44 protein-coding genes (1 of these 44 cut by a window edge) are annotated in these 57671 nt (G+C 72.9%); 23 read left to right on the forward strand and 21 right to left on the reverse strand.

The genetic code is table 11. The annotated features are described in order from the left end of the window. Window positions 1–355 precede the first annotated feature (355 nt). The 3 genes from Cco03nite_RS01910 (at window position 356) to Cco03nite_RS01920 (ending at window position 3058) form a co-directional block, all read left to right on the forward strand. Window positions 356–1546 carry a TolB-like translocation protein gene (locus Cco03nite_RS01910; protein WP_203688149.1) on the forward strand — a complete coding sequence of 397 codons (1191 nt, stop codon included), beginning with the start codon at window positions 356–358 and terminating at the stop codon, window positions 1544–1546. Window positions 1547–1700: 154 nt separating this feature from the next. Then, window positions 1701–2216, forward strand: coding sequence for a SigE family RNA polymerase sigma factor (locus Cco03nite_RS01915; protein ID WP_203688150.1), 516 nt, complete (start codon window positions 1701–1703; stop codon window positions 2214–2216). Then, a complete protein-coding gene (locus tag Cco03nite_RS01920; RefSeq protein ID WP_203688151.1) occupies window positions 2213–3058 on the forward strand; it encodes a hypothetical protein in 846 nt (281 codons plus the stop codon). Before Cco03nite_RS01915 ends, Cco03nite_RS01920 begins: the two co-directional genes overlap by 4 nt. 52 nt (window positions 3059–3110) lie before the next feature. On the opposite strand, the gene Cco03nite_RS01925 is transcribed toward Cco03nite_RS01920, so the two are convergent. From Cco03nite_RS01925 to Cco03nite_RS01940, 4 genes are all read right to left on the reverse strand, one after another. Then, window positions 3111–5189 carry an alpha-galactosidase gene (locus Cco03nite_RS01925; protein ID WP_203688152.1) on the reverse strand — a complete coding sequence of 693 codons (2079 nt, stop codon included), beginning with the start codon at window positions 5187–5189 and terminating at the stop codon, window positions 3111–3113. Then, window positions 5186–6007: a carbohydrate ABC transporter permease gene (locus tag Cco03nite_RS01930; RefSeq protein WP_203688153.1), complete on the reverse strand. Its 822-nt coding sequence runs from the start codon at window positions 6005–6007 to the stop codon at window positions 5186–5188. The genes Cco03nite_RS01925 and Cco03nite_RS01930 overlap by 4 nt, the downstream gene beginning before the upstream one ends. Continuing rightward, complete coding sequence (locus Cco03nite_RS01935) at window positions 6007–6831, reverse strand: carbohydrate ABC transporter permease (RefSeq protein ID WP_239167041.1); 825 nt, start codon at window positions 6829–6831, stop codon at window positions 6007–6009. Before Cco03nite_RS01935 ends, Cco03nite_RS01930 begins: the two co-directional genes overlap by 1 nt. An 85-nt stretch (window positions 6832–6916) precedes the next feature. Continuing rightward, window positions 6917–8203, reverse strand: a complete 1287-nt coding sequence (locus Cco03nite_RS01940; RefSeq protein WP_203688155.1) for an ABC transporter substrate-binding protein — start codon at window positions 8201–8203, stop codon at window positions 6917–6919. 168 nt (window positions 8204–8371) lie between these two features. Here Cco03nite_RS01940 and Cco03nite_RS01945 point away from each other — a divergent pair, with 168 nt between their 5' ends. Genes Cco03nite_RS01945 through Cco03nite_RS01975 form a run of 7 tightly spaced genes read left to right on the forward strand, consistent with a single transcriptional unit; the run spans window position 8372 to window position 14312 of the window. Next, a complete protein-coding gene (locus Cco03nite_RS01945; RefSeq protein ID WP_203688156.1) occupies window positions 8372–9118 on the forward strand; it encodes an SDR family NAD(P)-dependent oxidoreductase in 747 nt (248 codons plus the stop codon). 36 nt (window positions 9119–9154) lie between these two features. Further along, on the forward strand, window positions 9155–9865 hold the full coding sequence (locus Cco03nite_RS01950; RefSeq protein WP_203688157.1) for a FadR/GntR family transcriptional regulator: 711 nt from the start codon (window positions 9155–9157) through the stop codon (window positions 9863–9865). After that, on the forward strand, window positions 9862–11007 hold the full coding sequence (dgoD, locus tag Cco03nite_RS01955; protein ID WP_203688158.1) for a galactonate dehydratase: 1146 nt from the start codon (window positions 9862–9864) through the stop codon (window positions 11005–11007). The genes Cco03nite_RS01950 and dgoD overlap by 4 nt, the downstream gene beginning before the upstream one ends. Next, window positions 11001–11843 (forward strand): aldose epimerase family protein, encoded by an 843-nt coding sequence (locus Cco03nite_RS01960; RefSeq protein WP_203688159.1) that lies wholly within the window; start codon window positions 11001–11003, stop codon window positions 11841–11843. Before dgoD ends, Cco03nite_RS01960 begins: the two co-directional genes overlap by 7 nt. Then, complete coding sequence (locus Cco03nite_RS01965) at window positions 11840–12460, forward strand: bifunctional 4-hydroxy-2-oxoglutarate aldolase/2-dehydro-3-deoxy-phosphogluconate aldolase (RefSeq protein WP_203688160.1); 621 nt, start codon at window positions 11840–11842, stop codon at window positions 12458–12460. Before Cco03nite_RS01960 ends, Cco03nite_RS01965 begins: the two co-directional genes overlap by 4 nt. After that, window positions 12457–13395, forward strand: a complete 939-nt coding sequence (locus Cco03nite_RS01970) for a sugar kinase (RefSeq protein ID WP_203688161.1) — start codon at window positions 12457–12459, stop codon at window positions 13393–13395. The genes Cco03nite_RS01965 and Cco03nite_RS01970 overlap by 4 nt, the downstream gene beginning before the upstream one ends. 26 nt (window positions 13396–13421) lie before the next feature. Continuing rightward, the gene (locus Cco03nite_RS01975) at window positions 13422–14312 is read left to right on the forward strand and encodes an SMP-30/gluconolactonase/LRE family protein (protein WP_203688162.1); all 891 of its coding nucleotides are present in this window, start codon (window positions 13422–13424) and stop codon (window positions 14310–14312) included. 16 nt (window positions 14313–14328) lie between these two features. Here Cco03nite_RS01975 and Cco03nite_RS01980 read toward each other — a convergent pair whose 3' ends face one another. Together Cco03nite_RS01980 and Cco03nite_RS01985 are read right to left on the reverse strand one after the other, a co-directional pair. Beyond that, a complete protein-coding gene (locus Cco03nite_RS01980; protein WP_203688163.1) occupies window positions 14329–15624 on the reverse strand; it encodes a protein NO VEIN domain-containing protein in 1296 nt (431 codons plus the stop codon). Between the two features lie 73 nt (window positions 15625–15697). Continuing rightward, window positions 15698–17095: an alpha,alpha-trehalose-phosphate synthase (UDP-forming) gene (locus tag Cco03nite_RS01985; RefSeq protein ID WP_203688164.1), complete on the reverse strand. Its 1398-nt coding sequence runs from the start codon at window positions 17093–17095 to the stop codon at window positions 15698–15700. Between the two features lie 409 nt (window positions 17096–17504). Here Cco03nite_RS01985 and Cco03nite_RS01990 point away from each other — a divergent pair, with 409 nt between their 5' ends. After that, the gene (locus tag Cco03nite_RS01990; protein ID WP_203688165.1) at window positions 17505–19307 is read left to right on the forward strand and encodes a glycoside hydrolase family 3 protein; all 1803 of its coding nucleotides are present in this window, start codon (window positions 17505–17507) and stop codon (window positions 19305–19307) included. Window positions 19308–19316: 9 nt separating this feature from the next. Then, entirely contained in the window at window positions 19317–20603 is a 1287-nt protein-coding gene (locus tag Cco03nite_RS01995; RefSeq protein ID WP_203688166.1) for an exo-beta-N-acetylmuramidase NamZ family protein, read from the forward strand. Window positions 20604–20673: 70 nt separating this feature from the next. Here Cco03nite_RS01995 and Cco03nite_RS02000 read toward each other — a convergent pair whose 3' ends face one another. The 3 genes from Cco03nite_RS02000 to Cco03nite_RS02010 form a co-directional block, all read right to left on the reverse strand. After that, window positions 20674–20904 carry a hypothetical protein gene (locus Cco03nite_RS02000; protein ID WP_203688167.1) on the reverse strand — a complete coding sequence of 77 codons (231 nt, stop codon included), beginning with the start codon at window positions 20902–20904 and terminating at the stop codon, window positions 20674–20676. 61 nt (window positions 20905–20965) lie between these two features. After that, window positions 20966–21565 carry a hypothetical protein gene (locus Cco03nite_RS02005; protein ID WP_203688168.1) on the reverse strand — a complete coding sequence of 200 codons (600 nt, stop codon included), beginning with the start codon at window positions 21563–21565 and terminating at the stop codon, window positions 20966–20968. Window positions 21566–21679: 114 nt separating this feature from the next. Then, window positions 21680–22489, reverse strand: a complete 810-nt coding sequence (locus Cco03nite_RS02010; RefSeq protein ID WP_203688169.1) for an alpha/beta hydrolase — start codon at window positions 22487–22489, stop codon at window positions 21680–21682. Window positions 22490–22577: 88 nt separating this feature from the next. Here Cco03nite_RS02010 and Cco03nite_RS02015 point away from each other — a divergent pair, with 88 nt between their 5' ends. Next, window positions 22578–23009, forward strand: coding sequence for a hypothetical protein (locus Cco03nite_RS02015; RefSeq protein WP_203688170.1), 432 nt, complete (start codon window positions 22578–22580; stop codon window positions 23007–23009). 72 nt (window positions 23010–23081) lie between these two features. Here Cco03nite_RS02015 and Cco03nite_RS02020 read toward each other — a convergent pair whose 3' ends face one another. After that, window positions 23082–25385: an immune inhibitor A domain-containing protein gene (locus tag Cco03nite_RS02020; RefSeq protein WP_203688171.1), complete on the reverse strand. Its 2304-nt coding sequence runs from the start codon at window positions 25383–25385 to the stop codon at window positions 23082–23084. A gap of 452 nt (window positions 25386–25837) precedes the next feature. Here Cco03nite_RS02020 and Cco03nite_RS02025 point away from each other — a divergent pair, with 452 nt between their 5' ends. Beyond that, window positions 25838–27673 carry a right-handed parallel beta-helix repeat-containing protein gene (locus Cco03nite_RS02025; RefSeq protein WP_203688172.1) on the forward strand — a complete coding sequence of 612 codons (1836 nt, stop codon included), beginning with the start codon at window positions 25838–25840 and terminating at the stop codon, window positions 27671–27673. 51 nt (window positions 27674–27724) lie between these two features. On the opposite strand, the gene Cco03nite_RS02030 is transcribed toward Cco03nite_RS02025, so the two are convergent. The 3 genes from Cco03nite_RS02030 to Cco03nite_RS02040 all read right to left on the reverse strand — a co-directional run bounded on the left by Cco03nite_RS02030 (window position 27725) and on the right by Cco03nite_RS02040 (window position 32685). Continuing rightward, entirely contained in the window at window positions 27725–28705 is a 981-nt protein-coding gene (locus tag Cco03nite_RS02030; RefSeq protein ID WP_203688173.1) for a DUF2804 domain-containing protein, read from the reverse strand. A gap of 67 nt (window positions 28706–28772) precedes the next feature. Beyond that, window positions 28773–29675: an EAL domain-containing protein gene (locus Cco03nite_RS02035; RefSeq protein WP_203688174.1), complete on the reverse strand. Its 903-nt coding sequence runs from the start codon at window positions 29673–29675 to the stop codon at window positions 28773–28775. 202 nt (window positions 29676–29877) lie between these two features. Then, window positions 29878–32685 (reverse strand): helix-turn-helix transcriptional regulator, encoded by a 2808-nt coding sequence (locus Cco03nite_RS02040; protein WP_203688175.1) that lies wholly within the window; start codon window positions 32683–32685, stop codon window positions 29878–29880. 219 nt (window positions 32686–32904) lie between these two features. Between Cco03nite_RS02040 and Cco03nite_RS02045 the strand changes: the two genes are divergently transcribed. Next, window positions 32905–33747, forward strand: a complete 843-nt coding sequence (locus Cco03nite_RS02045) for an NAD-dependent epimerase/dehydratase family protein (protein ID WP_203688176.1) — start codon at window positions 32905–32907, stop codon at window positions 33745–33747. A 114-nt stretch (window positions 33748–33861) separates the two neighbouring features. Continuing rightward, entirely contained in the window at window positions 33862–34416 is a 555-nt protein-coding gene (locus Cco03nite_RS02050) for a hypothetical protein (RefSeq protein WP_203688177.1), read from the forward strand. An 87-nt stretch (window positions 34417–34503) separates the two neighbouring features. Here the strand turns inward: Cco03nite_RS02050 and Cco03nite_RS02055 are convergent, their stop codons facing one another. Next, window positions 34504–37074: a glycoside hydrolase family 5 protein gene (locus Cco03nite_RS02055; protein ID WP_203688178.1), complete on the reverse strand. Its 2571-nt coding sequence runs from the start codon at window positions 37072–37074 to the stop codon at window positions 34504–34506. Window positions 37075–37176: 102 nt separating this feature from the next. After that, entirely contained in the window at window positions 37177–37605 is a 429-nt protein-coding gene (locus Cco03nite_RS02060) for a DUF3224 domain-containing protein (protein WP_203688179.1), read from the reverse strand. 140 nt (window positions 37606–37745) lie between these two features. On the opposite strand from Cco03nite_RS02060, the gene Cco03nite_RS02065 reads away from it, so the two are divergent. Beyond that, window positions 37746–38633, forward strand: a complete 888-nt coding sequence (locus tag Cco03nite_RS02065; protein WP_203688180.1) for a hypothetical protein — start codon at window positions 37746–37748, stop codon at window positions 38631–38633. A 61-nt stretch (window positions 38634–38694) separates the two neighbouring features. Then, window positions 38695–39516: a DUF1295 domain-containing protein gene (locus Cco03nite_RS02070; protein ID WP_203688181.1), complete on the forward strand. Its 822-nt coding sequence runs from the start codon at window positions 38695–38697 to the stop codon at window positions 39514–39516. 65 nt (window positions 39517–39581) lie between these two features. Here Cco03nite_RS02070 and Cco03nite_RS02075 read toward each other — a convergent pair whose 3' ends face one another. Further along, window positions 39582–41072: an MFS transporter gene (locus Cco03nite_RS02075; protein WP_203688182.1), complete on the reverse strand. Its 1491-nt coding sequence runs from the start codon at window positions 41070–41072 to the stop codon at window positions 39582–39584. Between the two features lie 170 nt (window positions 41073–41242). Here Cco03nite_RS02075 and Cco03nite_RS02080 point away from each other — a divergent pair, with 170 nt between their 5' ends. The 5 genes from Cco03nite_RS02080 (at window position 41243) to Cco03nite_RS02100 (ending at window position 48279) form a co-directional block, all read left to right on the forward strand. Continuing rightward, the gene (locus Cco03nite_RS02080; RefSeq protein WP_203688183.1) at window positions 41243–41611 is read left to right on the forward strand and encodes a YciI family protein; all 369 of its coding nucleotides are present in this window, start codon (window positions 41243–41245) and stop codon (window positions 41609–41611) included. Then, window positions 41608–42837 (forward strand): RNA polymerase sigma factor, encoded by a 1230-nt coding sequence (locus Cco03nite_RS02085; RefSeq protein ID WP_203688184.1) that lies wholly within the window; start codon window positions 41608–41610, stop codon window positions 42835–42837. Before Cco03nite_RS02080 ends, Cco03nite_RS02085 begins: the two co-directional genes overlap by 4 nt. A gap of 48 nt (window positions 42838–42885) precedes the next feature. Then, entirely contained in the window at window positions 42886–44739 is a 1854-nt protein-coding gene (locus Cco03nite_RS02090) for an AfsR/SARP family transcriptional regulator (RefSeq protein WP_203688185.1), read from the forward strand. 150 nt (window positions 44740–44889) lie between these two features. Continuing rightward, on the forward strand, window positions 44890–45405 hold the full coding sequence (locus Cco03nite_RS02095; protein ID WP_203688186.1) for a sigma-70 family RNA polymerase sigma factor: 516 nt from the start codon (window positions 44890–44892) through the stop codon (window positions 45403–45405). Window positions 45406–45531: 126 nt separating this feature from the next. Next, on the forward strand, window positions 45532–48279 hold the full coding sequence (locus Cco03nite_RS02100; RefSeq protein ID WP_203688187.1) for an AfsR/SARP family transcriptional regulator: 2748 nt from the start codon (window positions 45532–45534) through the stop codon (window positions 48277–48279). A gap of 42 nt (window positions 48280–48321) precedes the next feature. On the opposite strand, the gene Cco03nite_RS02105 is transcribed toward Cco03nite_RS02100, so the two are convergent. From Cco03nite_RS02105 to Cco03nite_RS02125, 5 genes are all read right to left on the reverse strand, one after another. Next, window positions 48322–51651, reverse strand: a complete 3330-nt coding sequence (locus tag Cco03nite_RS02105) for a S8 family peptidase (RefSeq protein ID WP_203688188.1) — start codon at window positions 51649–51651, stop codon at window positions 48322–48324. Between the two features lie 83 nt (window positions 51652–51734). Further along, a complete protein-coding gene (locus Cco03nite_RS02110; RefSeq protein WP_203688189.1) occupies window positions 51735–53342 on the reverse strand; it encodes an AfsR/SARP family transcriptional regulator in 1608 nt (535 codons plus the stop codon). 323 nt (window positions 53343–53665) lie between these two features. Next, entirely contained in the window at window positions 53666–54484 is an 819-nt protein-coding gene (locus tag Cco03nite_RS02115) for an alpha/beta fold hydrolase (protein ID WP_239167042.1), read from the reverse strand. A gap of 225 nt (window positions 54485–54709) precedes the next feature. After that, on the reverse strand, window positions 54710–57115 hold the full coding sequence (locus Cco03nite_RS02120) for an ATP-binding protein (RefSeq protein WP_203688190.1): 2406 nt from the start codon (window positions 57113–57115) through the stop codon (window positions 54710–54712). A 386-nt stretch (window positions 57116–57501) separates the two neighbouring features. After that, window positions 57502–57671: the final stretch of a universal stress protein gene (locus Cco03nite_RS02125; RefSeq protein WP_203688191.1), read on the reverse strand. Its footprint extends 721 nt past the window's final position; 170 of the gene's 891 nt are visible here — the last part of the coding sequence; the start codon falls outside the window, past its right edge; the stop codon is at window positions 57502–57504.

The following is a 57671-nucleotide window of genomic DNA, read 5'->3' on the forward strand; positions in this document are numbered from 1 at the left end:
TTATTCACTTGCTAACGTCTGCCGCAGATGACCAGGTATAAGTATGGTATAAGTACCGGCAGGAGCCCTCGATTCGTTTGGCTCCTGCCGCCGCCTTTGCCAGTCGAGGTCATGCCGAGTACCTCCATCTGTAAGAGCAGCTTGAACATAGGCTGCAGGCCGCTTTCCTGATGTCAGGGCTACGGCGTTCGGGCCTCTGGGCCTGTCCTCTGACGCTAATGCGATCTCGTTGTAACTGGATAAGCGCCGTCAATACATTCCATGGGAACTGCACCGAAGGAGCTGTCTCTCGTGAGGGATATCGCCTACCAACGGCTTTTTTCGACCCTGGACTACCGTCAAGAGCCAGACCAGCGTGGCGCTGGGCCACCTGCGCCGCGCGCTGCCGCTGTTCGCCGAACAGGCCGGCCAGTACGCCGACGCGAACGCCGCGGTCGCGACGGCCGGCCGGCGACGGGCGCGGCGCACGGCCGTGGTCGCGGCGCTGGCACTGGTGCCGCTCGCCCTCGGCCTGGCCGTCTACGCGACGCTCGGCCCGGCGAAGGTCCCGCCGCCGCTGACCGGCTCGCCCTCGCCGACCCCGTCACCACGCCCGTCGCTGGTCGCGCCGCTCGGCTCACCGGCGCTGCCGACCAGCGTGCCGGCGGCCGGGGCGGTGCTGCCCGACCTGCCGAAAGATCGCGGGGTGGGGCCCGCCTCGCTGCTTCGCACGAGCTACGCCCGCGGGGTGATGACGGTGCAGATCGCGGCCACGTCAGGCTGGTACCGGCTGCTGATAACCAACGACGAGAACGACGTGCCCTCGCTCTGGCTGTCGCCCGACGGCCGCTGGCTGACCTGGACCGAGCCGGACGGGCGGACCGTGCTGCGCGACCTGACCGGCACCTCCCAGCGGCGTCTGGCCGGCCGGCCCGTCGCCTGGTCCCGTTCCGGTGACTGGATCATCATCGATGTTCCGTACCCGGCGAAGTCCTACGGGCTGCGGCTCGTTCCGCTGGCCGGCGGCAAGGAGCGCGCGCTGGACGGCAACGGCCGGTGGAGCGACGTCAAGGGCGTGCTCGACACCGGCGAGGTGCTGCGCGGCACCGACGACCAACCCGGCAAGACCGCGTTTTCGCTGTCGCTGACCGATCCGGGCACCGGCCGTTCCCGCCGCATCGACGTCGACGTCTCCGCCCTGCTGAAACCGGACGACCACGTGCTCGGCCTCGCGGACCTGCCCGTCATCGTGCCCGTCACCGGCAGCACCGCGGCGGTCCTGGTCTTCACGACCGAAGACCGCGGGCACCGCGCCACCTACGTCGAGTTCTCGCTGCTGGACGGCACGGCGATGCACCGGATCGACCTGTCCGGGCACCGCGGCTCGGCCGAGATCTCGGCGTTCCCGTGCCTGCAGGGCCGCGATCTGATCTGGAGCGACGGGAAGGTGCTGCGCCACGCCGTGTTCGGGACGACGACCGGCGGTGCCGCGCTCGAACTGCCCGCCGACGGTTTCGCCTACCACCTCGCCGGCTGCCGCCGGGAGGCCGGATACCGGAAGGACTGACACCACTCCTGCCCTGTGGCGGCACCCGCTGGATGGTGGGTGCCGCCGACGCTTGCGAAGACTCGGCTGCGGGCCCCGCGAATACCGGGACCCGCATGACATAGTGACGCCTCCCCGGGCGCGTGTTGATGGGTGACACGAGGGAGGAACCTGAATGGACGAGCTCGCCGAACGGGAGTTCCGGGAGTACGTGGCGATGCGGCAAGGGGCCCTGTTCCGCGTCGCCTACCTGCTCACCGGGCATCAACAGGACGCCGAGGATCTGCTTCAGGTGACGCTGACGAAGCTGGCGCTGCACTGGCCCAGAGTGCATCGAACGGGGTCACCCGACGGGTACGTCCGCAAGATCCTGTATCGGCAGCACATCAGCGTCTGGCGGGGCCGCCGGAACCGTCGCGAACACGCGATGGAACTGCTGCCCGAGCGGGGAGCGGTCGACGATCCGGCGGGTGAGGCGGTGCTCCGGTTGGCGCTGGCCCGGGTTCTCAACGAGCTGACCCGCAAGCAGCGGGCCGTGGTGGTCCTGCGCTACTACGAGGACCTGCCCGAGGCCGAGGTGGCCGCACTGATGGGCACCTCGATCGGCACGGTGCGCAGCCAGGTTCATCGGACGCTGACCCGCCTTCGTGTGCTGTGTCCGGAGCTGATCTACATCGAGGAGCCAGCATGAATACACCACCCGAACCCGAGCTGAGAGCTGCCATGCAGCGGCTGTCGGAGGTCGCCGGGCCGGCGGACCTCGCCGATGCGGCGTTGCAGGGCGCGAAGGGCATGCGGCGCAGGCGCGGTGCCCTGACGGCGCTGGCCGCCGTCGCCGCGGTCGCGGCGCTGACCGTCCCGTTCACGATGCGGGGCACGCCGCCTGCTGCCGCGCCGGGGATCGGCATCGACCTACCGGTCGGGGCTGCCGCGTCGCCGCCTGTCGCTGGTGAGTGCGAGACCGCGCCCATGGTCAACCCGACGACGAAGGAAGTCGCGGCCGGGGACTGGCCGCAGTATGTGCGAACGGTCCTGGACCTGCTGCCCGACCGGGACGACTATGTCGTGCAGAACGCCTATGACCTGTGCAACCCGGGCCAGCCGGACATCTCCAACGCCTACACCGTGATCAACCTTGGCCACCAGCGCGAGTACGGGCACCTGACCGTGAACCTGTTCGTGCACGAGACCTCCCCGTGGGTGCCGGGCTCCTGCGCAGACCTAAACGTGATCGCCGCGGCCGGGCTGCAGCCCCGGGACGTCGTGTTCTGCGAGGACGGCGGCGGCGCGTCGCCCTTGCTCTACGGGCTGTCCTACGCCGGCACCTCCCTCACCGTCGGAGCCGTGTACGCGGATCACCGTGCGGTGGTCATGGAGCGCGACGCGGCGGCCTCGGTGATCAGCGTCGAGCAGCTGAAGCAGGTGGTCTCCAGTCAGGAACTGCTGAGCCTCGTCCCGGTGACGGACGGCCCGCTGCCCACCACGGCGGCACGGGGGCCGGAGGTCAAGGCGAGCTCGGCGCCGACGCGGTGACGGAGGGGGCGATCACCGGCGGGATTCCCGCGGGTGCTCGCCCCTGCGGTCCTCAGCGCCGGTGCAGCACGATCAGTTCCGCGTCGTGCTCGGCGGTCCACTGCGCCGGCAGGCCGACGGCGGTCAGGTGGCTGCCGGAGTACTCCTGGCCGTCCTGGGTGCGGTAGACGTCCCGGCGGCCGAGGCCGCGCAGAGGCAGGCGCAACGGCCGTGACGGCAGCAGGCCGGGTCCGTCGAGCTTCCCGGTGTGCCAGGCGAGCACGACCACCGTCGCGCCGTCGGGTGCGGTGTACTGCACGGCGCAGCGTGCCCGGTCCGGACCTCCGATGAGGTGCACCTCGCCGCGTTGGACCACGTCGCGGATCTGCTTGTACCGGGCGATCCACGTCGCCGCTTCGGCGCGCTGCCCCTCGTCCCAGTGCCGGATGTCCGCGCCGATGCCGAGCACGCCCGCCATGGCGAGCACGAACCGGAACGCCAGCGAGCGGGGCCGCGGGTCGAACAGGCCGGGCGCGTCGGTGACCCAGGAGCTGAGCAGGTGCGGGGCGTTGGCGTGCAGGAACCCGTGCTGGATGGCGAGGCGGTCGAGCGGGCCGGTGTTGTCGCTGGGCCAGACCACGTCGGCGCGGGCGGCCATGGCCAGGTCGGTGCGGCCGCCGCCGCCCGCGCAGGCCTCGATGATCACGTCGGGGTGGTCGTGGCGCAGCTGCTCGTAGATGCGGTGCAGGTTGGCCACGTGCGCGCCGTCGAGGTCGACGGGCGCGGCGGCCCCGTGGCGGCCGGGTTCGGTGCGGGGGCGGTTGAAGTCCCATTTGAGGTAGCCGATGTCGTGGCGGCGCAGCAGCCCGTCGACGGTGCCGTGCACGAACTCGGCGACCTCGGGCCGGCCGAGGTCGAGCAGGAGCTGGTTGCGCACCAGGGTCTGCGGGCGGCCGTCGACGGCGTACACCCAGTCGGGGTGTTCGGCGTACAGGCGTGAGGCGGGGCTGACGCATTCGGGTTCGACCCACAGGCCGAAGGTGAGTCCCATGGCGCGGATCTCGGCGATGAACGTGTCGAACCCGTCGGGGAACTTGGCCTCGTCGACGGTCCAGTCGCCGAGCCCGCCGCGGTCGTCGTGGCGGCCGATGAACCAGCCGTCGTCGACGACGAACGCCTCCGCGCCGATGTCGGCGGCGGTGCGCGCCAGGGCGAGCTGGTTGGCGGCGTCGACGGCGAATCCGGTGGCTTCCCAGGAGTTGTAGAGCACGGGCCGGATCCGGCCGAGCCGGTCGCCGGCGAGTTCGCGCTGGTAGGTGTGCCAGACGCGGGCGAGGCCGTCGAGTCCTTCGTCGCTGTACGCGCCGGCGGCGACCGGGAGCGTGAGCTTGCCGCCCGGGGGCAGTTCGAGCGGGCCGTCGGCGAGGTGGCGGCCCGCGGTGACGCGGGTCAGGCCGCCGGTGTCGCGCTGCGCGGCGATCTCCCAGGAGCCGGTCCAGGCCAGGGCGACGCCCCAGGCGGGGCCGGTCTCGTCGGCGCGGTCGCGGACGGCGAGCCAGGGCACGAACAGGTGTCCGGGCACGCCTTGCGCGCTGCCGACGGTGAACCGGCCCTGGCCGAGGTCGACGTGGTCGAGCTGGAACTCCTGCGCCCACTGGCCCCACTGGTAGCTGATCCGCGCGCCGTGCGGGGTGGGCATGTTGAAGGCCGCGGACGCGGCCTGGACCAGGCGCAGCGTGGTGTCGCCGGGGTTGTGCAGCTCCGTCCACCGCTCGACGACGTCGGTGCCGTCGGCGATGCGGTAGCGGTGCTCGGCGCGCAGCCCGGTGACCGGGTCGGTGAACAGCACGCGCAGCTGCCGCTCGTCGCCGGTCGCCTCCTGGAAGTCCCAGGACACGCGCCGGTCGCCGGTCGGCAGCTCGACGACGAGTTCCGCGCCGGCGAAGGGGCGTACGGCGTCGGTGGCGTATTCGACCGGGGCGTAGTCGCCCGCGGTGAGGAACGGCGTCGGCCCGGTGTAGGCGACCGGTGACGGGCCTTCGCCGACGCCGTGCGGGCCCCAGGCGACCAGCTCCAGCCAGCGGCCGTGCTCGGGCACGGCGACGGTGTACTCGGTGTGCGCGCCGCGCAGGGTCCACTGCCGGTTGCTCATTTGACTGCTCCGATCGCCAGGCCCGAGATGAAGTGGCGCTGGAAGGCGAGGAACACCGCGACGGTCGGCACGGCGGCGATGACCGTCCCGGCGGCGATCACGCTCCAGGACGACACGAACTGGCCCTGCAGGCCCAGCAGCGCCGGGGTGACGGGCATGGTGGCCTCGGTGCGGACGACGGTGATCGCCCACAGCAGGTCGTTGAAGATCCAGGTGAACGACAGCGCGCCGAGTGCGGCCAGGGCCGGCCTGGTCAGCGGCAGGATGACCCGGGTGAAGATCTGCCCGACGCCGGCCCCGTCGATGGTCGCGGCCTCCTGGATCTCGTTGGGCAGGTCGCGCATGAAGCCGTGCAGCACGAAGGTGTAGAAGCCGAGGCCGAAGCCGACCTGCACGGCGATGAGCGCCCACAGGGTGTCGTACAGGCCGGTCAGCTCGCTGAACTTGCTGACCGGGATGAGCACGATCTGCGGTGGGAGCAGGTTGCCGGCGAGCATCAGCAGCAGGATGGTGCGCCGGCCGGGGATGCGGTACCGGCTCAGCGCGAAGGCTCCCATCGCGCCCAGGCCGAGGCTGAGCAGGACCGCGGGCACGGTGACCAACAGGCTGTTGATGAGGGCCTGCAGCTGGCCGCCGTCGGTCCACGCCTGCCGGTAGGTGTCCAGGGTGAACGAGTGCGGCAGGCTGCCGACCCCGTTGGCGGCGATGTCGTCGAAGGTGCGGGTGGACAGGACGACGACCCAGATGATCGGGCCGAGCCACAGCAGCGACACCATGGTCATGGCGGCGTGGTAGCCGCCGGTGCGCAGTCTGCTCATCATGACTCCTCCCGGAAGGCGCGGACCAGGTAGCCGATGATGACCACGAGCGCGAGCAGGAAGATCACCACGGCGATCGCCGAGCCGTAACCCAGGCGCAGACTCTGGAACGCGGCCGAGTACATGTAGGTGCTCAGCAGTTCCGAGGAGTGGTACGGGCCGCCGCGGGTCAGCGACCAGACGATGTCGAACGAGCGCAGCGAGTCGATGACGATGACCGACAGGATGACCGCGTTGACGCCCTTGAGCTGGGGGACGGTGACGTGCCAGAGCCGCTGCCAGCTGTTGGCGCCGTCGACCTTCGCCGCTTCGTGCACGGCCGGGTCGACGGCCTTGAGACCGGCCAGGTAGAGCACCATGATGTAGCCGATCTGCCGCCACAGCGACGGGATGATCACGGCGTAGAACGCGGTCTCCGGGTCGGCCAGCCAGGGCCGGATGAGGTGTTCGAGCCCGACCGCGGTCAGCACCTGGTCGACGAGCCCGTCGGGCTGGTAGAAGACCCGCCAGACGAGCGCCGTGACGACCAGCGAGAACACGACCGGCAGGAACAGCGCGGCGCGGTAGATGCCGACCCCGCGGCGCTCGCGCTGCAGGGCCAGCGCCATGCCGAAGCCGCCGATGACGGACAGGCCGCCGAAGAGCAGCAGCCACAGGACCGTGTTGCCGAGGGCGCCCCGGAAGACCGGGTCGCCGGCCAGCTCGACGTAGTTGTCGAAGCCGACGGGTGCCGGGGCGGACAACCCGTCCCACCGCGTGAACGAGAAGAAGACCCCTTGGATCGCGGGCCAGAACACCCAGATGCTCTCGACCACGAACGGCACCAGAACGAAGGTGAGCAGGAGCGGCGACGGCCGAAACGACCGCCGCCGCCGTGCAGTGCTGTTGGTGGAGCTGACCGCGGTCACGTCAGCCCTTGAAGACCTTCTCGGCGTTCTTCTGCCACTCGGCGAGGATCGCGTCGATCTGGTCGGGCTTGTCGATGAACCTGGTCAGCGCCGTGTCCGCGGTGGGCTGCAGCGCGTCGCTGGAGTCGCGGTTGAAGAACTGGGTGAGCTCGGCGGCGCCGGCCAGCATGGCCTTGCCCTTGGCGACCAGCGGCATGTCGGACGCCTTGGCCTTGGGGTGGGCGGGCAGGATGATGCCGGAGCTGTTGGCGACGTACGCCTCCTGCGCCTCCACGGAGGCCGCGTAGGTCAGCAGCGCCTTGGTGGCGGCCGGGTTGGCGGTCTTGGCGCTGGCGAAGAGGCCGTCGGTGGGCGCCTCCTCCGCGACCGGCACCGCCGGGTCGATGATCGGGAACTGGAAGAAGTCGAGGTCTTCCACGACGTCCTTGGCTGTCGCGTCGGCGAGGAAGGTGCCGATGAGGAACATGCCGGTCTTGCCCGCGAGCAGGGCGGTGGTCGCCTCCTGGAACGGGTACGCCTTGCCCTTGGGGTCGAAGTACGGCAGGGCCTCGCTCCACTTGGCGAAGACGGCCTTGACCTTGGGGTCGTCGAAGCGCTGCTTGCCGGCGAGCAGTTCGCGGTGGAACGGCGCGCCGTTGACGCGGATGTTGAGGTAGTCGAACCAGGCCGAGGCGACCCACGGGGTGTCGCCCAGGCCGATGCCGATCGGCGGGATGCCCTTGCTCTTGAGGGTCTGGCACAGGGTCAGGAACTCCGCCCAGGTCTTCGGCGGCTGCACGCCCCACTTGGCGAAGTTGGACTTGCGGTAGAAGAAGCCCCACCAGTAGTTGTTCATCGGGACGAAGATCTGCTTGCCGGTCTCGTCGGTGGACACGTTGCGCATCGCCGGGGTGTATTCGCCCAGCCCCTGCCACACGTCGGACACGTCGAGCAGCAGGTTCTTGCGCGAGTACGCGTTGGCGACCGAGCCCGAGTACCAGGTGTACAGGTCCGGCGGGTTGGCGGAGCTGAGGTAGGTCGGCAGCTGGGTCCGGTAGATCTCGGTCGCGACCGTGTTCAGCGTCGCGGTGCCCTTGCCGAGCTTGTTGAAGTCGGCGACGAGCTTCTCGAGACCGGACTTGGCCGCCCCGGTGAGGTTCGACTGAAGGGTGATGCCGCCACCGGTGGGGGTGCTACCGGTGCCGGCGGAGCTGGCGCAGGCGCTGAGCAGGGGGCCGGCGCCGAGGGCGCCGAGGCCGGCCAGGCCGAGGCCGAGCAGCCGGCGACGACTGGGATCGAAGTCGCTCACTGAGGACATCCTTCCTGAGGGATGCGGGGGTGACTGTGCGTATGTCGATCACGTAAATCCTTGTGTCCAACAGGTTGCATCGCGCCTCGGCGGCTGTCAAGATATCTTCGTAATTAATGATTAGATCTCAGGTGGGGATCGTTACTCCGGCAGATGGGGAGCCAGTCTATGCGCGGCCTGAACGGCAAGAACGCCCTGATCACAGGGGCAGCCGGCGGCATCGGCGCGGCCACCGCCCGTCGGCTCGCCGCTGAGGGCACCGCCGTCGGCCTGCTCGACATCGCCGAAACGGGAGCGCTCGCCGACGAGATCAACGGCTCCGGCGGCCGCGCACTGTCCGTGACCGTCGATGTCTCCGACGAGGTCGGCTGGGAGTCCGCGGCCGCCGCCGTCCGCGAGCGGTTCGGCCCGATCGGCATCCTGGTCAGCAACGCCTACACCGTCGAGGTCACCCCGGCGCACCTGACCAGCCGCTCATCCTGGGACCACCAGCTCGCCGTCAGCCTCACCGGCACCTTCCTCGGCGTCCGCGCGTGCCTTGCCGACCTGCGCGCCGAGCACGGCGCGGTCGTGGTCGTCTCCTCGGTCCACGCCCTGGTCGGCCTGCCCGGCCGCCCCGCCTACGCCGCCGCCAAGGGCGGCCTGGTGGCCCTGGCCCGGCAGCTCGCCGTCGAGTACGGTCCCGAGATCCGCGTCAACACCGTGCTGCCCGGCCCGATCCTCACCGCCGCGTGGGACGACGTGTCCGAAGCGGACCGGCGGGCCAGCGTGGCCGAGACTGTCGCCAAGCGGTTCGGCGCCCCCGACGAGGTCGCCGCGACGATAGCGTTCCTCGCCTCCGCCGACGCCGCCTACATCACCGGGACCAGCCTGGTGGTCGACGGCGGCTGGACCGCGACCAAGGCCTCGGCCTGACCTGACCGGCACCGACGAGCGAGAAGGCGCGAAGCATTGGCACAGTACACAGGACGCGGCGTCCACGGGCAGACCGTCGAGATCATCGCCGGGCGCATCCTCGCCGGCGAGATCGCCGAAGGCGCGACGATCAACCTCGCCGCGCTGCAGGAGGAACTCGACATCAGCCTCACCGTGATGCGGGAGGCGCTGAAGGTGCTCACCGCCAAGGGCCTGGTCGACGCCCGCCCCAAACGCGGCACCTTCGTCCGGCCCCGCGCCGCCTGGAACCTGCTCGACGCCGACGTCATCCGCTGGCAGTTCGCCGGCGGCGCCGACGAGTCGCTGCTCGACCAGCTGCACGAGGTCCGCGCCATCATGGAGCCCGCGGCCGCTAAACTCGCCGCCGCCCGCGCCACCGACGCCGACCTCGCCGCGCTCGACGCCGCGCTCGCCGAGATGGCCGACGCCCACGACGACCCCGCCGCCGCGGTCGCCGCCGACCTGAACTTCCACCGCGCCCTGCTGCACGCCGCGCACAACGAGTGGCTGGAGCGGATGAAGGTCGTCATGGAGACCGGCCTGGCCGAACGCGACAAGCTCGTCCACGGCGCCGAGCACCACGGCGACCCGGTCCCCAGCCACCAGGCCGTGGTGGCCGCGATCCGCGCCCGCGACGCGGCGGCCGCCGAACGGGCCATGGGCGACCTGCTGGACAAGGCAGCGCAGGACGTCGCCGACGTCCGCAAGCAGAAGGACACCCGTTGAAGATCGACCGAATCGAAACGTTCCTCGTCGCGCCGCGGTGGCTGTTCTGCCGCGTACAGACCGACGACGGGCTGGTCGGCTGGGGCGAACCTGTCGTCGAGGGCCGCGCCGAAGTCGTGCGCGCCGCCGTCGACACGCTCGCCGAACTCCTCATCGGCGAGGACCCGCTGCGCATCGAGCACCACTGGCAGGTGCTGACCAAGGGCGGCTTCTACCGCGGCGGCCCCGTGCTGTCCAGCGCCGTCGCCGGACTCGACCAGGCCCTGTGGGACATCGCCGGGCAGGCCTACGGCGCACCCGTGCACGCCCTGCTCGGCGGACCGGTCCGCGACCGGGTGCGCATCTACGCCTGGATCGGCGGCGACGACCCGTCCGAGATCGGCGAGCAGGCCGCCGCGCAGGTCGCCGCCGGGATGACCGCGGTAAAGATGAACGCCTCCGGCCGGCTGTCCCCCATCCCGACCTCCGCCGAGGTCGACGCCGTCGTCAGCCGCGTCGCCGCCGCCCGCGACGCCCTCGGCGAGCACCGCGACATCGCCGTCGACTTCCACGGCCGGGCCGGTTCGGCTGCCGTACGCCGCATCCTGCCCGAGATCGCGCCCCTGCGGCCGTTCTTCGCCGAGGAGCCGGTGCTGCCCGACCAGGCCCACCGCCTGCACGACATCGTGACCTGCTCCCCCGTGCCGATCGCGACCGGCGAACGGCTCTACGGCCGGGCCGAGTTCCTCGCCCCGCTGCAGGCCGGCGTCGCGGTCGTGCAGCCCGACCTGTCCCACGCCGGCGGCATCTCCGAGGTGCGGCGCATCGCCGCGCTCGCCGAGACCCACGGCGCGGTGCTCGCCCCGCACTGCCCGCTGGGCCCGATCTCGCTGGCCGCGAGCCTTCAGGTCGCGCTGGCCACGCCGAACTTCCTGATCCAGGAGCAGAGCATCGGCATCCACTACCACCAGGGCAGCGAGCTGCTCGACTACCTGGTCGACCCGGCCCCGTTCGCGTTCGTCGACGGCCACATCAACCGCCTGGACGCCCCCGGCCTGGGCATCACCGTCGACGAGGCCGCCGTACGCAAGGCCGACGCGACCGGCCACGCCTGGCGCAACCCGGTCTGGCGGCACGACGACGGGTCGTTCGCCGAATGGTGACCGGCGCACCGGTCGCACTGCGCGCCGAACTGGACCCCGCCCACGGCGGCCGGTGGACCAGCCTGTCCGGCGGCGACCGCGAATGGCTCTGGCACCGCCCCGGCACCGAACGCGACACGGTCTCCCCCGGTGACGCCTTCGTCGACGCGGGCGGCCTGGAGGAATGCCTGCCGACCGTACGCGGCCTGCCCGACCACGGGGACGTCTGGTCCCACCCCTGGCAGCGGAACCCGGACGGCGCGACGATCACCCGGCCCGAGTTCACCCTGACCAGAAGCGTGTCCGAACACTCCGGCGCGGTCGTCGCCGACTACACCCTGGCCGCCGACCCCGGCTACCGGTTCGTGTGGGCCGCGCACGCGCTGCTCGACCTGAGCCCCGCCGCCCGCCTCGACGCACCCGCCGGCACCACCACCAGGCTGTACCCCGAAGCCGCGCCACTGCCGGCCGAACCCTGGCCCGTCGACCGCCCCTGGCTCGACGGGCCCTGGCCGTCCCCGGCCGGGCTGCGCCTGGACCGGCTCGGCCCCGACGACGGCACCGCGCTCGGCGCGATCCTCACCGGCTGCCCGACCGTGCACGTCCACGACGGAGCCGACCGGCTCACCCTGCACCTGGACTGCGACGGCCAGCCCCGCTCCACCGCCCTGTGGCGCAACCTGCGCGGCTGGCCCCAGCCCGGCCCCTACCGCAGCATCGGCGTCGAACCGATGCTCGGCGCCGTCTTCGACCTCGCCGAGGCCGGCCCCGGCGACGCCGCCGTCGTTCCCGCGTCCGGCCAGGTCACCTGGCGGCTCACCATCACCGCTCACCGCCGCGGAGGCACCACCCCATGAACCTGCTCGACACCCTGCGCACCCACCGGCTGCTCGCGATCGTGCGCGGCCCCGACCCGCAGGCCGCCCTGGACAGCGTGCTCGCCCTCGCCGACAGCGGCGTCGGCCTGATCGAGGTGTCGCTCACCGCCGCCGGGGCGCTGGACACCATCGCCCGCGCCCGCGCCGCACTCGGCCCCGGATTCGCCCTCGGCGCGGGCACGGTGCTCACCGAAACCGACGCCCGCCAGGCCGCCGACGCGGGCGCGACCTTCCTGGTCACCCCCGCCATCGCGCCCAGCCTGGCCGAAGCCGCCCGCCTCGGGCTGCCCGTACTGGCCGGCGCGCTGACCCCCAGTGAGGTCGTGCAGGCCACCCTCGCCGACGCGGCCGCGGTCAAGCTGTTCCCCGCCTCCATCGGCGGCCCCGGCTACCTGCGCGCGCTGCGCGACCCGTTCCCGCAGACCGCGTTCGTGCCCGTCGGCGGCGTCGACGCGGCCCTGGCCGGGCAGTACCTGCAGGCCGGGGCGGTCGCGGTCGGCGTCGGCTCGCCGCTGCTCGGCGACGCCGTCCGGGGCGGCGACCTCGCCGCGCTGCGCGAGCGCGCCCAGGCGTTCATCGCCGGAGTGGCCGCATGACCGACGTGCTCACCCTCGGCGAGACCATGGCCGCGTTCCGGATGGCCGGGCCGCTGCGGCTCGGCGGCCCCGCGCACCTGTCCGTCGCGGGCTCGGAGTCCACCGTCGCGATCGGCCTGGCCCGGCTCGGTCACCGGGCGAGCTGGCTCGGCATCACCGGCGCCGACGAGCCCGGCGAGCTGGTACGGCGTTGCCTGCGCGCCGAAGGCGTCGACATCGGCCTGGCCCGTGTCGACCCGCACGCCCCGACCGGGTTGATCCTGTTCGAGCCCCGCGTCGCTGACCTGACCCGGGTCGTCTACCACCGCACCGGCTCGGCCGGCTCCCGGCTGAGCGCCGACGACGTGCACCCCGCGTTCGCCGACGGCCGCACGCCGCGGATCGTGCACGTCACCGGCATCACCTGCGCACTCGGCGACGGCCCGTACGAGGCGGTGCGTCACGCGGTCGGGCACGCGCGGGCCGCGGGCAGCCTGGTCAGCCTCGACGTCAACCACCGCAGCCGGCTGTGGTCGGCGCGGCGGGCCGCCGCCGCGTTGCGACCGCTGTTGCCCTCGCTCGACCTGGTCGTCGCCTCCGACGACGAGCTCGCGGTGCTCACCGATGACGCCGACCCGGTCGCCGCGCTGCTGGCCGCGGGCGTACGCGAAGTCGTGGTCAAGCACGGCGCGGGCGGCGCGACCAGCCACGGCGAGCACGGCACGCTGCACCGGCCCGCCCGGCCCGTGCCGGTCGTCGACACCGTCGGCGCGGGCGACGCGTTCGTGGCCGGATACCTGTCCGGCCTGCTCGACGGCGCCGACGCCGCGGCACGGCTCGACCGCGCCGTCACCGTCGGGGCGTTCGCCGTCGCCACCCGCGGCGACTGGGAAGGGCTGCCGTTCCGCGCCGACCTCGCCCTGCTCGACCACGACCCCGGCAGCGCCGTCCGCTGACGCCCTCCCCCTCGACAAGGAGCATGATGACGGCACAGGATCACACGACGCTGAGCGAACCGGTGGCGTGGAGCGACGACCGGCTCGAACTCGGCGAAGGAGCGCGCTGGGTCGACGGCCGGCTCGTGCTCGTCGACCTGCTCGCCGGGCGGCTGCTGGAGACCGGCGGCGACGCGCCGGGCCCGCTGCGCGAGCTGTACCGGCTGGACCTGCCGCTGGGCGCGGTCGCGCCGGTGGCCGGGCAGCCCGGCCGGTGGCTGGCCGCCGCCGGCACCGGCCTGGCCCTGCTCGATGGCGGGCAGGTGCTTCCGGTCGTCGACCTGGAGTCCACGAATCCGTTCCCGGCGAGGGTGAACGACGCTGTCGCCGACCCGCACGGGCGGTTCTGGGCCGGGACCATGACCTATGACGCGGTGCCGGGCGCGGGCACGCTGTTCCGCCACGACGGCACGACGCAGGCTGCCGTCACCGGCCTGACCATCACCAACGGCCCTGCGTTCGACGCGACCGGCACGGTGATGTACCTCGCGGACACGCCGCTGGGCCAGGTCGACCGGTTCAGCGTCGACCCGGCCACCGGCGAGCTGTCCGAGCAGAAGCCGTTCCTGCGGCTGACGCCCGCCGACGGGTTCCCCGACGGGATGACCGTCGACGTCGCGGGCAACCTGTGGGTGGCGCTGTGGGGCGGCCACGCCGTACGCCGCTACCGGCCCGACGGCACCCTGGACCGGGAGATCCGGTTGGGCGCGGCTCAGCCGACGAGCGTGTGCCTGGGCGGTCCAGGCATGCGACGGCTGTTCATGACGACCGCGTCGTACGGGCTCGCCGAACCAGGGATACCGGACGGGGCTCTACTGGCCGTCGACGTCGACGTCGCGGGTCTACCCGCCGCCACCGCGAACCTGCCGCGCGGCTGACGAACTCGCGCGGTAGTCACTCGGGCGCGTCCACGGGGGTGGGTGTGAGGTCGAAACTGCGCGGCTTGAGGACCGTGTCGTCAGGGTTCCACGCCATCACGCGGAAGACGCCGCCCTCGGCGTCAACCTCCCCGTCCGGCCGGAAGACGACGTTGGACAGGATTCCGAGTACGCAGTCTCCCGGGTGCTCCTTCGCCCACCGGACCTCGTTGCGGGACACGATGACCGTGTCACCCGCGGTCTCGGTTCCCTTCGCCTCCAGCCACAGCGTCCTGCCGTTCTTGGTCGCGATGGCGTCGTACGGGTTGCCGAAGCGGACGTCGTGGACCGTCCAGCCCCGGTCGCGGTAGTGCGCCATCAGACGGTTCTGCGCGGCGTCCTCGACTTTGCGACGCCTGACCGGGTCCATCTGCCAGCCCTGCCGAGGCGTACTCCGCGCCGGCGGAGGCATCGCGCGACCCAAATGCTCGGCCCAGAGTGCTTCCAGCTCGGCCGCGACCTTCGCGTCGGGCACCCAGCCACCGGCCTGCGGTCTCCAGATGCCGCCGGCCGGAATCCGCTCGACCAGGTCGGCGTGTGGCAGCCCGTCGTCGGGCAGCACGAGCGTGTCCCATTCGATCAGCACGTAGTTGGCATCGTCCCCGGTCTTGGCCTCATCCCAGTGCGAGTCGGGGAAGATCCGGCTCGTGACGGTGCCGCTGCCGATGACGCCGCGCGGCTCGACGCCCTGGCGCAGCAGGAACACCCGGTCGCCCGGCTCGATCCCCGACTTGCGCGGGCCGGTCGACCAGCGGCCGCGCAGCAGACCGCCCGCGGCGATCGTCGCCACGTCCTTCGCGTAGACCAGGGTCTCCCAGTCGTCCGGGTTCCACTTCTCCGGATTCCAGGTCGCGATCATGGTGGCCGCCTCGCGCACCCGGAACTCGGCACGTCGCGCCGGAGTGATCGAGTCCAGCTCCGACGAGTCGTAGTAGCGCACCGGGTTGCGATCGCGCGGGGCGAACGATCCTTTGAGAGCGTCGTGCACCGGGTCGCCGGGACGTAGCACGTCCCCCTGCAGCGCCCACTTCCGCCGCCCGTCCACCTCGTAGGTCGTCCGTCCGGTGATCTCGGCGACGACCTGGACGCATCCGTCGTACGACAAGGTCGCGAACCGCTCGTCGAGGCTGGGTCTGCCCAGTGTCCACAAACCGCGGTTGACCTCCCACAGCTCGTCGTCGGTCGCATCCGGTCGCCAACCCACCCAGGAACGTCCGAGTGGGTCGTCGTCCGGCACGCCACGCGCGTCGGTGAGAAGGAAGTTCACAGCCATCTGCGCATCCTTGCCTGGCGACTCGCGTGACACCATCGCCCGCATGGGGCGCGTCAGCCGTCCGGGTGACGCGTCACCGGCCGGCGCAGGCGGCCTCCAGTGCGGTCAGGTACGAGCGGGCCCAGGCCTGGATGTCGTGGGCGCGCACCTGTGCCCGCATGGTCGCCATCTGCGGACTCGGCTCGCTCGGATCGGCGGCCAGCGCCTCGACCAGGGTGTCCTTGAGGCCCTCCACGTCGTGCGGGTTGACCAGGTACGCCTGCGTCAGCTCGGCGGCGGCCCCGGCGAACTCGCTGAGCAGCAGCGCCCCGCACCCGTCGACGCGGGCGGCGACGTACTCCTTGGCGACCAGGTTCATGCCGTCGCGCAGCGGGGTGACCGCCATGACGTCGGCGGCCCGGTACAGCGCGGCCAGTTCGGTGCGGTCGAAGACCTGGCTGATGTAGTGCACCGCGGCGACGCCGAGCCGGCCGAAGTCGCCGTTGATCCGGCCGACCTCGCGCTCGACCCGGTCGCGCAGCTGCCGGTACTGCTCGACGCGCTCCCGGCCCGGGATGGCGACCTGCACCAGCACCGTCTCGGGGACCTTGAGCCGGCCGTCGGCCAGCAGCTCCCGGTAGGCCTTGAGCCGGTGCTCGATGCCCTTGGTGTAGTCGAGCCGGTCCACGCTGAGGATCACCCGCTGCGGGTCGCCCAGGTCGGCCCGGAGTTTCGCGGCCTGGTGCACGACCTCGTCGCGGCTGGCCAGTGCCTCCATCTCGGCGGTGTCGATCGACACCGGGAACGCGCCGGTGCTGGTGACGCGGCCGTCGAGCTCGATGCCGCGCTCGTCGACGTTCGCGCCGAGCACCTTCGCGACGAGCTGCTGGAAGTTGTGGACGGCCTGGATGCGCTGGAATCCGATCAGGTCGGCGCCGAGCATGCCGCGCAGCAGTTCGGCGCGGCGCGGCAGCTGCATGAACAGCTCCGGGGGCGGGAACGGCACGTGCAGGAAGAAGCCGATGCGCAGGTCGGGGCGCTGCGCGCGCAGCATCGCGGGAACCAGTTGCAGGTGGTAGTCCTGCACCCAGACCACGGCGCCGTGGGCGGCGACCTGGGCGGTGCGGTCGGCGTAGCGCTGGTTGACCCGCTGGTAGGCCTCCCACCAGCGGCGGTGGTGCACCGCGGGCTCGACGGCGTCGTGGTAGAGCGGCCACAGGGTGGAGTTGGCGAAGCCTTCGTAGTGGTCGCGGATGTCGTCCTCGGACAGCTCGACCGGGATCAGGTGCACGCCGTCGACGTCGGGCAGCGGCGGGGTGGGGCCGGGCTTGTCGGCCCAGCCGATCCAGGTGGCCGGCTTGTTGATGAGGACGGGATGCAGGGCTTCGCCCAGGCCGCCGGGGCTGCGCCGCCATTCGAAGACTCCTTCGGAGGCGGCGGCGTCGTTGATGGGCAGACGGCTGGCGACCACGACTAGCGAGGCGTCCCGCATCGGGTGCCCCCTTTCCGGTCTTTTACTGACATGAGGACGGTTCGTGCGGCTCTGCGGTTATTGATCGGGCCACGCGCACTTGTACCAACCCAAAGTTACGCCGCGATTACAGAACGCACGTCCTTCGTTCGTGCCAGTCTTCCTCACAGTAATCGCAGAGTTCCGTCCGATCCATGTTCGTCTCATCACGCCGTACACAATGGACGGTTTGATTGCGCAGTTCGCACGTGCGAGAAGCACACGCGAATGCGAGCCCCGCACCCATTCCGGCTCCGATCGGCCTTCACTGTCCGCACATCCGCGCGCTCGCGGCCCCGCCCAACCAGGCGATGAAGATTAGCTTCTTGACCTTGCTCGTATATGTAGCTAACTTTCACATAATCGAACAACTCTCTCCCGGAGGTCGTCGATGAAACGTCTCGCCGCCGCCGTCGCAGCCATGGCGGTCGCCCTGCCCGCCCCCGCCGCGGCCCGGCCCGCCCCTGACCCCACCGCCGCCGAACACGGCTGGGTCACCTCGACCCTGCGGCACATGAGCCTCGAACAGAAGGTCGGCCAGCTGTTCGTCACCTACGTGTACGGCTCCGACGCCACCAGCCCCGCCCCGGCCGACCGGACCGCGAACCTCGCGGCCTTCGGCGTAGAGACCCCCGCCGAGGTCGTCGACCGGTTCCACCTCGGCGGCGTGGTCTACTTCGCCTGGTCGCACAACCTCGACAACGTGCGGCAGATCGCGACGCTGTCCAACGGGCTGCAGGCCGCGTCGCTGCGCCCCGGCGGCAAGGACGAGGTGCCGCTGCTCATCTCCACCGACCAGGAGCAGGGCGTCGTACAGCGCATGCCCGCGCCGTCCGCGCAGTTCCCCGGCTCGATGGCCCTGGGCGCGAGCCGGTCGGCGAGCGCCGCCCACCTCGCCGCCGAGGTCACCGGCCGAGAGTTGAGCGCGGTCGGCATCCGCCAGCCGTACGCGCCGATCGCCGACGTCAACGTCAACCCGGCCAACCCCGTCATCGGTGTGCGTTCCTTCGGCTCCGATCCCGAGCTGGTCGCCGAACTGACCGCGGCGCAGGTCGGTGGTTTCGAGCAGGGTGCGCGGGTCACCGCGGTCGCCAAGCACTTCCCCGGCCACGGCGACACCGGCACCGACAGCCACACCGGCCTGCCGGTCATCCACCACACCCGCGAGCAGTGGGAGCGCATCGACGCCCCGGCCTTCCGGGCGGCGATCACCGCCGGCGTCGACTCGATCATGACCGCGCACATCGTCGTACCCGCGCTCGACCCGTCCGGCGACCCCGCCACCCTGTCCCCCACCATCCTCACCGGGGTGCTGCGCGAGCGGTTCGGCTTCCAGGGCGTGGTGGTCACCGACGCGCTCAACATGGCCGGCGTGCGCACCAAGTACGGCGACGCCCGCGTGCCCGTGCTCGCATTGAAGGCAGGCGCGGACCAGCTGCTGATGCCGCCGAACCTGGCCCTGGCCTACGACTCGGTGCTGCAGGCGGTGCGCGCCGGGGAGCTGACCGAGCGCCGCATCGACGAGTCGGTGCGCCGCATCCTGTCGGTCAAGTACCGCCAGGGGCTGAACCGGTCTCCCTACGTCGACGTCGAGGCCGCGGTGGCGGCGGTAGGCGCGGCGGACCACCTGGCGGCCGTCGCCGAGGTCACCGACCAGACCCTCACCGCCGTACGCAACGACGCCGGGCTGCTGCCGCTGCCGGGCGCCGACCGGTCGGTGCTCGTCACCGGCTGGAACAACGCCGCCTTCAACCCGATCGGCAGGCTCGCCGACGGCTTCACCGGCCGCGGCTCGCGCACGACCGCGCTGCCCGCGACGCTGCCGTCCGCCCAGGCCATCGCCAACGCCGCCACGCAGGCCGACCGGCACGACCTCACCGTCGTCCTGGTCAACAAGGCCTGGGACACCGCCGTCGGCGATCCGCGCGCCAGCCAGCAGCAGCTCGTCGCCGCCCTGGTCGCCACCGGAAAACCCGTCGTCGTCGTCGCCGTGCGCGACCCGTACGACATCGCCCACCTGCCCGGTGTCAGCACCTACCTGGCGACCTACACCTACACCCCCGCGGCCATGGACACCCTGGTCCGGGCGCTGCACGGCGAGCTGTCGCCGCACGGGCGGCTCCCGGTCACGATCGTCGCCGCCACCGACCCCGCCACGACGCTCTACCCCACCGGCCACGGCCTCACCTGGTAGGAGAAACCCTTGCGACGCAGAAACCTCATCACCGGCGGCATCGCCGCGGGCGCGCTCGGCGCGACCGCGCTCGCCGGGCCCGCCACGGCCGCGCCGAAGCCGCGCCGCGTCCAGACCGGACTGGACCGGCTGGTGGCCGAGCGGTTCGCCACCCTCGCCGGGCAGAAGGTCGGCGTGGTGTCGAACCCGACCGGCGTCGACGCCGACTACCGGCACCTGGTCGACCTCATCCACGAGTCCGGCCGGGTCGACCTGGTCGCGGCGTTCGGGCCCGAGCACGGCTTCCGCGGCTCCGCGCAGGCCGGCGGCAGCGAGGGCACCGGTGTCGACGCCCGCACCGGCATCACCGTGTACGACGCGTACGGCGCCTCGTTGGCCAAGTGGGAGGAGCTGATGACCCGGGCCGGGGTCGAGACCGTCGTGTTCGACATCCAGGACGTCGGCGTGCGCTTCTACACCTACATCTGGACCATGTACACCTCGATGGTCGCCGCGGCCCGGCTGGGCCTGCGCTACGTGGTGCTCGACCGGCCGAACCCGATCGGCGGGCGCGCCTACGGGCCGATGATGACCCCGGAGTTCACCTCCGGCGTGGGCCTGAAGGAGATCATCCAGCAGCACGGGATGACGGTCGGTGAGCTCGCCCGCTTCTTCAACGCCGAGTTCCTGCCCGCCGAGGCCGGCCGCCCCGTCGACCTGGACGTGGTGGCGTGCAAGCACTGGAAGCGCGACATGCTCGCCGCCGACACCGACGTGCCGTGGGTCATGCCCAGCCCCAACATGCCCACCCCGGACACCGCGCTGACCTACCCGGGCACCGGCCTGTTCGAGGGGGTCTCGTCGATCAGCGAGGGCCGGGGCACCACCCGGCCGTTCGAGCTGGTCGGCGGCCTGGCCACCGACTTCGACTACCACTGGTCCGACCGGCTCAACAACCGCGACCTGCCGGGGGTGCGGTTCCGGGAGGCGTACTTCGTGCCGACCATCGCCGGGCACCACCCGCCGCTGCTCAACAAGCTGTGCGCCGGGGTGGAGGTCAAGGTGACCGACCGGGCGGCGTACGACCCGATCCGGACCGCGGTCGCGATGCTGGTCGAGGCGCGCAAGTATCCGGCGTTCGCGTGGCGGGCCGACTCCTACGACCCGGTGCGGCCGTACTGGGTCGACAAGCTCACCGGCTCGCCCCGGCTGCGCACGATGATCGACGCGGGCGCGGACGTCGACGACGTGGTGGGCGCCTGGTCGCAGGAGCTGGCCGCGTTCGAGCAGCGACGCCGTCCGTACCTGCTGTACTGACAGCGCGCGGTGCGCTCCCGGCCCCGGTCCGATCGGCGGTCCCGATCGGAACCCGGTGGCCGGGAGGCGCTCACCGCGGCTCGCGCCACCCGGACGCCTCGCCCATGAGCAGGACCTCGACTCCTCCGGCAGTCTCCCGGACCGTCAGGCACACCTGCTCGTACGCGGCGCCCACGCGGGACAGGATCCCCTTCACCGGACGGCACTCCCGGGTCCAGCCGTAGCCGGCCGGCACGGCGTGCACCATCCGCCCCCGCCACCCGGCGGGCCGCCACCATCTCCTCAGCACATCCCAGCGCACGGCGGTACTTTGTGGACTTCGACGGACCAGTGCTGCCCCGTCACGCGGCCCGGCACCGCGATCAGACCGGCCGGCCCGGGGGGACGATCCGCTGCCATTCGCTGGAATAGACCGTGCCGAACAGCCGCAGCTGGTCACCCTTGCAGCTGTAGGTCTCGGGGGTGATCGTGGCCTTGAGCCGCTCTTTGGCGCGCTGGCTTCCGTTGACCTTCAGCGTGGTCCAGCCGGTCGCCTGCGGGTTGCTGTAGTTGATGGTCTTGTCGTCGGCCACGTAGTTGAGCTTCGTGGTGCCGCTGTGGATCATCTCGAACCGGTCGCCGTAGCCCGAGCCGCGCCTGGTCGTCTTGTCGACGGTGGCCATCGTGCCGTCGGCCTTGATCTGCATCAACGTGCCCGAGCCGGTGAACTGGATCTTGTTGCCGTACATCTCCCAGTTGGCCGTGTATGCGGTCTCGCGCCAGCTGCCGATCAGGCAGTCGGCCGGAGCCGCACTCGGCGGCGGCGGTGGCGGCAGCGCGGCCGACGGCGACGCAGCCGCAGAAGGTGACGGGCTCGGCGACGTGGCCGGCTCATCGCGCAGCGCCAGGTAGGCTGCGGCACCGCCGGCCAGGCAGAGCACCAGCAGCGCGACGAGCGCCACCACGCCCACCACTACCGGCATGGTCCAATCACGACGAGGCTGAGTCGGCTGCACGAGACCAGCATCCGCAACGATGTTCGTGACGACAAGTCCCGAATCGATCACACAGCCGGACACGCTCGCGCGCAGCGGCGGTCATTTGCCGGGCAGCACCTCGTCCAGGAAGTCGATGCCCTGCTCGATCAGGCCGCCGATGTCGTCGTATCCCGCGAAGCAGTGGTCGGCCCCGGGCACGAGCACCAGGTCGGCCCGCACCCCGACCGCACGTAGCGCCTCGGTGAGGGCCTGTCCCTGGCCGGGCGGGACGATCCGGTCGGCGGTGCCGTGCACGGTGAGGAACGGCGGGGCCCCGGCGTGCACCCGGTCGAGCGCGTTGCCGAACGCGACGAACTCCCGCCGCCCGCTGACCGGGCCGCCGAACAGCAGCGCGGGCGGTGAAGCCGGGTCGTCCAGGTCGTCGAAGGCGAAGAAGTCGACCGCGCCGTACCAGTTGACGACGGCCTGGACCGCGTTCTCGCCGGTGCCGGTGAGCCCGGCCATCGCGGCGAGGTGGCCGCCCGCCGACTCGCCCAGCGCGGCGAACCGCGCCGGGTCCAGTTTGAGCTGGTCTGCGTAGAGGCGTAGCCAGCGCACGGCGGACTGGACGTCGAGCAGCTGGGCCGGATACGGCGCTTCCAGCGCTAGCCGGTAGTCGACGTCGGCGACCGCCCAGCCGCGGTCGAGGAAGCGCTGGTGGAACCGGTGCGGTGCGACCGGCGCCGGCAGGCCCACCCGGCTGCCCTCCAGCCAGCCGCCGCCGTGCACCCACAGCAGCACCGGGAACGGCCCGTCGCCCGGCGGCAGGTGCAGATCCAGGTGCAGCGGCCGGTAGCCGGGCACGACCGCCACGGTGCAGTCGGCGTAGGTGACGGTGGGCCGAGGCTCCGGTGGCGGATATCCGGTCATGGGCACATTCCATTCATGATCACTACGATCAGCCGACGATACCTCGGTCTCCGCCACCTCGAGCCCGCCACCCCCGGAGGATCCCACCATGACCATGCCCCGCCTCTCACCTGCCGGTTGGACGATCGCGGCCTTCGGGCTCGCCGCGCTGCTGCTCGGCGCGGTCGGCCTGATCAGCCCGGAAACCCTGCTGGCCTCGATGGGATTCACCCACGACGGCACCATCGCGCGCGCCGCGGACGACTTCACACTCGTGTTCGTCCGGACCTCGGCGATGGCCTCGTTCAACATGGGCGTGTACTACCTGCTGGCCGCAGCGAAGGACTGGACGGCGTTCTTCGCCTTCACGGTGGCCTTCCGGCTGCTGACGTTCGCGGTCTTCACCGCCCTGGTGCTCACGGACACCGCGCCGGCCGGATTCTTCGCGGTGGCGGCGTGGGAAGGGGCGGGGGCACTCGCCACCTTCGTCGCGCTGCGCGTACAACGGCGCTCTGCGCGGTCGTCGGCCGTCGCCGGCTGACGGCGTTCGCCGGCAACGGCGCAGGGCCGGGAGCGTCGGCTCCCGGCCCTGCATCTTGTCAGCTGGTCCGTGCTACGGGTTGACCACGCTGACGGTCAGGACGTTGCCCGACTGGGCGGTGACCGTGGCGGTCACGCCGAGGCCGGCGACCTTCACGCTGCCCTGCGGGTTGGCGGTGCTGTAGTACGCGTCGGGGTTGGTGTCGTCGAACGTGGCGATGCCCGCGTTGGCCGCGGCGCAGGCCGCCACGGTCTGCACGGTCTGGGTCTTGCCGCTGCCGGCGAGCACCTCCTTGTGCAGGCACAGCTCCGGCACCGGCTGGATGCCGAACGTCGCGTCGAACGGCTGGCGGCGGTTGCTGGGCCGGGTGCCGTCGGGGTACGCGAACGGCGCGGGCCGGGCGTCGACCGGCAGCGACAGGCCCGTGCCGGGGTGCTCGGAGGTGTTGTTGTCCTCGACGGTGTGGTTGACGTACCACACGAGCATGCCGGGGCGGAACGAGAAGAACTCGACCTTGTCCGGCGCGCTGAGGTTGTAGCTGAACTGGTAGGGGCCGGTGCGCAGGGTGTCGTCGTAGCCGGTGTACTGGCGGTTCTCCAGCAGGTAGTACCGGTCGGCGGTGGTGGTCACCGTGCCGGTCGAGCGCTGCCACTGGCCCGTCGCGGTCCAGGCTCCGGGCTGCTCGACGTCGTCGGTCAGCACGGTGGTGTTGCCGGCCTTGACGACGACGTCGTCGATGAACGCGCCGGCGAAGTGCACGCCGCCGTCGGTCTGGTAGCGGAACCGGAACTGCGTCGCGCCGCCGCCGGCGGTGTAGGACAGGCGCAGCGTGGTCCACTTGCCGTTGGACGAGCCGGTGATCGGCTGGCCGATCTGCGACCAGGTCGTGCCGCCGTCGGTGGAGTACTCGCCGTAGAGGTAGTCGAAGCCGGCCTCGATGTCGTACCAGGCCTTGGCGGTCACGGTGACCTTCGAGGCGGCCGGCACGGCGTGCGACAGGGACTCGTTGAGCTGGTCGGCGCTGCCGGTCCACCAGGCGTACTGCCCCGAGGAGGGCGTGGTGTACGCCGTCGACGTGGTGGCGGCGGGCAGGTTCACCTTGATCGCCTGGGCGTTGGCGGCCTCGGCGTCCTGGGCCGGGTCGAGCAGGATGGTGCCGCTCTGGCCGGGGTTGACCTGGCGGTAGTCGAGCCAGCCGAGGAACAGCTTCTCCTCGGGCCCCATCAGGCCGGGCGTGGTGCCGATGCCGTTGTTCGCCTCCGCGCCGTGGCCGAGCCACGAGCCGGAGCTCATCAGCGTCCAGAACGCGGTGGTGTTCTCGCCGCCGGCGGTGTCGTAGTAGTCCGGCAGGCCGAGGTCGTGGCCGAACTCGTGGGCGAACACGCCCAGGCCGCCGTTCTCCGGCTCGGTGGTGTAGTCGCCGAGCCAGTAGTTCGAGTTGCCGATCCGGGCGCCGCCGGACAGGTTCTGCTGCGCGCCGACGCTGGGGCCGGACAGGCCGTAGTCGGTGGCGTTGACATACCAGCGGTGCGACCAGATGGCGTCCTCGCCCTGCGCGCCGCCGCCGGCGTCCTCGCCCTCACCGGCGTGCACGGCCTGGAAGTGGTCGATGTAACCGTCGGACTCGTCGAAGTTGCCGTCGTTGTCGAAGTCGTAGCGGTCCCAGACGTCGAACTGCGCCAGGTAGGCGTTGATCTGGTCGGGGGTCATGGTCGCCAGCGCGTGCTGGTACCAGGCGTTGCCGGTGTCGCTGATGAACGCCCAGGAGCCGCCGTTGTCCTCGATGGCGTTGTCGCCGTAGTAGGACGCGTTGTAGGGCACCTTCACCCAGTCGCTGACGGTGTTGGTGACCGAGTACCGGCCGGAGGACAGGTCCTCGTAGAAGCTCTTCATCGACTCGCCGGAGCCGTTGAACAGCTGCTCGTAGTGGGCGGTGTCGAAGTCGGCGGCCCATTCGGTGGAGTTGTTCACCGAGCGGTCGGGGGCGGGGATCTCGTTGTGCAGGGGGCCGGGGGCGGTGCCGTACTTGCCCGCGCTCTGCGTGCCGAACTCGGACAGGATCGTGAAGATCTTGTCGGTCTTCTCGAACGCCACCTCGACGACGTTGTCCGTCGCGGCGTCGACCGTGACGTTGCCCTTCGCATCGATGTGGGCCTTGCCGCGGGCGACCATCTCGAGTGCGGCCTTGCGCTTGGCAAGCCACTGCTCGGTGCGCGGACCGGGTCGGTTGTCCGGCCGGTGGGCCGCGGCGGCCTGTGCCCCGCCTGCCGCGTTCCCGCTGGTGGCAGGTGCTGCGCCGGCCGGCCATTGCAGGGCAGCGACTACCATCGCCGCGCCGGCCGCGCCGGCGACAGCGGAGATGGTGAGCTTCCTCATCGTGTTGATCCCTCCGGGGCGGAAATTATGAAGCAGTTTTCGCTTCACTTTGCGGAGCCTCACACAGAACGGCGAGTTCATCTCTCCGCCGCGGAGCCGGGTGGTCCGTGACACGGATGTCGCGGTCGCGTCGCGGACGTCGACCGGCGCCGTCATCACCGGGCCGGGCGGGTCGCGCGGGCAATCCTGCAACACCGGGAGCCGACGGGGAGGGCGTCCCGACCGCGCATCCACACGATATCGACCCTTGTCACTGCAAATGCAGGTCCGGACGGCTTCGACATCGAACTTCACCAGTTGACTGCATTCCGCGGGCTCGTCTACCGTCGCCCGGGAATGCGCTTTCCAGCGCCTTCCCGACCGGGTGACCGCAGCAGACGGCCCCGTGCGAGGCACGTCCCATGCCGTCGCCCAACGGCATGGTCCGCTCCCAGCACAAAGGACGCACACTGATGAGACTCCGCACACTCCCCCATCGGCGCGGGCGCCTCGCCGCGCTGGTCACCGCCGCGGCCGCGGCCGCGCTGACCGTCGTCGCGGGCACCCTGCTGACCACGCCCGCCAGCGCCGCGACGCTGTTCAGCGCCGACTTCGAATCCGGCGCGAGCGGCTGGTCGAAGTCCGGCGGCGACTGGACCGTCGTCGCCGACGGCTCCCAGGTCTTCCAGCAGGCCAGCGCCACCACCGACCGCGCCCGCCAGTTCGCCGGCTCCAGCAGCTGGACCGACTACACCGTCCAGGCCCGGGTCAAGCCGCTGACGTTCGGGTCCGGCGGGGTCGCGGCCCTGGTGTCGCGGTCCAGCGGCGCCACCGTCATGTACCGGCTCGCGCTGACCGGCGGCAACCGGGTCGAGCTGCAGTACATGAACGGCAGCAGCATCACGGTCCTGGCCGGTGTGTCCCGGACCGTGTCGACCGGCACCTGGTACACCCTGCGGATCACCACCAGCGGCTCCACCGTCAGCGGCTACGTCGACGGCACCCTGGTCGGCACCGCCACCAGCACGGCGATCTCCGCCGGCCGGATCGGCCTGTTCACCGGGTATGCCAGCGCCCGCTTCGACGACGTCAGCGTGACCGACAGCGTCACCACCCCGCCGAGCAGCCCGGCCCCCTCGGCCAGCAGCGCCTCGCCGTCGCCGTCCAGCGCGTCCCCGTCCCCGTCGAGCGCGTCGCCCTCGCCCAGCGTCAGCCAGCCGCCGGCCGGCACGCTGTACGTGGCGCCCAACGGCAGCGCGAGCGCCGCCGGCACCCTGGCCAGCCCGACGACGCTGGCCTCCGCGATCACCCGGGTCACCGCGGGCGGGACGATCTTCATGCGCGGCGGGACGTACAACTTCTCGTCCACGGTGACCGTCGAGACCGGCAACAACGGCACGTCCAGCGCCCGCAAGAAGATCGCGGCGTACCAGAACGAGGTCCCGGTGCTGAACTTCTCGGCTCAGGCCGAGGACCCGGCCAACCGCGGGCTGGCCGTGAACGGCAACTACTGGCACGTGTACGGCATCGTCGTGGAGCGGGCCGGCGACAACGGCATCTTCGTCGGCGGCAGCAACAACATCTTCGAACGTACGATCACCCGGTTCAACCGCGACACCGGGCTGCAGCTGTCGCGGACGCTGTCGAGCACGCCGCAGAGCCTGTGGCCGGCCAACAACCTGATCCTGAGCGCGGAGTCGCACGACAACGCCGACTCCGACGGTGAGGACGCCGACGGTTTCGCCGCGAAGCTGACCGTGGGCTCGGGCAACGTGTTCCGCTACGCCGTGTCGCACAACAACATCGACGACGGCTGGGACCTGTACACCAAGACCGACACCGGGCCGATCGGCGTGGTGACCATCGAGGACTCGATCGCGTACAACAACGGCACGCTCAGCAACGGCGGCCAGGCGGGCGCCGGCGACCGCAACGGCTACAAGCTGGGCGGCGAGGACATCGGGGTCAACCACATCGTGCGGCGCAACATCGCCTTCAACAACGGCAAGCACGGGTTCACCTACAACAGCAACCCGGGTTCGATGACGGTGTCGAACAACATCAGCATCGACAACGACGAGCGCAACTTCTCCTTCGACGCGGGCACCTCGGTGTTCCGCAACAACACGTCGTGCCGGTTCAGCAGCGGCACCAACGACCGCATCATCGGCAACTCCGACAGCTCGAACCAGTTCTGGTCGGGCACGAACGGGTCGCGGTGCGCCGGGCTCAGCGGCGCCCTGGGCTGGTCCTTCGCCAGTGACGGCCGGCTGGTCGTGACGCTGGGCGGCGCGGTGGTCACCCCGTAACGCCGGCCGAGGCGGGGCCGTCGACCGAACGGGCGACGGCCCCGCCTCCTGCTACCAGCGGTTGCGGGCTTCCTCGGCCCAACCGACCAGACCGTCGAGACTGGTCCTGGTGCCGTCGTCGGTGGTGGCCCAGCCGCTGAAGTGGCCGAAGCACTGGTGGGTCTCGTTGGCGACGATGCCGAGGTTGGTCCGGGCGACCTTCTCGTGGAACGGGTGGAAATGCGCGTCGACCCGTTCCCCGATGATCCGCCACGGGCGTTGCCAGTCGGAGCGGTCGTAGGTCCACTCCAGCTCGTCGCCGATCTTGTGCAGGCGGCCGTCGACGAACAGGCCGTTCTCGGTGACGCCGGTGCCGTCGGTCCACTTGCCGCCCAGCTGGATCGCCCGGCCCGGGGCGGCCCCCGCGGCCCAGTTCCAGGTCATCGAGTACGGCCACCTGCCGCGGCCGTGGTCCAGGACCGCGAACGCGTCCGGCCCGCCGATCTCGTACGTGCGCCCGTGCAGCGTCAGCGTGCCGTGCACGGGCCGGCCGACGTCCTTGACGGTGTACTGGAACCGGGTGCTGCTCCACGGCACGACCACGCCGAGCGACTCGTGCCCGTCCGGCAGCGGCACCCGCACGTCGAGGCGTACGCCGGGGGCCGTCGCGTGGATCGTGGTGCCGTCGGGGCGCTGGTCGATCGTGATCTCCAGGCCGCCGCCGCGTACCGACGCCTCGCCTTCGCCGCTGCGCGGCGGCAACCGCACCCCGCGGGCCAGGGGAACCACCGCGTCGGTGTTCGTCTCCTGCCCGGTGGCCCGGTCCAGCACGTAGACGCCGTGCACGCCCGCGTAGTCGAGTGACGAGGCGACCAGGCCGACGATGTGCTCGGGCGTGACGATGCCCCAGTACTCCCAGCGTTTGGTCCGGCCCCAGCCGCGCAGGTTGGCGGTGTGCAGCGGGCGGCGGGTCCAGCCGACCGCGGCCGGGTTGAGCCGCCCGTCGGGCAGGCACAGCTCCACCGGGGCGGTCAGCTCGGGCTCGTGAGTCATGGGCGCACGATAGCGCCAGGTCCTGCGCCCTTCCGGCCCGGCCGGAGCAGGGTCGCGGGTCCGTGGCTCACTCCGCGACCAGGGCTCCGGTCAGCGCCGTGAGGGTCAGCGGCAGGGCGAGGTGGTAGCCCTGGGCGAAGGAGACGCCGACGCGGGCGAGCGCGGCGAGCTGCTCGCGGGTCTCGACGCCCTCGGCGGTGACGTGCAGCCCCAGGGTGTGGGCCATGTCGGTGAGCATCTTGACGATGGCGTGGTCGCGCGGGTTGTGCAGCATGCCGGCCACGAACTCCTTGTCGATCTTGATGCCCTGGATGGCCAGGCGGGACAGGTAGCGCAGGTCGGTCGAGCCCGCGCCCATGTCGTCCAGGGCCACGCTGACGCCGTGGCGGATGAGCTTTTCGAGGCGGGGGCCGGCGTGGACGAGGGTCTTGAGGTCGGCGCCTTCGCACAGCTCCAGCCGCAGCCGGTGCGCGGCCAGCCCGGCCTCGCGCAGGGCGGCGGTGACCATGCCGGTGAAGTCGGTCGCCAGGGTGGCCGCGGACAGGTTGACGTTGACGTGCGCGGGTGCCGCGTGGCCGAGGGACGCGGCGAGCGCGGCCATGTCGGCGCAGGCCCGGTTGAGCACCCAGCGGTCGAGCAGGGCGAGATGCCCGCCGTGGTCGGCCGCGGGCAGGAAGCGGTCGGGGGTGATCAGGCCCAGGGTCGGGTGCTGCCAGCGCACCAGGGCCTCCACCGCCACGACCGAGCGGTCGGCGAGCCGCACGATCGGCTGGTAGAGCAGCCGCAGCTCGCCGTCGGCCACGGCCTGGGCGACGGTGCGTCCGGCCACCTGCGCCGCGTCCTGCGGGCCGGCGGCGGGACGCCCGCGCCATCGCCTGACCAGGCGCATGAGCGCCCCCAGGTACGGCAGGGTGGCGATGCTGTCGACGAGGCTGATGAACCACAGCGCCATCGGGATGTGGACGGCCATCGGAAGGCTCCCCTCGGGCAACGGATGTCGTCCTCGGCGAGGACGTGCTCCCACTGTCGCCGCCGCGGGGTCGCCACGAGCCCGTGCCGGGCACTGGTCGATGGCTCGCGGTCGGTTTCCCGGGTACCCGGGCCTGCGGGCGGTGTCGCCCGTGGCGACCCAGGGTGCGGGACTGGTGTCCGTTTCCAGGGATCCCTGGTCGTCAACTAGCTGGACTAGATTGAGGAGGTATCCACGGTGTGGCGGGCTCGGTGTCGAGCGCGGCCTCGCGCAGTTCGCGGCGCGAGTTGATGGCGAGCTTGGTGAACACCTTGCGCAGGTGCCACTCGACCGTACGGGGACTGATGAACAGCTCGGCCCCGATCTCGGAGTTGGTACGCCCGTCGCGGGCCAGCGAGGCGATCAGCGACTCCTGGGGTGTGAGGTCGAGCATCGACTCGGCCGTGCGCTTGCGCACCGCCTCCCCGGCGGCCAGCAGCTCGTTGCGGGTGCGCTCGGCGAACGCCTCGGCGCCCATGACCGTGAACATCTCGTGGGCGCGGCGCAGGTGCTCGCGGGCGTCCGCGCGGCGGTTCTCCCGGCGCAGCCACTCCCCGTACACCAGGTGCGCCCGGGCCAGGTGCGCGTTCATCCGGCAGGCCGCGAGCCGGTCGATCGCCTCGCGGTAGAGCTGCTCTGCGGCCGGGCCTTCGCTCAGCAGCGCCCGGCAGCGGGCCTCGATGCCCAACGCCCACCGCGTGCCGCTGGCCTGCGTGCGTTCGGTGAGCTGTGCCAGCGCCTGTGTCGCGGCGTCGGGCTGCCCGGCCCGCGCTGCGGCCTCCACCAGTTCGGCCAGCGCCCACGACCGGGCCACGAACACGTCGCCGGTGGCGACGCGTTCGGCGGCGGCCTGCGCCGAGGAGTAGCGACCCAGGCCGTTGTCCAGCACCGCGGCCGCGTACTCGGTCAGCACCAGAGCACTGCCCTCGCCCCGCGGGAAGGCGTCGGTGATGCCGTCCTGGGTCAGCTGGGCGGTGGCCTGCTGGTCGCCGCGCCACGCGGCCAGCATCAGTGGCGTGTACGGCGGGGGCGACACTTGGATGGCGGACTCCAGCACGGCGGCCTCGTCGTCGCACGCGGCCGCGGCCGCGAAGTCCCCGGCTTGCACGTAGTAGCTGGCGAGGTAGTCCAGAGCCATCGGCAGCAGGCTCAGCTTTCCCGTCTGCCGGGCCGTGCGCACCCTGCGTTCGAGCAGGTCCCGCCACGCTTCTTCCTCCCACAGCTCCGCCGCCACCAGCGCGGTGATGAGGCAGATCCAGGTGAGGTCCTGCTCGACGGCGCGGACGGCCTCCATCGCTCGCCGCAGGGTGGGCACCGCCTGCGGGTATCCGTCGGTGAACTGTATCGACAACCCCTCGAGCAGCAGGTCGACGGGCTGCTGCGAGCCGGGTTCCGACAGCGCGGCGCGGGCTGACTCGGCCACGGTGCGTACGCCGAACTCAGGTTCCAGCCGTCCGGCACCGGCGAACACCGCCGCGAGCAGCGCCTCCAGGTAGGTCTCGCGGGCCAGCGCACCGTCCAGCGGGACGAGTCGCTGCGCGGCGTGCAGCAGCAGGCCGGGCGCCTCGCTGCCGCGGCTGCGCAGGAACGCCAGCTGCGCGCGCAGCCGTTCCAGCCGTGCCTGCTGCAGCCGGTTCAGCGGACTCAACTGCGCCGTGGCCAGCAGGTCGTTCGCCATGTCGGGCGCGCCGGCGTCGAACGCGGCCTGGGCAGCGGCCAGGGCGCGTTCCCCGCGGCGGCGCAGATCCGGGGTGAGTTCGGCGGCCCGCCGCAGGAAGGCCGCCGCCGCCGCTTCGCCGCCGCGGGACTGGGCCCGCGCGGCCGAGCGCTCCAGGTCCTGCGCGACCGTTTCGTCGGGCGCCGGCGTCGCGGCCGCGAGGTGCCAGGCGCGCCGGTCGGGGTCGGCCACGCTGTCGGTCGCCTCGGCCAGGGCGCGGTGCACCTGCCGGCGTTCGGCGGGCGTGGCCGAGCGGTAGACGGTCGAACGCACCAGCGGGTGGGCGAACCGCACCCGGGTGCCGATCGTGATCAGCCTGGCCGCTTCGGCGGGGGCTGCCGCGTCTGCGGGCAGGCCGAGCCCGGACGCGGCGCGCCACAGCAGGCCTGGATCGCCGACAGGGTCGGCGGCGGCGACCAGCAGCAGCCGTCGCGTCTGCGGGGGAAGTTCGCCCAGGCGGCGCAGGTAGCACTGCTCGATCCGGCTGACCTGGCTCAGCGACGGCCGGCTGCGGGGCAGGCCGTATCCGCCGGCCAGTTCGGGCAGGGTCAGTTCGGTGGGCAGTTCCAGCAGGGCCAGCGGGTTGCCGCGGGCCTCGGCGAGGATCCGGTCGCGTACCCGCTCGTCGAGCGGACCGGGCACCACCGACGCCAGCAGTGATCGCGCGTCGCGGTCGTCGAGGCCGGCCACCACCAGTTCGGGCAGTCCGAGCAGTTCGCGGTCGCCGGGCTGGAGTTCGTCCCGAGGCACCCGTACGGCGAAGACGAGACCGATCGGGTCCGCTGTCGGCCGCCGGGCGACGAAGGCCAGGGCCTGGGCTGACTCCTGGTCGAGCCACTGGAAGTCGTCGACGAGGCACAGCAGCGGACGGCCGGCTGCCACCTCGGACAGCAGGGTCAGCGCGGCCAGGCCGACCAGGAACCGGTCCGGCGCAGGCCCTTCGGCGAGCCCGAACGCGCTGCGCAGCGCGTCGCGCTGCGGGGCGGGCAGGCGGTCGAGCTGGTCGAGCATCGGCCCGCAGAGCTGGTGCAGGCCGGCGTAGGCAAGTTCCATTTCGGACTCGATGCCGGACACGCGGTGGGTGGGGATGCTCGATGCGTTGTCGGCGAGATAGTCCAGCAGCGCGGTCTTGCCATCGCCGGTCTCCCCGCGCAGCACCAGAACCGCGTGCCCGCCCTCCCGGATCTCGCTCAGCAGCCGGTCGAGCGCCTCGCACTCGGTGCGCCGACCGTAGAGCCCTTGACCCGCAAGCATGCCGGACATCTCCCGTGAGGAGCCGTCGACCGGATGCCACCGCAGCCTTGCCGGCCCGGAGCACCGACCATCGTTCTCGGGTGTCACCAGCCTATCGCCCGCGATGTCGAGGCCGGGCGGGAACAGGGCGTCCGGCCGGGCGTCGCTCGGGAGACCGCCCCTTGCGCTGCGGCAACGCACCAGACAGCATGGAAACAGCGTTTCCTTTGGAGGTAGTTCGTGCGGTACCTGATCGTCGGCTGCGGCAACGTCGGCATGGAACTGGCCGCCCGGTGGACCGCGGACGGCCACGCCGTCACCGGGACGACCACGACCCCCGACCGGGTGGCGCAACTGCGCGACGTGTGCACGGACGTGGCGGTGCTGCGCGGCGACGACCGGGACGCGCTCGCCGCCGCGGCGGCCGGGGCGGACGCGGTCGTGGTGACCGTCAGCCCACGCTTCTCCCGCGCGGTCGACCCGGCCCAGCGCGCCGGCGAGTACGCGCTCGCCCTCACCGCCACCGCGCGCACCGCCGCCGCCGTCCACAACCGGGTCGTCTTCGCGTCGTCCACCTCCGTGTACGGCCGCTCGCACGGTGCCACCGCTCCGCTGGACGAGGCCGCCCCCACCACCGCCTCGCAGGACGCGTCGCCGGTCAGCTTTCTCGCCGCCGAGCACGCCGCACTCGCCGCCGCCCGCGGTGCGGTCGTCCGCCTGCCGGACGTCTACGGGCACCCGCGCGACATCGACTACGTGCGCCGCGTCGAGCTGGCCCACCGGCACCTGGGCGGGAAGGTGCCGTTCTGCCCCGACGCGCTGCTGTACCGCATCGACTACCGCGACGCCGCGCAGGCGCTGCGGCACGTCGTCGAGCACGGGCTGACCGGGCTCTACAACGCGGTCCCCGACGGCGAGACACCGCCCACGAACGCCGCCGTGTTCAGGGCGATCACGGCGGCCAACGGCTGGGCCGAACTGGCCTACGGTTGCGCCGTCGAGGCTCCCGCGGTGCCGGTGTCGTCGGCGCGCCTGCGGGCCACCGGCTTCGCCTTCCGCCACTCGACCACCATGACGGCCTGACCCGGCCACCAGGCAGTTCGGCTCGCCCTTGGCATGGCCACAAGCGATGGACGACGGGCGGCTGCTTCGACTTGCCGCCGTTCCGATACTCGGCGGCGGGCATACACTGCCGCCGTGAGCCGGAAGAGCTTCTACGACCTGCGTTTCGGTGTCGCCCCGGGCGGCGCCCGCAAGGACGCCCACTACCTGCGCGGCACCCTCGACGAGGTCAAAGCCGACCTGGCGGCCGAGCTCGCCGACGGCGGCAACCTGTACCTGCTCTGCTGGTACGGCGCGGACCTGGCGCTCGACGTCTACCAGCACGGCAGGCGCACCCGGTCGATCGACCTGCACCCGTTCGTATCCATCGACGTCGAGGGCTATCCCCGGATCACGTTCACCGGGCCGGGCAAGCCGGTCGGGCACGACTTCAGCTCCGAGCAGGAGCAGAGCGTCGACGACGGCAGCCTGTCGGACCTGCTCTTCATGGGCGCGGTCGAGCAGGTGACCACGGTGACCGTCGACTGGGCCGCCGTCGACGTGCCCGCGCTGCGCGGGGAGCCGGCCCGGCCCGGCGACCTCGTCATCATGGACGAACGGATGGTCGGGGACGCCGAGGCTGACGAAGCCCGCGAGCAGGCGATGCCCGAAGCCGAGATGCGGTACGGCTACACCGACTTCGAGGCGTGACCCGGGCTCAGCAGGAGCCCCCGGCAAACGTGTGTGCCCCGGGCGTGGGCGGCCCGTTTCGAGCAGCCGCCCGCGCCGACCGCACAGTCATCGGGTGACGGTGACCGTGTACGTGCCGCGGGCGCAGCCGGTGACCTGCCAGCCGCCGGGCACCTGCGCCGATGCCGCGCCGGTGACTCCCTGGGTGGCCAGCCGGACCGGCGCTTCGCCGGGCACCCAGATGTCAAGCTCGCAGTTCGCCTCGGTGTCGGCCGTCGCGGCGAACGTGAGGGTCCCGTTCACCGGGTCGGCGGTGAGCGTTTCGAGCCGGCCGGGGAACGCACGCGGGTACGCCCTGGTCAGGGGCTGGCTGAAGCCGGTGGGCGGGACGATCGGGGCACCGGTCACACAGTCGATCTTGGCAAGGTTGCCTGACGTCTTGGCGTCGGGGCCGGTCTCCGGCGAGCCGCACCCCTGCTTCCACACCCAGAACGCGCCGCCGATGCCGAGCCGGTCCTGGGCCGCGCCGAAGCGGGCCACCTTCGCCCCGTCGACCGCCGGGTCGCCGAACCAGCCCCACTCGCCGGGCCAGTACGCCGCGCCGTAGGCCGCCGCGGCTCGCGCCGACACGGTCAGGTTCCGCTCGATCGAGGCGATGGTCAGCCCGAAGCCCTGATCCATCGTGATCGACTCGCTGTAGGGGTGGGGCGCGAAGACCAGCTGCCGGTCGTCGGTGAAGCCCGGCGGCGGTGTCACGTCGAAGGCCAGGCCCGACCAGAGCACGCTCGGTTCGAAGAAGACCAGATGCGCGAAGCCCTGCCCGGCCTGCTCGGCCTCGCGGATCGCGGTGATCGCCGCGTCGTAGTAGCGGCCCAGCAGCAGCCCGGAGCTGATCGGCGGGTTCGCGCCGATGCCGGGCTCGTTGAGCAGGTCGTAGCCGGCCACGGCCGGCTCGTTCGCGAACGCCCGCGCCACGAACGCCCAGGTGCGGACGAGTTCGCTCTGGATGCCGTCGCGGTCGGTGTAGAAGTTGCCGAACGCGGTCGCGACCGCCGGGGCCAGGTCGCGGGCCAGGAACTGGCAGTGCGCTGTCCCGTCGGTGACGGTCGCCCAGGCCGGTGCGCCGTCCCAGCCGGTGGTGGGGCTGGTGCCGCCGCCGCACTGCTCGTCCGGTTTGGCCAGGGCGTTGCCCCAGGCGTCCTGGTGCATGTCGAGCACGACGTAGACGCCGTGCGCCTTGGCCTGCGCCACGGCGGTGCTGATCTGCTGCAGGTACGCCTGGTCGAACTCGCCGCGCCGCGGCTGCAGCCGCGACCAGGACATGCCGAGGCGTACGACGTTGAAGCCCATGGCGGCGATCTGGGCGAAGTCGGCGTCGGTCAGCGGCTCGGTGGCCGGGATCGCGGGATCGCGCAGGTGGTAGTCGATGAGCTGGTTCACGTTGACGCCGCGCAGGATCACCTGACGGCCGGTGACGTCACCGATGACGGGCAGCCCGCCGGTGTCCGGCGCGGGGAGCAGGTGCAGTCGCTGCATGCCCTCCGCCGCCGCCACCGGTGCGACCGGACGCGGCGCGGGAGCCGCGTAGGACCTGATCAGCAGCGGCAGTGCCGCCAGCAGCACGACGACGGGCGCGGCCACCAGCCGCCGCCGGGGTACGGCGGCGAGCGCCGCCCGCCACCGCCAGGCCGCGCCCGCGACGACCGCGGCGATCAGCCCGACCGTGGTGCCGTAGCCGATGCCGGTCCCTGCGCTGAGCAGCGTCGTGCCGATCCACCAGCTGTCCGGGCCGTCGGCAGGTCCGGCCGGGGAGGACAGCGCGGCCCCGACGGCGCAGACCACACCGGTCGCGAGCCCGGCCACGGTCGCGGCCGACCAGACCGTCACGGCCACGACGGTCGGGGCGGGGTTCGCGAGCCGCCGCCGCATCGCCCGGACCGTCACGCCGAACACGCCGAGGAAGACGGCCAGCCCGCACAGGTAGCCGACGGGCCCGGCGGATGCGCTGGGCGCGAGCAGCGCACCCGTGAACGCGTACCCGGCCGGCCCGCCCCGCCACCACGACGCGCCGAAGGTGACCGCCGCGAGCGTCACGACCACGAACATGACCGCCATGGCGAACCCGGCGACGGGAACGGACCGGTCCGGGTCGTCGGCGGCCTCGTCTGCCGGGCCGAACCGGTATGCGAGCGCCGCCGCGGCGGCGACCAGCGGGCCGGCGAGCAGGAACTTGAGCGCCGCGAACCCGCTGGTGGCGAACGCGAACCGCAGGGTGAGGCCGACCGGCAGGTGCGGGCCGGTCAGCGGGGCGGCGGCGGCCAGGCCGGTGACGGCGGTGGCCAGCGCGGCCGCACCGACGACCGAGGTCCAGGTGATGAGGAAGACCCACCATGCCGGTCGCTTCGCCCGGCTCGCGCCGATGGTGAGGATCGGCATGACCGCGGCGGCGAGCAGGACCGGCAGCCCGACCAGCAGCGGAGCCCAACGGTAGACGCCACCGGCGCCCAGCGGCGGCAGGCCGCGCCCGCCGACCGGTGCCAGCAGGCCGGAGGGATCCCCGACGGCGCCTGCCGCGACGACGGCGGCGAGCATGACGGCCGCCGCGACGGCGGCACGGCCTGCGGGACGGCGCAGCATCGAACGCCGCGTCGTGGGGCTCGGTGAGGTCAGGACGCTCATGGTGAACGCGAATCTTAATCGCGTAATAGCGCCGGACTCGCCCTCGGTTCGGCCCGTCGACGGGCACCGTCCCGCCCGTGCCTACCGCCGAACGGCTGAGGATCAAGGCTGCCCTGTTCGGCGCAGGACGAGGGTCACGTGGGCACCGGAGTCGTCGTGTACGAAAGTGATCTGTCCGGTCAGGCCCGCCAGCTGGCCGGTGCCCGAGCCGGGCACGATGTGCCCGAAGGCGTGGGGGATGTCGTTGTCGTCGAGCCCGCAGTGCTGGAAGACCAGGGTTCCGGTCCGGCCCTCGATCGCGCCGACGAACCGTTCGGAGGCCACATAGCCGCGGCCGTCGGGACCGGCCGCAGTCAGGACTTCGGCGACGCTGGTCCCGTCGACGACCCCGCGGAAGGTCTTCCGGACGACGACCCGGGCCAGGGCCGGGCCTTCGCCGGGCTCGTCGTAGACGGTGGGCTCCCACCCGGTGACCTCGAACTCCGTGGTGAGCGTCCGTGTGTCGGCGGTGGTGCTGGTCGGCTTCGTCATGAGGTGACCGTATGGGCCGGCCGTCGCGGGCGTCTTGAAGATTCGCGCCAACCTCGCGAGGTGATCAACGCTCGAAGCAGGCCGTGCGGCACCCGCAGCCGGGACGACGCCAGGCGGCGCACAAGGCATAGGTTGGCACCATGGCGCGAGTACGCGAATTCCCCATCGTGATCGAACATCCGATCCGTGGTGTGCAGGCGTACCTGTCCAGCCGCGGCGGGGTTCGGCCGTATGCCCTGGCCTCGGCGGACTTCGAGCCGCTGCCGGTCGGCGAGGACCGCACGGACGCGCTCGCGTTCGTCGACGAGGTGCCCGCGGGCGAGCTGCCACCGGAGTTCGCGGCGGCGTTCGGCGCGGGTGCCCTGGCTGAGCTGCGCCAGTGGTCCCGCGGTGGTGTCCCGCCGTATGCGCTGCGCGTCCGGCTACGCGACGCGCGCTGGCGCGAGGGTGAGTCGAGCGAAGCGGGCTTCGCGTGGGCCGGGCGGCGTGCGGCATTCGAGGCCGTGCGGTGCATCGAGAACCGTGACCGGCCCCGCCTGTTCGTGTTCCGCTGGCCGGCGCCGCGCACGGCCACGTTCTCGCCGCCCGGACACGACGTCCCGCAGGACTGGACGAGTCCGGCGTTCCGGCCGATCCGAGATGTCCACGTACGCCTGGTCACCACTGCCGCCTGCGGGATGTTCGCGGTGGCCACCGCCGACTTCGAACCGCTCGCCCCTGAATCCGGGCTGCTCTTCGAGTTCGTGTGCGAGCTCGCCGACAGCCGCCTGCCGCACGTGTTCGCCGAGGCCTTCGAACGTGGCGCGCACGAGTCGCTCTGCGCCTTCGGCACCAGCCGGCTGCCCACCGTGGCGGTGCGGGTCCGCCTCCACGACGCGAAGTGGCACGAGGTCGACTCGTCGGAGTACTACTTCACCGACGCCGGCCGCCGAGCCGCCGCCGAAGCGTTGCGCTGCCAGGTCGAGGGCGGCCCACCCGTCCCCCTGGACCGCTTGTCGGCCCGCTGGCCCGAGTCGGCCGAAACGTGACCCGGCAACGGCCTTTCTGGCGGGTACCCAGGCCGGACACGGGCCGCTACTGTGCCCGATCATGGACGCCCTCATCGTCTGCCTGTGGATCTGCGCCGGCGCGTGCGCCGCGACGTGGCTCGCCTCCCTGATCACCGACGAGCACTCGTGGGTGGACCGGATCTGGTCGATCATCCCGGTGGTGTACGTCGCGGTGTTCACCGCCGCGGCCGACTTCGCCGACACCCGGCTGAACGTGCTCGCGGTGCTGGTGCTGCTGTGGGGCGCCCGGCTGACGTTCAACTTCGCCCGGCGCGGCGGCTACGCGCCCGGCGGTGAGGACTACCGCTGGGCGATCCTGCGGGCGCGGCTGCCGCGGTGGCAGTTCCAGCTGTTCAACCTGCTGTTCATCACGGTGTACCAGAACATCATCCTGCTGCTGATCGCCCTGCCCGCGTACACGGCGCTGACGCACCCGAGCCCGTTCGGCGTGCTCGACGCCGTGCTCGCCGTGGTGTTCCTGGGGCTGCTCGCCGGGGAGACCGTCGCCGACCAGCAGCAGTGGGACTTCCACCGGCGCAAGCACGCCGCGATCGCCGCGGGCGAGCCGCCGCAGTCGCGGTTCCTGCGCACCGGGCTGTTCCGGTACTCGCGCCACCCCAACTACTTCTTCGAGCAGGCGCAGTGGTGGGTGGTGTTCGGTTTCGGGGCCGCCGCGGCCGGTTCGGTGCTGCAGTGGACGGTCATCGGCCCGGTGCTGCTCACCGCACTGTTCATCGGTTCGACGATGTTCACCGAGAGCATCACCCTGTCCCGCTACCCGGAGTACGCCGGCTACCGCGCGGTCACCTCGCCGATCGTCCCGTGGCCGCCGCGGCGTAGTGGCGCGGCCGATCGGGTCTGACGTCCCGCCGCCGGAGATCGGCGGCGGGACCGGTGGTCTGCCGTGGCTCGTGGGGCCGGTTCCGGTCAGCGAAGACGCCGAGCCAGGAGCACCACCAGCGCGATGAACAGCACCGCAGCGCAGACGGCGACCAGGCTGAGGCCATCGGTGAACGCGGCGTGCGCGACGTCCAGGAGTCGGCCGGCCGAGTCGGCGGGAAGCGTGGCGGCCGCGGCCATGGCACCGGCGACAGACTCGCGTGCGACGTCCGGTGCCTGGCCGAATCCGTCCAGCCGGGCGTGATAGACCCCTGCCGCGACCGTTCCGAACAGGGCGATGCCCGCCGTGCCGCCCAGATAGTTGCTGGTCTCCGACAGCGCCGCGGCCGACCCGGCCCGCTCCGGCGCGACGGAGCCGATCACCACGCCGGTGCCCAGCGCGAACAGCGGCCCGGTGCCGAACGCGATCACCGCGGCTCCCGCGACGACCGGCGCCGGTCCGTCGGCCAGCGCCACCGGCAGGAAGCCGAGCGTCGAGACGACCAGGCCGGCCACGATCGCCGCGCCGGGCGACAGCCACCGCCGGGTCAGCGGCGCGAGCGTGCAACCGGCCGCCATCGCCAGGCCCATCGGCGCGAACCACACGGCCGATGCCAGCGGCGAGAACCCGCACACGAGCTGCAGGTACTGCGTGGTGAGCAGGCCGACGCCGGCCAGCCCGGCGCCGGTGGCGACCATCGCGATCAGCACCGCGCCGACGGTGCGGTCGCGCAGGAGGTCGAGGCGCAGCAGCGGATCGCGCAGGCCGCGCTGGCGGCGGACGAACAGCACGGCGAAAAGCGCGCCGACGGTGGCGGCGGCCAGGGCGGCCGGCGCGTCGGACAGGTCCGCGCCGAGCTGCTTGACGCCGTACGTGAGGGGCAGGATCGCGGCCAGCGACAGCAGGACGCTGACCAGGTCGAGCCGTCCGGCGTCGGGGTTGCGGGAGTCGGGCAGCGTCAGTGGGGCGGCGACCAGCAGTACCGCCATCGTCGGTGCGCCGATCAGGAACACCGATCCCCACCAGTAGTGGGTGAGCAGCACCCCGCCGAGCACCGGGCCGAGTGCCGCGCCGGCGAACACGCAGGTGGACCACGCGGTGATGGCCAGGCCGCGCTGGCGCGTGTCGGTGAACATGGCGCTGATCAGGCCGAGCGTGGACGGCATCAGGGTGGCCCCGGCGACGCCCAGCAGCAGCCGGGCCGCGATCAGCATCGCCGGGTCGGCCGCGTAGGCGGAGGCCACCGACAGCAGGCCGAACGCCGCGGCCCCGATCATGAGCAGTCGCCGCCGGCCGATCCGGTCACCGAGCGTGCCCATGGTGACGACGAACCCGGCCACCATGAGCCCGTACCCGTCGGCGATCCACAGCTGCTGCACGGCGTCCGCGCCCAGATCCGCGCTCAGGTGCGGCAGCGCCAGGAACACCGAGTTGATGTCCAGCGCGACCAGCAGGGTGGGCAGTGCGAGCACCACCAGGCCCAGCCATTCCCGCAGGCCAGCCCGGCCGGCTCGGTCCAGGGGCGTTATCGTGGCCATGGCGGCTCCTCCTCGTCGAAGCGATGTCGTGAGGAGGTCGGCACCGGTCGCGGATTCTTGCGCCCGCGCCCCGCGGAAAGTTCCTCCGGGCGGATGTCAAGAACGCACGGTGTGCTCCGACTCCAGGGTGACGGGCCCGCCACGGGTCCGCGGACATGAGGAGACCAGCGATGAAGTTCCTGCTGCTGCTGCACAACAACCCGGCCGTGCTGAACGCGCTCACCGACGACCAGCGCACCGCGATCATGAACGGCCACGGCGACTTCATCAAGACGATCCAGGAGTCCGGTGAGCTCATCGTCACCCAGGCGCTGGCCGACCCGGCCAACAGTGCCGTGGTGCGGGTGCGAGACGGTGTCCCGGCTGTCACCGACGGCCCCTACCTGGAGGCCAAGGAGTTCCTCGGCGGCTACTACCTGGTCGAGTGCGCCGACCGGGACCGGGCGCTGGAACTGGCCGCGATGATCCCCGACGCGGCCGTCGACGGGCTCGGCGTGGAGGTGCGGCCCGTGATGTTCTCCAGCGGGATGGAGATGTGACCGCCCGCACCGAGGACCTGCTCCGGGAACTCGCCCCGCGGGTCCTCGGTGCGCTCGCGCGCCGCTACGGGGAGTTCGACGCCTGCGAGGACGCGGTGCAGGAAGCGTTGATCGCCGCATCGCAGCAGTGGCCGGCCGCCGGGGTGCCGGACAATCCGCGCGCCTGGCTGAGCACCGTGGCGACCCGGCGGCTCGTCGACCACGTACGCGGTGAGGTCGCCCGGCGCCGCCGGGAGGCGACCGCCGCCGCGCTGGCCGGCGCTCCCGTGGTCCCCGGCGTCGCCTCCGAGCAGGTGCCGGAGGCCGATGACACGCTCACCCTGCTGTTCATGTGCTGCCACCCGTCGCTGACCCCGGCCTCGCAGGTGGCGTTGACCCTGCGCGCCCTCGGCGGACTGCCGACCGCGCAGGTCGCCGCGGCGTTCCTGGTGCCCGAGGCGACGATGGCTCCGCGGATCAGCCGGGCCAAGCAGCGGATCAAGCAGGCGGGCGCCACGTTCGACCTGCCGCCGAAGTCGGAGTGGCACGGGCGGCTCCAGGTGGTCCGGCACGTCCTGTATCTGATCTTCAACGAGGGGTACACCGCCAGTTCCGGCGCCGACCTGCAACGCCCCGACCTGGTCGCCGAGGCGATCCGGCTGACCCGGTCGCTGCACCGGATCCTTCCCGACGACGGCGAGGTCGCCGGGCTGCTCGCGCTGATGCTGCTCACCGACGCGCGCCGCCCGGCCCGCACCGGCTCCGACGGGATGCTGGTGCCGCTGGCCGAGCAGGACCGCACCAGGTGGAGCGCCGACGCGGCCGCCGAGGGCATGGAGCTGATCACCCGCACGATGGCCGCGTGCCCGCCGGGCCCGTACCAGGTGCAGGCGGCGATCGCGGCGGTGCACATGGAGGCCGCCGGCGCCGCGGAGACCGACTGGCCGCAGATCGCCGCGCTGTACCGGATCCTGGAGGGCATGTCGCCGAACCCGATGGTCACCCTCAACCGGGCGGTGGCCGTGGCGATGACCGACGGCCCGCGGGCGGGGCTGGACCTGCTCGACACGCTGGGGGCCGACGAGCGGATGGCCCGGCACCACCGGCTGCCCGCCGTCCGCGCCCACCTGCTGGAGATGGCCGGCGACACCGCCGCGGCCCGGGAGGCGTACCGGCTGGCCGCGAAACGGACCGCCAGCCTGCCCGAGCAGCGTTACCTCACCGAACGCGCCAGGCGGCTCACCTGAATCCGGCCGTACCGGCGGGTAGCGGACGAGCCCGTTACCGTTGCCCGCGTGCAAGGGGAACCGGGAGCGACGTTCGGATTCTCGGTGCTCGGCTCCGTCAGGGTCCATCGCGCCGGTGCCGAGCTGACGCTGGGCGGCCGCCAGCAGCGCCTGGTGCTGGCGCTGCTGCTGGCCCGGGCGGGTGCACCGGTCTCCCTGGCCGAGCTGGTCGACCTGCTCTGGGACGAGCAGGCCCCGGCCAGCGCCGTGAACGTCGTGCACCGCCACATCGGGGAGCTGCGGCGGCTGCTCGAACCCGGCCTGCCCACGAGATCCGCGGGCGGGCACCTGCTGCGGGAGCTGTCGGGTTACCGGCTGCGCGCCGACGAGCAGTCCCTCGACCTGCTGAAGTTCCGGTCGCTGAGCCGCTCGGCGCGCCGCAGCCTGCAGGACGGCGACCCGGAGTCGGCGCTGCGGCACGGCCTCGACGGGCTGGCGCTGTGGCGCGGCCGGTGCGCCGCGGGCCTGGAACCTGCCTCCCGGCGGCACCCGGTGTTCCTGGCCGTGGAGGCCGAACGCGCCCAGACCGTGCGGGAGGCCGCCGACGCCGCCGAGCGGTGCGGCCGGCTGGGCGAGGTGCTGGCACCGCTGCGGCAGGCCGCCGAACTGCACCCGCTCGACGAGTCGCTGCAGAGCCGGCTGCTGCTGGCGCTGGCCGCCGACGGCCGCCAGGCCGAAGCGGTCGAGGTGTACCGGACGGTGCGGCACCGGCTCGCCGATGACCTGGGCGTCGAGCCGGGCGAGGAGCTGCGGGAGGCGTACGACCGGCTGCTGCACCAGCGCACCACGCCCGCGCCGGCCGGGCCGTCGTCGACGCTGCCCCGGCCCGCGCAGCTGCCGCCGGACCTGCCCGCCTTCCACGGCCGCGACGAGCTGATCGCCGAGGCCCGGGCGGCTGCCGCGCGGCCGGGCGGTCCGGCGGTGCTGGCGATCGACGGCATGCCGGGGATCGGCAAGTCCGCCCTGGCCGTCCACCTCGCGCACGGGTTGGCCGCGAGCTACCCCGACGGTCAGCTGTACGTGGACCTTCGAGGCCACGGCCGGGAGCCGGCGATGGGCGCGGACGAGGCGCTGCGCGGCTTCCTCGGCTCGCTCGGGGTGCCCCGCGACGGTGTTCCCGCCGAGCTGCACGCCCAGGCGGGCCTGTACCGCAGCCGGCTCGCCGGGCGGCGGCTGCTGATCGTGCTGGACAACTGCCGAGACGCCGAGCAGGTCCGGCACCTGCTGCCGGGCGGGCCGGGCTGCCTGGTGATCGTCACCAGCCGCAGCCGGCTGGCCGCCTTGCAGACCACGGCCGGAGCGCATCCGCTGCCGGTCGGCCTGCCCAGCGCCGGCGAGGCCCGGGCGATGCTGCTGGACCTGCTCGGCGGGCGCGGCCCGGCGGACCCGGCCGCGGTCGACGCCGTCGTGGCCGCCTGCGGGCGGCTGCCGCTCGCACTGGCCATGGCGGCCGCCCGGGTGACGAGTGGGCCGCCGACACCGCTCGACGCCGGTTCACCCGCCGGCCTGGACGGTTTCGACGGCGACGATCCGCAGACCGGGCTGCGTGCCGCGTTCTCCTGGTCGTACGAGGCGCTGTCCGGCCCGGCGGCCCGGCTGTTCCGGCTGCTGCCGCTGTATCCCGGCCCTGACATCGCGGTGGCCGGGGCGGCGGCCCTGGCCGGTGTCGCGCCGCGGGTCGGGCGGGCGCTGCTCGGGGAGCTGAGCCGCGCGCACCTGGTCAGCGAGGATCTGCCGGGCCGCTTCCGCGCGCACGGCCTGCTGCTGGCCTATGCCGCGGAGTTGGGCGAGGACGGCGACAGTCCTGCCGAGCGAGCGGCGGCACGGCTGCGCGGCCTGCAGTTCCACCGGGCCGCCTGGTAGCGGCCGCGCCGCCGCCGGTCACGCCGCAGCAATGGCTGGTCGCGCAGGGTGACGGCACTGAATCCGCACTTTCGCGTCAGTCCGATCACATCGACGCTCCCTAGGCTCGGGCCGCACTCACCCGTTCCACCTGCCTTTGGGGGAATTGCCGTGCTGGCACCCGCGATCGCCGACCCGACCGAACGCATGACGTCACTGCACGCGCAGCACGCCGCGGCCGTGCTGCGGCTGCTGCTCCTGCTGACGCACGGCCAGCGGCAGACCGCCGAGGACCTGCTGCAGGAGACGATGCTGCGGGCCTGGCAGCATCTGGACTCGGTGCCGGCCGAAGCCGACGCGGCTCGCCGGTGGCTGCTGACCGTCGCGCGGCGGCTCGTCATCGACGGCGTACGCCGGCGGCTGAACCGGCCCGCCGAGGTCCACCTCGTCGACATGACCTGGATTCCCGGCGTCGACGACACCACCGGCTCCGCGCTGGCCTCGCACGCCGTGCGCCAGGCGCTGGGCCGGCTGAGCCCGGCGCAGCGCAGCCTGCTCTGCGAGGTCTACCTGGTCGGGCGGTCGCCGAAGGAGGTCGCGGGACGGTTGGGCATGCCGGTCGGCACGGTGAAGTCGCGTACCCACCATGCGCTGTGCGCCCTGCGTACCGGGCTCAAGGCCGCCTGAGACGCACCCGGCCGGGCCGCGGTTCCGGCGTACGGCCAAGTTCACAGCGCCGCGAGGCCCGCACCGCACCCGGGGGGAGCCCTGCCACGCTACGGCGATCGTGATGACCACCCGGATCGCCCCGACATGACCGGCCCGCTGACCTTCGCCGTCCTCGGCCCGGTACGGGCCTGGCACGGCCGGTCCGAGATGGACCTCGGCACCAGGCAGCAGCGGCTGATCCTCGCGCTGCTGCTGGCCCGTGCCGGTGGCGCGGTCAGCGTCGCCGAGTTCGTCGACCTGCTCTGGGAGTCCGATCCCCCGCCGAGCGCGGTCAACGTGGTGCACCGGCACGTCGGCATGCTCCGGCGGCGCTTCGAACCGGACCTGCCGACGCGCTCGGCAGGCTCGGTGCTGGTCCGCGACGGCGCGCAGTACCGGCTGCGGATCGACGAGCAGTCACTGGACCTGCTGCGGTTCCGGCGCCTGGTCGCCGAGGCCGCCGACAGCTCCGGCGAGGCTGCCGTCGAGCTGTACCGGCAGGCGCTGGCGCTGTGGCGCGACCGGTGCGCCTCGGGCCTGCACACCGACGGCCGGACCCATCCCGAGTTCGTCGCCGTCGACGGCGAGCGGTTCACCGCCGTGCGGGCGGCGACCGACGCGGCGTTGCGGGCCGGGTGCGTGCACGTGGTGCTGCCGGCGATCCGGCTGGCCGCCGAGTACGAGCCGCTGGACGAGGCGCTGCAGGCGCGGCTGCTGCTCGCGCTGGCCGCGGACGGCCGGCGGGCCGAGGCGCTGGCGGCGTACGCGGGCATCGAGCACCGGCTCGCCGACGAGCTGGGCATCCAGCCGGGCGCGGAGCTGCGCGCGGCCCGCGACGGCCTGCTCGACCACGACGCCGCGGCGCCGGGCCCGGCCGAGCCGCCGGCGCAGTTGCCGGCCGACCACCCGTACTTCACCGGCCGCCGCGACGTGATCGCCGCGGTGGAGGAGCTGCTGGCCGGTGGGCAGCGGACCACGGCGCTGGTCGTCGACGGGATGCCGGGCGTCGGCAAGACCACGCTGAGCGTGCACCTGTCGCACCGGCTGGCCGACCGCTACCCGGACGGTCAGCTGCACGCGGACCTGCGCGGGTTCGACTCGGGCGAGTCGGCGATGACCCCGGCGGAGGCGCTGCGCGGGTTCCTGTGGTCGCTGGGGGTCGCCCCGTCGGCGATCCCGGCCGAGCTGCACGCCCAGGCGGGGCTGTACCGCAGCATCCTGGCCGAGCGCCGGATGCTGATCCTGCTCGACAACTGCCGGGACTGGGACCAGATCCGGCATCTGCTGCCGGGTGCGGGCGGCAGCCTGGTCATCGCGACCAGCCGACGCCGGATCGCGGGCGCGGCCGGTGCGGCGGGCGCGTTCGCGCTGCACCTGGATGTGCTCAGCGACGACGAGGCGCGCGAGCTGCTGACCCGGCGGCTCGGTGACGCGGTGGCCGCCGACCCGGCCGCCGTCGGCGAGATCATCGTGCGGTGCGGGCGGCTGCCGCTCGCGCTGGCGCTGGTCGCGACGCGCAGCGTGGGCCGGTCGGGGCTGAGCCTGCCGGCGGTGCTGGGTGAGCTGGCCGAGGCCGACGGCCGGCTGTCGGGCTTCGGTGACGCGCACGCCGACCTCGAGGCGATCTTCTCCTGGTCGTACCGGGCCCTGACGCCTGACGCGGCACGGCTGTTCCGGCTGCTGCCACTGCACCCGGCCGGTGGGCTGAGCACGGAGGCGGCGGCGGCGCTGGGCGGGGTGCCGCTGCGCGCGGCCCGGGGCCTGCTCGCCGAGCTGGGGGCGCAGCTGCTGGTCGAGCCGGGCGAGGGCCGGTGGCGGATGCACGATCTGCTGCGCGCGTACGCCGCCGAGCTCGGCGAGGAGCACGACGGCGCGGCCGAGCGGGCTGCGGCTGTCACGCGGCTGTACGACTACTACCAGCTCAGCGCGTACGCGGCGCATCTGCTGCTGCTGCCGCAGGTGCCGCTGCCGGAACCGGAGCCGTCGGCGCACGGGGTGACCGCGCGCGGGTTCACCGGCCGGGCCGACGCGACGGCCTGGTTCGCCGCCGAGCAGCGGGTGCTGACCGAGGTCGTCGCGCGGGCCGCGCGGCGCGGCCGGCCGCGTACGGCGTGGCGGATCGCGCTGGCGATGCAGAACTTCTTCCAGGACACGGCCCAGTTCAAGCAGTGGACGGCGGTGGTCGGCACAGGCCTGGCCGCGGCCGGCGACGATCCGGCCGCGCGGGCGCTGCTGCACCGCAGCCTCGCCGGGGCGTGCTACTTCCTGGCCGATCTGGACGGCGGGCTGTCGCACCTGGAGCAGGCCCGGGAGATCTTCGACCGGCTGGGTCTGCACGCCGAGCAGGGCCATGTCGAGAACAACATCGCCGAGATCCGGTTGGAGCAGCGGCGTTACGCCGACGCGGTCCGGCACGCCGAGGCGGCGCGGGAGCTGTTCCGGGCCGCCGGCAACGTGCGGGGCGCGACGACCGCGCTGCTGGCGATCGCGCGGGCGCAGGGCTGGCTGGGCCGGCACGCGCAGGCGCTGGGCATGTTCGCGCAGGCGCAGCGGCAGTTCGAGGTGCTCGGCGACCTGCACGGGGTGGGCACGACGCAGGCGTGGATGGCGCACACGTACTCGATGATCGACGACCTGCCGCACGCGATGGCGATCTGGGAGCAGGCGGTCGACACGTTCCGGGGCGCCGGGGCCGCGCACCACACCGCGGAGGTGCTGGTCGCCGTCGGTGACGTGCATGCCGGCAACGGTGAGGCGGGCCTGGCCCGGCGGGCGTGGCGGGAGGCGCTGGCCGAGCTGGACGGCACGGACTCGCCGGTGGCCCGGCAGGTCCGGGACCGGCTGGCCCGGTGACCCGGACGCGGCGCTGGCACGGCGCCGCGTCCGGGGGTTTTCTCAGTACCGGTAGGCGCGGATCACGGTCTGCTTGACCGTGTTGCCGCTGCTGTCGGTCGCCGCGGAGCGCAGTGACACGAAACCGGTGCCGGTCGGGTTGCACACCCAGGCCACGGCCTGCTCGCCGAAGCGCAGCACCGGCAGCTTCTGCCAGGACTTGCCGTCGTCGAACGACGCCTCGACGGTCAGGGCCTTCGTCCGGCCCGGCGCCGCCCCGACCTGGCGGTCCAGCGAGATCGGGATCGCGAACAGCCGCCCGGCCGGGGCCCGGTTGTCCAGGTCCAGGTTCGGGGTGTACCGGATCGCGGTCAGCGGCAGCTTCACCAGCTCGCCGTCGGCCACGTGCCCGGACTTGAACGTCCACTCCGCCTCGACCAGCGTCGACAGGGTGAACGCCGGGTCGCTGTGGAACGTCGCGGCCAGGCGGTAGTCACCGGGCTCGGCGGGCACCTGCCACGCGTACGGGACCTCGCTCGCGGCGCCGACCTCGACACCGTCGCGGTACAGGTTCACCTGCACGCTGCCGCCGCGCACGTGCCGGAAGCCCATGTGCCCGGCTCCGTCGCCGTGCAGCGGCCCCGGCCCGCCGATGGTGTCGCCCCAGTAGCGGGTGGAGTACTGCTGGGCGAAGTTCGGCTTCGGGAACACCGGCCCGACGACCCCGTTGGCCCACTTCACCGTGTACGTGCGGCCGGCCTTGAAGCTGGTCCAGTCCGACTGGTAGTAGGTGTGGCGGAACTGCGCCGAGGTCGACTGCCACTGCGCCTGCTTGTCCTGGTTGTAGTACTCGGTGACGGTGCTCGGCACGTCGTAGGTGAACGTCGGCTGGACGTTGCGGTCGTCGCGGTACACCGGGGAGTTGCCCGGCGCGTGCGCGACCGCGTTGCGGCCGACCGGCACCCCGGCCACGTCCGCGCCGGTCTGGGACCGGACCGTGGCGAAGTCGCCGGCGCGCAGCTTGCGGCTCAGTCCGGCCATCATCCGCTGCGGCTCGTAGAGGTAGACGCGGTAGACGTACGGGCTGTTGTGCAGGCCGCCGTCGGGGTCGACCTGGCCCCAGATGCCGTGCACGTACGACACGAACCCGGGCGTCCTGCCGGACCCGATCTGCGCGGTCCGCACGTGCTGGAAGCCGACGTTCATGAGCACGCCGAACGGGTCGTTGCTGCCCCAGATCTGCGGCTGCTCGGTGCGGATCGTCCACCCGGACTCCGGGTGCACCAGGGTCGCCTTCGGGTTCGGCACCGACACCGCGATCGGCTTGGCCTGCCGGGTGTCGACGGTGAGCGACTGGTCCCTGGTCAGGTCGAGGATCGGGCGCACCAGCGTGGTGATGTCCGGATCGCCCTCGTCGCCGGTGACCAGGTAGGTCTGGACGAGGTAGCGGCCGGCGCGGACCCGGTGCGTGGTGGCCGACGCGTCGCCGAGCACCAGCAGCGTCTGCCGGTCGAGGTCCATCAGGACGGTCACCCAGCTCTGGCCGGCCTTGGGCGCGCCGCCGTCCGGGCCGATCAGCTTGAGGGACAGCCGGTTACGGGCGATGTCGAGCGCGACCGGGGTCTGCACCTGCGCGCCGCCGCCGGTGGCGGTGACCTCACCACCGAAGTAGTGGTCGGCCAGGCCCGCGCCGGCCGCGACGGTGACGTCCACGGTGGCGGTGCCACCGGCGGGCACGGTCACCGAGGAGGCGCTGAGGCTGAACAGGCCCGCCGGCGCCGCGGCGCCGGTGGCGTCCTCGGCGGTCAGGGACAGGGCCAGGGTCAGCGCCGAGGCGCCGCTGTTGGTGTACGTGACGGTGCGGGTCTGGGCGGCCGTGGCGCGTTCGAAGGCGACGCTGACCGGGTTCGCCGTGACGGCCTGCCCGAGCGCGCGGGCGACGTCGAGGAAGCCCGCGCCCTGCTCGTACACGCCGATCGTGTCGTTCGGCTGCGCCGAGGCCATCAGCGTCGACTTGATCCGCTCCGGGGTCCAGTCCGGGTGCTGCTGGACCAGCAGCGCCGCCGCGCCCGCCACGTGCGGGGTCGCCATCGACGTGCCGGACAGGCTGGCGTACTGCGGGTTCTCGTCGTTCGGGTACAGGTCGGAGGTCGAGCTGCGGGCGGCGAGGATGCCGACGCCGGGCGCGGTCACGTCCGGCTTGATGCCGGCGTCGCCGGCGCGCGGGCCGCGGCTGGAGAACTCGGCCAGCTCCCCGGTCTTGGCGACCGCGCCGACGGTCAGCGCCTCGTCGACGCTGCCGGGCGAGTTGATCGTGGACTCGCCGGCGAGGCCGCTGTTGCCGGCCGCGACGACGAACAGGATGCCGTACTGCCTCGTCAGGTCGGCCAGGGCCGCCTCGATCGGGTCGGTCCCCGCGCTGTCGGGGCCGCCGAGACTCATGTTGGCGACCTTGACGCCCTGCTGCGCGGCCCAGGTCATGCCGGCCAGGATCGCCGACTCGGGGCAGCCGTCCAGGGTGCAGACCTTGGCGCTGTAGATGCTCGCGCCCGGCGCCATGCCCTTGAACCGGCCGTCGGAGGCGGCGGCGGTGCCGGCGATGGTGGAGGCGACGTGGGTGCCGTGGCCGACCAGGTCGAGGGCGTCGGGCTCGGCGGTGAAGTTCTCCGCCGCGGCGACGCGACCGGCCAGGTCGGGGTGGGTCTGGTCGACGCCGGTGTCGATCACGCCGACCTTGACGCCCACGCCGGTCAGCCCGGCCTGCCAGGCCGTCGGGGCGCCGGTCAGCGGGACGCTGACGTCGAGGGTGGGCTTGCGCAGCCCGTCGAGCCAGATCTTGTCGTACCCGGCCCGCAGCCGCCGCTCGGATCCGGCGGCCGAGGTGAGGCCGTTCCAGAACGACACCGCGTCGGCGCGGTTCTGCGCGACGGCGGTGATCCCGTCGAGCTCACGGGTGGTCCGGGCGCCGGTCAGCCCGGCCGCGGCGCCGCTGTGCTCGATGAGCAGCGGCAGGGTGGCGCGGGTGTCGTCGTAGCCGAAGCCGATCAGCGCCGAGACGTCGAACAGCCGCTCGTCGAGCTTGCCCCGGTTGAGCAGGCCGACGGCGTCGGCGGGGATGACCCGCACGTCCTTTCCGGCGCTGTGGGTCAGGAACGGGATCGTCTCCCGGCCCTTGCCCGGCACGACGCTGACGGCGGTCTGGCCGTCGACGGTGCTGACGTGAACGGTGTCGCCGGTGAGCAGAGTGACCGTTCGGGGCTTGGACGCGACCTGGGGTGTGGTCGCCGGCTGTGGCGCCTGGGGCTGGGCCGCGGCTGGTGACCCGCCCGGGGCCACCGCCGAGACGCCCAGCACCAGCAGTGCCAGCGCCGATAACTTGCGAACTGACGGCATCGTTCTCCTCGACCATCGCGAGAGGTATCCGGGCGGTGATCCAGACGTGACCGGCGAACGAAAGTTCAAAGAAGTGACCTGGATCACATCCGCAGCGTCGCCGCTGCCGGCGCGGCGAGCTCGGCCAGCGGTGCGTCCGGGCGGCTCGCGGCTCTGGCCGCCAGCACGGCGAGGGTCAGCGGCAGCCGCCCGCTACCGGCGATGAGCTCGTCCACCGCGGCGGGCTCCGCGGCGGTGCGCTCGCAGCCGAGCCGCCGCACCAGGTACTCCCGGGCCTCGTCGGGTGGCGGCAGGTCCAGCGGCAGCGGATGGGCGCGCCCGGCGGCGAGCAGCCCGGTGAGCGGGTGGCGGCTGGTCACCACGGCCAGGCAACCGGGTGTGCCGGGCAGCAGGTGCCGTACGTGCTCGAAGTCGCGGCCGTTGTCGGCCACGATCAGGATGCGCCGTCCGGCGAGGATGCTGCGGTACAGCCCGGCCAGCGCGTGCAGCTCGGTCGGCGTGTGCTGCGGGGCGACGCCGAGCGAGCTGAGGAAGCCGCGCAGCGCCTCGGCGGGGCTCATCGCACGCGCGTCGGCGGCCGACCCGCGCAGGTCGGCGTACAGCTGCCCGTCGGGGTACGCGGCGGCGAGGCGGTGTCCGAGATGGATCGCCAGGGTGGTCTTGCCGATGCCCGCGATCCCGTGGACGGCCAGCGCCATGGCGCGTCCCTGCCGGCGGTCCTGGTCGAGCAGCTGCTGCGCGCGGGCGAGGACGTCGGCGCGGCCGACGAAGAACGGATGGTCAGGTGGCAGCTGCGCCGGGGTCGGCAGCACCTGCCGCGGCTGTGCCGGGTTCGGTGGCGACGACGCGGGATCAGCGCCGTCGCCGGACCGGGCGACCGGGCTGCCAGGGTCGGGCGGCGGCGTGCCGCGCTCCGGACCGACGGCGATGCGCTGGTGCAGCAGCCGGTCGTAGGCGTCCAGCAGCTCGGGGCTGGGGTCGATGCCGAGTTCGTCGCACAGCCACCGGCGCACGTCCTGGAAGGTCTCCATCGCCTCGGCCTGCCTGCCGTCGGCGGCGAGCGCGAGCATGAGGCGGGCCTGCAGCGCCTCGTCGAGCGGGTGCGCCGCGGCCGCCTGGCGCAGGGCGGGGATGACCAGGCGTGCCTGCCCGCAGCGCAGGGCGGTGTCGGCGGCGTCGCGTGCGGCGTGCGCGCATTCGGCTTCGATCGCGGCGAACACCGGGTGGGTGCGCGCGTCGGTGTCCAGGCCCGCTGCGCAGGGGCCGCGCCACAGGGTCAGCGCCTCGGCGAACAGCCGTACCGCCGCGGCGGGTTCGCTCGCCTGCCGGGCCTGGGCGACGAGGTGGCGCAGCCGCAGCAGGTCGAGGGAGTGCTCGTCGACCTTCAGCCGGTATCCGGCCGCGTGGCGGATGAGGTGGCTGCCGACGGCGCGTACCGGCAGGTCGGGTTCGATGAGCCGGCGCAGCGTGCCGATGTAGCGGTGGACGACGTTGACCGCGCTGCCCGGCGGGTCCTGGCGCCAGATCGTGTCGACGAGTTCGGTGATGCTGACGACCGATCCGGCGTGGGCGAGCAGCAGGGCCAGCACGAGCCGTTGCTGGCGGCCGCCGAGTTCGAGCTCGGCGCCGCCGCGGCGGGCGGCGACCGGGCCCAGGATGGTGAACCGCACTGCCGATGTCGACTCGGTCATGGGGTGCCTTCGCTGTCGGGCCGGGCCCCGTGCGGGCCGGCTCGGCCCTCCATGCAACCCGCGGATCCGGCCGCTGACCAGGCAGAAGTTACGCAGGAACCGCCGGTGGGGGCTGCTGCGCCTGCGGTGGCGGCGCGCGCAGGCGGCCGCAGTGCGGATCCGGTGGCATTGCAGTGCCACGAACGGTCCGGACTGCGGCCGCGACGCGGGTGGCGGGTGAGTCCCCCGACTCTCGCCACCCGGCGCGGGCGGCGGGTGAGCCCCCCGGCCCCCGCCACCCGCTGCCTTCCGCCCCCCCCTCAGTGCGGTCGGCTCTGGTGAGGTCAGTCGGTCTCGCGGGCCGCCCGCTCGATGAGGTCGGCGGTGTCGTCGGCCCGGGACACGAACACCGCGTGCGAGGCGCCCTTCTCGCGCTGCTTGACGCCGTGGGCGCGGTCGGCGCCGAAGTGCTGCAGCTTCGCCGGGATGGTCCGGTCGGCTTCGGCGATGAGGTGGTAGCTGGGGATGGTGCGCCAGGCCGGCTCGCCCGCCGCCGCCTCGTTGAGCGCCGCCGCCGTGGCCGGGCGCTGCGTCGCGGCCATGAGCGCGGCCTCGCCGGCCGGGACGTCGGCGGCGAACTGCTGCCGGAACAGCTGCTGGTCCACGTACAGGTCGACGTTGCCGTCGGGCAGCGGGACCGGGCGCAGCGTCTCGGGCAGGGTGCTGCCCTCGAACTTCGACGCCAGCGTGAACGCGCTCTCGCCCTGGTCCGGGGTGAACGCCGCGATGTAGACCAGCGCCTTGACGTTGGGGTTGCCGGTGGCCGCGGTCGAGATGACCATGCCGCCGTACGAGTGGCCGACCAGGACGATCGGGCCGTCGATCTGCGCCAGCTTGGCCTTGAGCTGTGCGGCGTCGGAGGCGACGCCCCGCAGCGGGTTCGGGGCGGCCACGACCGGGTAGCCGTCGCGGAGCAGTTCGCGGGTCACGCCGTTCCAGCCGCCGGAGTCGGCGAACGCGCCGTGCACCAGCACGACCGTCGGCTTCGGACCGCGGCTGTGCGTGGCCTGCGCGGCGCTGGGGGCGATCGCGGTGACGCTCGCCACGCCCAGCACGGCCGCTGCGGCCACGCCCATGGCCAGGAACTTCTTTCTCGGTGACACGTGTCTTTCCTTCCTGAGGTCGGACCCACCGCCGTCGCGGGTGCGGTCCGGGTTGTCCGGTGGCGGCTGCCGTCGGCTCTGCGCCGAGCCCCTTCGCGGGCCGCTGCGCCACCTGGGGCGACGCGATTCGTGTCCGCCCTGTCCCCACCGACGTTAGGCGGGCCCGGTGCCGAACCAGTGGCACCGCAGTGCGCGTGCGGTTCACTGCCCGCCCGCCCGGATCACTCAGGCGCGGACCTTCTGACCTGCGGGGACGTATGCGTTGCCGTCGAGGGCCGCCAATGCGGCCCGCGCCACACCGATCGACGCGGTGCGGTGCTCGGCGCAGTGGACGCCGACGTGCGCGTGCCGTGCGATGCCCCGGTGCCAGGCCCAGACCGGGACCTCCACCTCGCACAGCGCTCTCGTGCAGGACGGGACGCGGGCGTGCTCGGCGGCGCCGTGACCGGGGCCGCCGCCGAGGAGCGTGATCGCGCGGGTCAGGTGCGCGCGCGCCTGGTCGGTGTCCCCCAGCGCCCAGTGCGACCGGCCCAGCGTCAGGTGGACGCGGCCCGTGAAATGGGGCCCGTGCGCGCCGGCCAGGGGCAGCGCCCGCGTCGCCTCGGCCAGCGACTGCGGCCAGCGCCGCACGTCGCCCAGGCACCGGGCCAGCGCCGCCTGGGCGGTCATCCGGGCCGTTCGGGCCGCCGCCGGGTCGACCGGACGCGCGTCGAGTTCGCGCAGCACCGCCCGGAACGCCTCGATCGCCTCGTCCGGCCGGCCGAACTCCACGTACGCCTGCGCCAGTCCCAACCGGACCTGGACGTACCCGTCGTGGTCGCCGGCGGTGCCGGCCAGGTCCAGGGCCAGCCGGTACGCCGCCACGGCCCGGCAGGCGTCGGCGCCGAGCCGCCACGCGTGGGCCACGTGGTGCATCGCCCCGGCCTGCTCCCGCAGGTCGCCGAGGTCCTCGGCCAGCCGGTAGGCCTCCATCGCCAGGTCCACGCCGTACGCGTGGCGGCGCTGGCAGACCGACACGGCCCAGGCGTGGTAGGCGAGATGGGTGATCTCCTGCCGGCGGTCGGGCAGCCGGGCCGCGGCCGCCCGTGACAGCCGGAAGACCTCCGGCCACCGTCCCGCGTGGACGCATCGTTCCGCGTGCCAGTGCAGCGCCTCGCCGACGTCGGCGACCCGCTGGTGCCGGCCGTCGGCGGCAGCCGAGCGCAGCGCGGACAGCCAGCTGTCCGCCTCGGTGCGCAGCCAGGCCCGCGCCTGCTCCGGTGAAGCCGACGCGGGCAGGCCGGGCCGGTCGGCGGGCGGGCCCGCGTCGGGCGCGAAGCGCCGCCCCGCCGCGACCGCCGTGTCCAGCAGCCAGTCGACCATCCGCCGCCCGGTCCGCGCCCTGGCCGGCGCGGGCTCCTCGCCGCGCAGCCGGTCGGTGGCGTAGAGCCGGATCAGGTCGTGGAACCGGTAGCGCTCGCAGCCCTCGTGCTGCAGCAGCCCCAGCTCGGTGAGCTCGTCGAGCCTGTCCTCGGCTTCGGCGGCGTCGACCTCGGCCAGGACCGAGGCGTGCGCGGCGGCGAAGTCCGGCCCCGGCACGTGGGCCAGTCGCCGGAACATCACCTTCGCCGGTTCGGACAGCTGGGCGTACGACAACGCGAACGCGGCCGCCACACCCAGGTCCCCGACCTGCAGGTTCGCCAGCCGCCGGTCGGCGTCGGCCAGTCGTCCGGCCAGATGCCCCATCGTCCACGCGGGACGGCCGGCCAGCCGGGTCCCGGCGATCCGCAGCGCCAGGGGCAGGTGCCCGCACAGCCGGGCGACCGCGCCGACCTCGTACCCCGACGCCTGGTCCGCGGCCCGGCCCGCGACCGCCCGCAGCAGCTGCGCGGACTCGACCGGGGTCAGCGGTTCCAGCGCGATCCGCAGCACCCCGTCCAGCCCGCCCAGCAGGCGGCGGCTCGTCACGACCACCATCCCGGCGCCCGCGCCGGGCAGCAGCGGCCGCACCTGGCGCTCGTCGGCGGCGTTGTCGAGCACCAGCAGGCAGCGCCGCTCGCGGGTGATCGCCCGCAGCTGCCCGGCCCGCTCCTGCTCGTCCTCGGCGATGCCGCGCGATGCGACACCCAGCGCGCGCAGCAGCCGCCGCAGCGCCTCACCGGCCCCCATCGGCTCGGGGCCGGTCCCGCGCAGGTCCAGGTAGATCTGCCCGTCGGGGAACAGGTCGCCCAGCTGCTCGGCCGCGCGGACCGCCAGCGCCGTCTTGCCCAGCCCCGGCTGGCCGTGCACGAGCGCCACCGGTGTCCGGCCGCCGCCCGCCACGGCGTGGCCGTGCAGCTCCCGCAGTTCCCGCGCCCGGCCGACGAAGTCGCCGATCCCGCGCGGCAGCTCGCCGGTGCGCGGCCGGCCGGCCCGGCCCTGTGCCCGCTCCTCCCGGACCAGGGCTTCCAGCCCGGCACGGTCCCGGTCTTCGAGCCGTAGCGCGCCGGCCAGCGCGGCGAGGGTCCGTTCCTGCGGGGCGCGGCTGTGCCCGCGTTCCATGTCGCTGATCGCCCGGCCGCTCACGCCGGACGCCGCGGACAGCTCCTCGATGGTCATCCCCGCCGACTGCCGGATCTCCCGCAGCCGCCGGCTGAACGCGCAGCCGGTCATCACGCCCCCCGTCGCCGCGTCACCCACCCCCGAGCGGGGATCGCTCCGGTGTGCCGGGCAGGTCGCGGTCGCGGTCAATCGTGGGCCGGGAAGGCGGCGGCTGCCCAGCCCGGGGCCGGTTGCGGTGAGATCTTCGGCGGGCTGTCACAGATCCGGTGTCCGGACGGTCCGCACTGCTCAGGGCCCTGCCGAATCGCCCAAGTGGGCACTGAAGCGGCCACGGCCACGGTGCTGCCGACCGCACCCCGCACCAGGCCGTCGACGACCGGGCCGACCACAGCGGTCCTTTCAGATGAGCCAGCCTGGTGGCCGCCCGCGCGCCGGTGGGGAGGGCGTTCACCGTGTTGCGGCCGGCGGGCCGCCAGGCTGGGGCTTGGGGAGGAAGGTCAGTGCGTTCGCGACCGGTGCCGGACGATGGCCAGCGGGGCGTGGGCGTGGTGCAGCACCGCGTGGCTGACCGAACCCAGCAGCAGCCCGCCGAGCACCCCGCGCCCGTGCGCGCCGACGACCACCAGCTGGGCGGTCTTCGACTGCTCGGCCAGCACGTGCGCCGGGG

It is taken from the genome of Catellatospora coxensis (assembly GCF_016862635.1).
Taxonomy (GTDB): domain Bacteria; phylum Actinomycetota; class Actinomycetes; order Mycobacteriales; family Micromonosporaceae; genus Catellatospora; species Catellatospora coxensis.

Bases quoted from the DNA above. Each gene is read 5' to 3' on its own strand.
- Cco03nite_RS02080 (WP_203688183.1), top strand. From the start codon at position 41,243: ATGAAGTTCCTGCTGCTGCTGCACAACAACCCGGCCGTGCTGAACGCG.
- Cco03nite_RS01930 (WP_203688153.1), bottom strand. From the start codon at position 6,007: ATGAGCAGACTGCGCACCGGCGGCTACCACGCCGCCATGACCATGGTG.
- Cco03nite_RS01920 (WP_203688151.1), top strand. From the start codon at position 2,213: ATGAATACACCACCCGAACCCGAGCTGAGAGCTGCCATGCAGCGGCTG.
- Cco03nite_RS02035 (WP_203688174.1), bottom strand. From the start codon at position 29,675: ATGGCCGTCCACATCCCGATGGCGCTGTGGTTCATCAGCCTCGTCGAC.
- Cco03nite_RS02015 (WP_203688170.1), top strand. From the start codon at position 22,578: ATGACCATGCCCCGCCTCTCACCTGCCGGTTGGACGATCGCGGCCTTC.
- Cco03nite_RS02100 (WP_203688187.1), top strand. From the start codon at position 45,532: ATGACCGGCCCGCTGACCTTCGCCGTCCTCGGCCCGGTACGGGCCTGG.
- Cco03nite_RS01980 (WP_203688163.1), bottom strand. From the start codon at position 15,624: ATGGCTGTGAACTTCCTTCTCACCGACGCGCGTGGCGTGCCGGACGAC.
- Cco03nite_RS02040 (WP_203688175.1), bottom strand. From the start codon at position 32,685: ATGCTTGCGGGTCAAGGGCTCTACGGTCGGCGCACCGAGTGCGAGGCG.
- Cco03nite_RS01975 (WP_203688162.1), top strand. From the start codon at position 13,422: ATGACGGCACAGGATCACACGACGCTGAGCGAACCGGTGGCGTGGAGC.
- Cco03nite_RS01970 (WP_203688161.1), top strand. From the start codon at position 12,457: ATGACCGACGTGCTCACCCTCGGCGAGACCATGGCCGCGTTCCGGATG.
- Cco03nite_RS02005 (WP_203688168.1), bottom strand. From the start codon at position 21,565: ATGCCGGTAGTGGTGGGCGTGGTGGCGCTCGTCGCGCTGCTGGTGCTC.
- Cco03nite_RS02120 (WP_203688190.1), bottom strand. From the start codon at position 57,115: ATGACCGGCTGCGCGTTCAGCCGGCGGCTGCGGGAGATCCGGCAGTCG.
- Cco03nite_RS02065 (WP_203688180.1), top strand. From the start codon at position 37,746: ATGGCGCGAGTACGCGAATTCCCCATCGTGATCGAACATCCGATCCGT.
- Cco03nite_RS02110 (WP_203688189.1), bottom strand. From the start codon at position 53,342: ATGACCGAGTCGACATCGGCAGTGCGGTTCACCATCCTGGGCCCGGTC.
- Cco03nite_RS02070 (WP_203688181.1), top strand. From the start codon at position 38,695: ATGGACGCCCTCATCGTCTGCCTGTGGATCTGCGCCGGCGCGTGCGCC.
- Cco03nite_RS01945 (WP_203688156.1), top strand. From the start codon at position 8,372: ATGCGCGGCCTGAACGGCAAGAACGCCCTGATCACAGGGGCAGCCGGC.
- Cco03nite_RS02075 (WP_203688182.1), bottom strand. From the start codon at position 41,072: ATGGCCACGATAACGCCCCTGGACCGAGCCGGCCGGGCTGGCCTGCGG.
- Cco03nite_RS01960 (WP_203688159.1), top strand. From the start codon at position 11,001: ATGGTGACCGGCGCACCGGTCGCACTGCGCGCCGAACTGGACCCCGCC.
- Cco03nite_RS01985 (WP_203688164.1), bottom strand. From the start codon at position 17,095: ATGCGGGACGCCTCGCTAGTCGTGGTCGCCAGCCGTCTGCCCATCAAC.
- Cco03nite_RS01965 (WP_203688160.1), top strand. From the start codon at position 11,840: ATGAACCTGCTCGACACCCTGCGCACCCACCGGCTGCTCGCGATCGTG.
- Cco03nite_RS02105 (WP_203688188.1), bottom strand. From the start codon at position 51,651: ATGCCGTCAGTTCGCAAGTTATCGGCGCTGGCACTGCTGGTGCTGGGC.
- Cco03nite_RS02020 (WP_203688171.1), bottom strand. From the start codon at position 25,385: ATGAGGAAGCTCACCATCTCCGCTGTCGCCGGCGCGGCCGGCGCGGCG.
- Cco03nite_RS02025 (WP_203688172.1), top strand. From the start codon at position 25,838: ATGAGACTCCGCACACTCCCCCATCGGCGCGGGCGCCTCGCCGCGCTG.
- Cco03nite_RS01925 (WP_203688152.1), bottom strand. From the start codon at position 5,189: ATGAGCAACCGGCAGTGGACCCTGCGCGGCGCGCACACCGAGTACACC.
- Cco03nite_RS01990 (WP_203688165.1), top strand. From the start codon at position 17,505: ATGAAACGTCTCGCCGCCGCCGTCGCAGCCATGGCGGTCGCCCTGCCC.
- Cco03nite_RS02030 (WP_203688173.1), bottom strand. From the start codon at position 28,705: ATGACTCACGAGCCCGAGCTGACCGCCCCGGTGGAGCTGTGCCTGCCC.
- Cco03nite_RS02010 (WP_203688169.1), bottom strand. From the start codon at position 22,489: ATGACCGGATATCCGCCACCGGAGCCTCGGCCCACCGTCACCTACGCC.
- Cco03nite_RS02060 (WP_203688179.1), bottom strand. From the start codon at position 37,605: ATGACGAAGCCGACCAGCACCACCGCCGACACACGGACGCTCACCACG.
- Cco03nite_RS02055 (WP_203688178.1), bottom strand. From the start codon at position 37,074: ATGAGCGTCCTGACCTCACCGAGCCCCACGACGCGGCGTTCGATGCTG.
- Cco03nite_RS01915 (WP_203688150.1), top strand. From the start codon at position 1,701: ATGGACGAGCTCGCCGAACGGGAGTTCCGGGAGTACGTGGCGATGCGG.